The organism is Streptomyces zaomyceticus, from assembly GCF_014656215.1.
Lineage (GTDB): Bacteria > Actinomycetota > Actinomycetes > Streptomycetales > Streptomycetaceae > Streptomyces > Streptomyces zaomyceticus.
Genome location: NZ_BNBZ01000001.1, coordinates 1 through 55,327, shown reverse-complemented (window position 1 = coordinate 55,327; position 55,327 = coordinate 1). Strand labels below are relative to the sequence as shown.

The window sequence follows — 55,327 nt, the reverse complement described above, 5'->3', positions numbered from 1 at the left end:
CCGGGAGCCACGCTCTTCCTTCGCTGTTCGGTGGTGCCCACGGGGCCACGAAGTGGTCGGGATGTCCATCGTGTACCCCGCGTGCGCCAGACGTCACATTTACCGAGGGGTAACCCCCAGCGGTGTCCTCCACGTGTCTGGGTGCGGTCAAATCGCAACCTTACGCTCAACCCGCGCATGCGTTTCGTCCGGGCGTTCGGCAGACTGAAACCTCAGAAGTCCTCAAACCAGGATGAATCATGTGTGCCCGATCACGGAGCGGGAGCCTACGGTGCCGGAAGTTGCGGCGAGACGGCCCCAAACGTCACCGTTTCGGCGGTCTCCACGGCCGGGTACTTGCGCGATCCACCCCGGCACGTGTGGACTACGGCCAGCGCCGCGCGCATACGCGCGGCCCAAGCATTTACCGAATGAGCAGGAGGCAAGCCGTGAGCGCGACCGCGGACCACGCGGAGGAGCGGACCAACCCGGCCGGAAGGCTGGGGTTCGAGCCCGGACAGGTGGTCCAGGAGATCGGCTACGACGACGACGTCGACCAGGATCTCCGTGAAGGCATCGAGTCCATCATCGGGGCCGAGCTCGTGGACGAGGAATACGACGACGTCGCCGACGCCGTCGTGCTCTGGTTCCGCGACGAGGACGGCGATCTCACCGATGCCCTGGTGGACGCCATCGGTCTTCTGGAGGACGGCGGCACCATCTGGCTGCTGACGCCCAAGACCGGACGTGACGGCTACATCGAGCCGTCCGACATCAACGATGCCGCGCAGACAGCTGGTCTCTCCCAGACCAAGAGCATCAGCGTCGCAAAGGACTGGACGGGCACCCGCCTGACCGCCCCCAAGCGCTGATCACCACGCTGCGAGAAGCCCCCGCCGGTTCGCCGGCGGGGGCTTTCGTGCACAGGCCGTAGGGTGGGGTTCACCGATTCGGCCCAAGGTCAGGGGCCCCGTCGAAGGGATGCGTACGCGATGGCGATCGAGGTCGGTGCCGAGGCCCCGGATTTCGAGCTCAAGGACAATCACGGGCGCACCGTGCGACTCTCCGACCTCCGGGGCGAGAAGAACGTGGTGCTCGTCTTCTACCCCTTCGCCTTCACCGGCGTCTGCGCGGGTGAGCTCGGGGAGCTGCGCGACAACCTGCCGACGTTCGTCAACGACGACACCCAGCTCCTCGCGGTCTCCAACGACTCCATCCACACCCTGCGCGTCTTCGCCGAGCAGGAGTCCCTGGAGTACCCGCTGCTCTCCGATTTCTGGCCGCACGGCGAGACCTCCCGCGCGTACGGCGTCCTCGACGAGGAGAAGGGCTGCGCGGTGCGCGGCACCTTCGTCATCGACAAGGAGGGTGTGGTCCGCTGGACCGTCGTCAACGCCCTGCCGGACGCCCGCGACATCGGCGAGTACATCAAGGCTCTCGACGCCGTCTGAGCCCCGCGAAGCCGGGCTCAGGAGGCCTTCTCGGGCCCGACACCCGGATTCACCGGGCGAATCGACTGTTTCGACCGGGAACCCGTCACTAGGATCCAGTCGTTGATCCGATGCCAACGCACGACTCGGGGCGCTGCCCCTGGAAACGTATGGAGGGACTCGTGGGAGTCAGCCTCAGCAAGGGCGGCAACGTCTCGCTGACCAAGGAGGCCCCTGGCCTCACCGCCGTGACCGTCGGTCTGGGCTGGGACGTCCGCACCACCACCGGTACGGACTTCGACCTCGACGCCAGTGCCATCCTGGTGAGCGAGGAGGGCAAGGTCCGCAACGACCAGGACTTCGTCTTCTTCAACAACCTGAAGAGCGCCGACGGCTCCGTCGAGCACACCGGTGACAACCTCACCGGTGAGGGCGAGGGCGACGACGAGCAGGTCAAGGTCAGCCTGGCCACCGTGCCGGCCGATGTCGCCAAGATCGTCTTCCCGGTGTCGATCTACGACGCCGAGAACCGCCAGCAGTCCTTCGGCCAGGTGCGCAACGCGTTCATCCGCGTCGTGAACCAGGCCGGCGGCGCCGAGATCGCCCGGTACGACCTCTCCGAGGACGCCTCGACCGAGACCGCCATGGTCTTCGGCGAGCTGTACCGCCACGGAGCCGAGTGGAAGTTCCGTGCCGTCGGCCAGGGCTACGCCTCGGGTCTGCGCGGCATCGCGCAGGACTTCGGCGTCAACGTCTGAGCCGAACCGTTCGAACCGTCCGGCGCCGCACACCGAGTGCGGCGCCGGACGTGCCTCATCACCACCGGGGAGGAACCGCATCATGGGCGTCACGCTCGCCAAGGGAGGCAATGTCTCCCTCTCCAAGGCCGCACCCAACCTCACCCAGGTCCTCGTGGGTCTCGGCTGGGACGCGCGCTCCACCACCGGAGCCCCCTTCGACCTCGATGCCAGCGCGCTGCTGTGCCAGGCCGGGCGGGTGCTCGGGGACGAGTACTTCGTGTTCTACAACCAGCTGCGCAGCCCCGAGGGGTCCGTCGAGCACACCGGCGACAACCTCACCGGCGAGGGTGACGGGGACGACGAGTCCCTCATCGTGGACCTCTCCCGGGTGCCGGCCCATTGCGACAAGATCGTCTTCCCGGTCTCGATCCATGACGCCGACAACCGGAGCCAGAGTTTCGGCCAGGTCAGCAACGCGTTCATTCGTGTCGTGAACCAGATGGACGGTCAGGAACTCGCCCGCTACGACCTCTCCGAGGACGCTTCCACCGAGACCGCGATGATCTTCGGCGAGCTCTACCGGTACAACGGCGAATGGAAGTTCCGTGCGGTCGGCCAGGGGTACGCGTCCGGGCTTCGGGGCATCGCTCTAGACTTCGGGGTCAACGTTTCGTAAAGCCATGTAATTTCACGATGGGGTAGACAGTGGTTCTGAAAACCTTCGGCTGGTCGTTCGCCATCACGGCGCTCGGGCTGGTCGCAGCGGTGTTCTACGGAGGGTGGGAGGCGTTCGGGATCGTCGCGATCCTCTGCGTCCTCGAGATCTCGCTGTCCTTCGACAACGCGGTGGTCAACGCCGGAATCCTGAAGAAGATGAATGCCTTCTGGCAGAAGATCTTCCTCACGATCGGTGTGCTCATCGCCGTCTTCGGCATGCGACTGGTCTTCCCCGTCGTGATCGTCGCGATCAGCGCCAAGATCGGCCCCATCGAGGCCGTCGATCTCGCTCTCAACGACGCCGAGCGCTATGAGCAGCTCGTGACCGACGCGCACCCGTCGATCGCGTCCTTCGGCGGAATGTTCCTGCTGATGATCTTCCTCGACTTCATCTTCGAGGACCGGGACATCAAGTGGCTCGGCTGGCTGGAGCGCCCGCTGGCCAAGCTCGGCAAGATCGACATGCTCTCGGTCTGCATCGCCCTGATCGTCCTGGCGATCAGCGCCATGACCTTCGCGACCCAGGCCCACCAGCACGGCGGCACGCACATCGACGCGGCGTCGACCGTCCTGCTCTCGGGCGTCTTCGGTCTGATCACCTACCTCGTCGTCGGCGGTCTCTCCAGCTTCTTCGAGAACAAGCTGGAAGAGGAGGAGGAGCGCGAGCACGAGGCCGAGGAAGAGGCCCGGCGCAGCGGCAAGAAGGTCACCGTGGTGCAGCTGGCCGGCAAGGCCGCCTTCTTCATGTTCCTGTACCTGGAGGTCCTCGACGCCTCCTTCTCGTTCGACGGTGTCATCGGCGCCTTCGCCATCACCAACGACATCGTCCTGATGGCACTCGGCCTCGGTGTCGGCGCCATGTACGTCCGTTCGCTGACGGTCTACCTGGTCCGCCAGGGCACCCTCGACGACTACGTCTACCTGGAGCACGGCGCGCACTACGCGATCGGCGCCCTGGCCCTGATCCTCATGGTCAGCATCCGGTACCAGATCCCCGAGGTCGTCACCGGTCTCATCGGTGTCGCCCTCATCGCCTGGTCCTTCTGGTCCTCCGTCCGGCGGAACAAGCGGCTCGCCGCCGCCGAGGGCGGGTCCGGTTCCCCGGGCAGCAAGACCGAGGTGACGTCCGGGGTGTGACACCCCCGGCAATGAGGAACGCTTCACTGCGGGGCGGCCGGTGCACCCGGCCGCCCCGCAGGCATGTGCGCGGTGTTTTCGATCAGTGGGGGGTGAAGGCGCCATGGCCTTCTGGGACAACCTGTTTCCGGCGAGGACGGCACAGTTCGACTCGGGCAGCGCCGCGTCGAACACGATCGATCTGACGAAACGACGCCCGTCGGTGTCGCTCACCAAGCAGGGCGCCGCCACCGGCAACCTGCGGGTGAACCTCTCCTGGCGGATGCGGACCTCCGACCTGGAGGGGCGCTCGCGGCAGAGCGGCCGGCTGCTCCGCAACCCCTCCCAGCTCTTCAAGCCGGAGGTCGTCCAGGCGCACACCCAGGGCATGGTCAACGTCGACCTGGACCTGGGCTGCCTCTACGAGCTCGCCGACGGCAGCAAGGGCGTGGTGCAGCCGCTCGGCGGCTTCTTCGGCGACCTGAACGCAGCTCCGTACGTGAAGCTCAGCGGCGACGACCGCTTCGGGGGGTCCTCCGGGGAGACGGTCTTCGTCAATCTGGACCACAAGGACGAGATCAAGCGGCTGCTGTTCTTCGTGTACATCTACGACCAGACGCCGGCCTTCGACCGTACGCACGCCAAGATCACGCTCTACCCGAGCAACGGGCCCCGGATCGAGATCGAACTCGACGAGCGCGCCCCGCAGGCCCGCTCCTGCGCGGTCTTCTCCGTGGAGAACGCCAAGGGTGATCTGATCGTCCGCCGCGAGGTGCGCTTCGTGTACGGCTTCCAGGCCGAGCTGGACCGGTTGTACGGCTGGGGTCTGCAGTGGGGGCGCGGCTACAAGACCAAGGCGTAGCCGTTGCCCACCTCCTCAGGACCGGACGAACTGGGGACCCATGGGGGGCATCCGGAACTCCGGAGCCGGGTTCTGCTCGGGGGCGGTCACCGGCTGCGGGTACCCGTACGCGGGGGCCGGAGTGTGCACCGGCTGTCCCGCCGGGCCCTGCGGCGCGGCGGGTGTGCCCTGCGGGTAGCCGTAGGCGGGCGCCCGGTCGGGCATGGGCGGCGGCATCGTCGGCTGCGGCGGTACGGGGGCGTGGACGACGGTCAGGTCGAGGTCGGAGGAGCCGGCGGCGGGCGTGGGGGCCGCCACGGCCTCCTGCGGCTCCTGGGAGCCCTCCTGGGCGTCCGGCGCGCCCGGGGCCCGGTGCGGGGTCTCCCGGCCGTCCTGGGCGTCCTGGGTGTCCTCGTCGACCGAGATGCCGAAGTCGGTGGCGAGGCCGATCAGGCCGGTGGGGTAGCCCTGGCCCACCGCGCGGAACTTCCAGGTGTCCCCGCGCCGGTACAGCTCGCCGCAGATGACCGCGGTCTCCTCGCCGGTCTCCGCCGTCACGGAGAACAGGGCGAGCGGCTCGGCGTCGGGTCCGGCCGTGGCGTCGTACAGCAGGATCCGCAGGTCGGAGACGGACCGGAAGGTGCCGCCGTCGGAGGAGGCGGCGATCACCACGCGGTCGATCGAGGCGTCCATGGCGGCGAGATCGGCCTCCACGGTGTCCGTGAGGCCCTTGGAGTCCCGCTTCTTCGGGAGTCGCCGCACCAGGCCCGAGGGGTGGCGCGGCTGGTTGTAGAACACGAAGTCCTCGTCGGACCGCACGCGGCCGGAAGGCCCCAGCAGCAGGGCCGAGGCATCCACGTCGGGGACCCCGGAGCCCGGGGTCCAGCGGAGCACGGCCCGTACGGCCGCGGTGTCGAGAGGGACGTTGGAGCCCTTCAGCATCGCGTGCGTCATGACCGTAATCCTGCCCTCCCGTCGGACCGGGGGACAACGCGGGGGCGACACCGATACCGGGCCGAGACGACGGATGCTGACGAGTTACCTGAATTTCATACGCTCGGGGAACTGCGGACACCCGCATCTACGTACTATTACCGGCCACATGTCCTCAGGGTCCAGAGAGGTAGACGGGGTACTCATATGCGTCATTTCGGGCACATCCCGTCCGCGACACGGGCCGGCCTGTTCCATCGCGAACCGGCCGTGTTCACGGCGGATTCGCCCGCCCGCACGCTCGCCGTGGCCCTCGGGGCCACGCTCTACAGCCCGGCCACCCGGCCGAGGCTCGCCGACGACGTGCGCAAGCAGGTGGCCCGTGGAGTGGTCTCCATGGTGCTCTGCCTGGAGGACTCCATCGGCGACGCCGATGTCGAGGCCGGCGAGGACAACCTCGTCCGGCAGTTCGCCGACCTCGCCGCCGGGACCGTGACGGACGCCGACACCGCCACGGACACCCCCGCCGACGTACCGCTGCTCTTCATCCGGGTCCGCGAACCGCGCCAGATCACCGACCTCGTCGACCGGCTCGGAGAAACGGTCCGCCTGCTGTCCGGATTCGTACTGCCCAAGTTCACCGAGGCCCGGGGACACGCCTTCCTCGAAGCGCTCACCCGGGCCGAGCGGACGAGCGGCCGGCGCCTCTTCGCCATGCCCGTCCTGGAGTCCCCCGAACTCCTCCACCTGGAGACCCGGGCCGAGACCCTCGCCGGCATCGCGTCGATCACCGACAAGTACCGCGACCGCGTCCTCGCCCTGCGCCTCGGCGTCACCGACTTCTGCTCCGCGTACGGACTGCGCCGCTCGCCCGACATGACCGCCTACGACGTCAAGATCGTCTCCCATGTCATCGCCGACGTCGTCAACGTCCTCGGCCGCTCCGACGGCACCGGCTTCACCATCACCGGCCCCGTCTGGGAGTACTTCCGGCTCGGCGAGCGCATGTTCAAGCCGCAGCTCCGCCGCAGCCCCTTCCTGGAGGGCCGCGCCGAGGACCTGCGCACCGCCCTCATCGAGCACGACCTCGACGGACTGCTGCGCGAGATCGAACTCGACCGGGCCAACGGTCTGCTCGGCAAGACCTGCATCCACCCCACCCATGTGGTGCCGGTCCACGCGCTCTCCGTGGTCAGCCACGAGGAGTGGAGCGACGCCCAGGACATCCTGCGGCCGGAACGGGGCGGTGGCGGAGTGCTCCGCTCCGCGTATACGAACAAAATGAACGAAGTGAAGCCGCATCGCGCGTGGGCCGAACGCACCCTTCTGCGCGCCGAGGTCTTCGGCGTCGCCAAGGAGGACGTCGGCTTCGTGGATCTGCTCACCGCCGGACTTGCCGGCTGACGAAGGGACGTCGACGACGTGGTGTGGACCGGAACGTGGGTCGCGGAGCGACTGGGCGTCGAACTGATCGGCGACGAGGAGCTACCGGCCCTGTTGGGCCTCGCACTGCGTCGCAACCCCAAGCGGGCGCATCTGCTGGTCTCCAGCGTGCTTGGCAAGCACGTGCCCCAGCGGCCCTCCGTGGTCCACGGCTCCGGCCTCGACCTCGGCCGGCGCGTCCGGGCCCTCCTCGGTGACGAGGAGGCCGCCCGCTCCGTCGTCCTGGGCTACGCCGAGACCGCCACCGCCCTGGGCCACGCCGTCGCCGACGGCCTCGGCCTCGCCCCGTACCTCCACTCCACCCGGCGACCGGTGGACGGGGTCGCCCGCGCGGGCGGCTTCGAGGAGTCCCACTCGCACGCCACCTCCCACCTGCTGCTGCCCGAGGACGCCAAGCTCCTCGCCGGCGACGGGCCGCTGGTTCTCGTCGACGACGAGTTCTCCACCGGAAACACCGTCCTCAACACCGTCCGGGCCCTGCACGAGCGCTACCCGCGCGACCGGTACGTCGTCGTCGCCCTCGTCGACATGCGCTCGGCCGCCGACCTCGGCCGCCTGGACGCCTTCGCGGCGGAGATAGGCGCCCGCGTCGACCTCATATCCGGCGCCGCCGGCACCGTGCACCTCCCCGAAGGGGTCCTGGAGAAGGGCCAGGCGCTGGTCGCGGCGCACGAGGCGCCGTACGTGCCCGCCGCCCCCGCGCACGGCCCCGCCGCCGTCCGGGTCGCGCTCGACTGGCCGGAAGGCCTGCCCGACGGCGGCCGGCACGGCTTCACCCCCGACCACCGGGAACGGCTCGAGACGGCCCTGCCCGCCCTCGCCGACCGCGTCGGGCAGGCGCTCGACGGCGCCCGCCGCACCCTCGTGCTCGGCTTCGAGGAGCTGATGTACGCGCCGCTGCGCCTCGGCACCGCCCTGGAGGACGCCGGACACGACGTCCGCTACTCCACCACCACCCGCTCGCCCGTCCTCGCCGTCGACGACCCCGGCTACGCGATCCGCACCAAGCTCGTCTTCCCGGCCCACGACGACCCCGCCGACGGCCCCGGCGAGCGCTACGCCTACAACGTGGCCGGCGCGGGCTTCGACGCCGTCGTCCTCGTCGTCGACTCCACCGCCGACACCCCGGCCCTGCACGCCCCGGACGGCCTGATCGCCCAGCTCGCCGCGCACATCCCGCGCGTCGTGCTCGCCGTCGTCCCCTCGTACACGCCCACGGCCGCGCCGTACTCCCCGTACGACGCCACGCCCCAGGTCACCGAAGCTCCCGAAAGGAGCTCCATGCTGCCCGAGCCCCTCCGCGGCCCCGCCTTCTCCTCGTACGCACCCGAGGAGGTCGGCTGGCTGCTCCAGGACCTCTCGGACGTCGAGCTCGAGGCGCCCACCGAGGAACGCGAGGAAGCCATCCAGAGCGGCGGCGCGCACTACGCCGAGTCGCTCCCCGTCGAGTACCAGCCGAGCGACCGCTACCAGGAGCTCTTCCACGCCGCCCTGGAGACCTCCGCCGCCCGGATCGCCCGCGCCGTCGGCACCGTCACCGAGACCGTCCTCGCCGAGCGGCCCGGCCGCCGCCCCGTGCTCGTCTCGCTCGCCCGGGCCGGCACCCCCGTCGGCGTCCTCATGCGCCGCTGGGCACAGGCCCGCCACGGCCTCGACCTCCCGCACTACGCCGTCTCCATCGTGCGCGGCCGCGGCATCGACGCCAACGCGCTGCGCTGGATCGCCGCACACCACGACCCGGCCGACGTCGTGTTCGTCGACGGCTGGACGGGCAAGGGCGCCATCACCCGCGAACTCGCCGACGCCATCGAGGAGTTCGAGGCGACTGAGGGCATCACGGGCTTCGACCCGGAGATCGCGGTCCTCGCCGACCCCGGCTCCTGCGTCCGCACCTACGGCACCCGCGAGGACTTCCTCATCCCCTCCGCCTGCCTCAACTCCACGGTCTCCGGACTGATCTCCCGCACCGTCCTGCGCGCCGACCTCGTCGGCCCCGACGACTACCACGGCGGCAAGTTCTACCGCGAGCTCGCCGGAGCCGACGTCTCCAACGACTTCCTCGATGCCGTCGCCGCCCGCTTCGACGAGGTCGGCGCGGCCGTCGACACCGACGTCAAGGAACTCCTGGCCGCCGACCGCACCCCGACCTGGGAGGGCTGGGCGGCCGTGGAGCGCATCAGCGAGGAGTACGGCATCCACGACGTCAACCTGGTCAAGCCCGGCGTCGGCGAGACCACCCGCGTCCTGCTCCGCCGCGTCCCCTGGAAGATCCTCGCGAGGCGCGGCGCCGACGCCGACCTCGCACACGTCCGCCTGCTCGCCGAACAGCGCGGTGTACCGGTCGAGCTGGTCGACGAACTCCCGTACAGCTGCGTCGGCCTGATACACCCTCAGTACACAAGGGGTGCGACAGGCGTCGACGGCAAGGCGGTGGTGTCCCAGTGAGTACGACCCCGGCGAGTACGACGGCTACGAGTACGGCGGCCGCGAGTGCGGCGGCAGAGAGCACGGCGCCCGCGCGTACGACCGCCGCGAGCGCGACGCCCGCGACCGCGGTGACGATCCCCACGAGTACGGCCCTCGCGAGCGAGCCCCCCGCGGCTACGAGGGTGGCCCCGGCCTCCGTCCTCGTCGCGAGCGACCTCGACCGCACCCTGATCTACTCGTCCGCGGCCCTCGCCCTCGGCATGCCCGACGCCCAGGCGCCCCGGCTGCTCTGCGTCGAGGTCCACGAGTCCAAGCCGCTCTCCTACATGACCGAGGACGCGGCCGACCTCCTCGCGCAGCTGACCGGCGAAGCCGTCTTCGTCCCCACCACGACCCGGACGCGCAAGCAGTACCAGCGCATCCAACTCCCCGGCACCGCACCGAAGTACGCGATCTGCGCCAACGGCGGACACATCCTCGTCGACGGCGTCACCGACGCCGACTGGCACGCGTCGGTACTGCGCCGGCTCGCCGAGGAGTGCGCGCCGCTCTCCGAGATCCGCGCCTACCTCACCGCGACCACGGACCTGTCCTGGGTGCGCAAGCACCGCGTCGCCGAGGACCTCTTCGCCTACCTCGTCGTCGAGCGGGAACGACTCCCCGAGGAGTGGCTGGCGCGCTTCGGCGCCTGGGCGGAGGAACGCGGCTGGACGGTCTCGCTCCAGGGCCGCAAGGTGTACGCCGTACCGAAGCCGCTCACCAAGAGCGCGGCCGTCCGCGAGGTCGCCCGCCGCATCGGCGCCACGCTCACGCTCGCCGCCGGGGACTCCCTCCTCGACGCCGACCTGCTGCTCGCCGCGGACCGGGCCTGGCGGCCCGGCCACGGCGAACTGGCCGACAGCGACTGGACCGCCCCCCACCTCGACGTCCTCGCGGAACGCGGGGTCGCGGCGGGGGAGGAGATCCTGCGCCGCTTCCGGGCGGCCGCCGCGGTGTGACACCGCCTACGGCCGAGCCCCTCGTGGGCCCGAGCGGTCAGCCGCAGCCGCCTCCACCGCAGCAGCCACCGCCCCCGCCGCCGCTCGGCGCGGGGGCGGCGGCCGAGCCGCCGACGGCCACGGCCGAGAGCAGCTTCACGGTGTCGTCGTGCCCGGCGGGGCAGGAGGCGGGATCGGAGGACTCGGCCATCGGACGGCTGAGCTCGAAGGTGTCGCCGCAGGTGCGGCAGCGGAATTCGTAACGAGGCATGGGAACAGGCTAGAGCCTGTGGGCCCGGACGGGCAGAGACCCGGGTGGCGCGCCGCCCCGGGGCCGGGCGGCGGCCCGGCCCGCACGGGGAACCGGGAGCCTCACCGCGAACGACGGGCGGCGCCGCGCTCCGGCATCCGCTGCCCCGGCTCCACAGGCGGCGCCGGCTCCGCCCGCCCCACCTCTCATGGGGCGGCGCTGGCATTCGCGCCCGCCCCCACCTCAATGGGCGGCGCCGCGTTCCTCCCGTATCAGGCCGACGACGTGCGCGGCCGAGGCCCGTACCCCCTCCAGCTCGGTCAGGAAGTGCCAGTAGTCGGGGTGGCGGCCCTCCAGGGCATCCACCGCGCGGTCGAGCCGGGCGACGGCCTCGTCGAGGGGCCGGGCGTGGCGGGGGTCGGGGGTGTTCCGCCCGTCCATCGCGAGGCGCTGGGCGTCCCGTACCGCGAACCGGGTCCGGTCGATCTCCGCCTTCGGGTCCTTGGCGACGGCGTCCAGCCGGCGCAGCCGGTCCCCGGCGGCCGAGACGGCCTCGTCGGTGGAGTCGAGCAGCGCGCGGACGGTGGAGAGCAGCGAGGTCGCGTCCGGCCAGCGCTGCTCGGCGCGCGCCCTCCCCGCCTCGGCGAGCCGTTCCTCGGCCTGCCGGAGCGTGGCGGTGGCCTGCTCCGGTACGTGCTGGAGGTCCTGCCAGCAGGGCGCGGTGTAGCGCCGCCGCAGCTCCGAGAGGACGGGCTCGACGTGCTCGGTACGGGTGGTGAGCGCCTCGGTGCGGGTACGGAGGGAGACGAGACGCCGGTCGATCTCGGCGGCCCGCTCGGGCAGCCGCTCGGCCTCGGCCCGTACGGCCTCCGCGTCGCGCAGCACCCGGTCGGCCCGCTGGAGGGTCTCGGGAACCCCGTGCCGGCCCGCGCCCTCGTTGAGCCGCGTGAGCTCGGGCCCGAGGGCGGCGAGCCGGGCGGCGAGATCGTCGGCGCGCAGCCCGCTCTCCCGTACGCCGTCGAGGGCGCCGCTCGCGCCGCGCAGGGCCTGCCGGGCGCGCTCGACGGCGGGGGCGAGGCGGGCGAGCTGGGTCTCGGCGCTCCCGAGCAGCGGCCCGAGGCCCTCCTCGAACCGGTCGAGCTCGCCCTTCACCCGGTCCAGCTCCTCCTTGGCGCGGGTGAGTTCGGCGCGCGCGCGGCTCGCGGTCGCCGCGTCGAGCTCGTCGCGGTCGAGGTCGTGCGCGTCGACGGCGCCGATGTAGGTGTGGCTGACCTCGTCGATCCGGCGGCCGAGGGCGTCGAAGCCCTCGACGGCCCGGCGCGCCTCGGGGGAGCTGTCGACGGCGGTGATGGTCTCGATGGAGATGCGCAGCCCGCGCTGGGCGGTGTCGAGCTCGTAGAAGGCCGCGGCGGCGGCGTCCTTGGCGGCCTGCGCCTCGGCGCGCTGACTCTCGCCGCGTCCCCCGAACCAGCGACGGGTGCCGCCGCCGGCGAAGGCGTGCGGCAGCAGGGCGCCGACGAGCAGGGGCAGGGCGAGGGCGAGCCGGAGTCCGGAAGGCGCCCGCCGCGGCCCACCGTCGGATCGGGTCTCTCCCCGCCTCGGCGCGTCACGACGTCGAACGCCGCCCGCCCCCCTCGCGTCGCTCGCCGCCACGTACCTCTCCCGTGCTGTGTCCGCCGTGCCCGGTCCGGTTCATTCTCCCACCCGGTAGGGACGAACACACGGGCCGGTCAGTTCGCCGTGAGGACGGAGACGTCACCGTTGTCGCTGCGGACGTTCACCGAGTGCCCGCTCTTCTCGCGGCGGGGGACGTCGATCCGGACGTCGCCGTTGTCGCTGGCTCCGGTCACCGCGTACTCGGCGGAGGGGAGGGAGAGGGTGACGTCGCCGTTGTCGGTGACGACGTCGACACGGCGCGGGACGGTGCCGAGGTCGACCCGTACGTCGCCGTTGTCGGACCGGACGAGGACCTCGGGCGCGGTGGTCCCGGCCTCGACGACGACGTCGCCGTTGGTCGAGCCGAGGTCCAGCGGACCGCCGGCCTCGCGCACGTGTACGTCGCCGTTGTCGGACCGCACCTTCAGCGGCGTGGCGAAGCCCTCGGCCCGCACGTCCCCGTTGTCGTCCTCGACGGTGACGGAGACGTTCCGGGGGACCTGGATCCGGTGGACGGCCTCGCAGTTGGAGGCGACGGCGTCGCAGTCGACCCGCAGGGTGAGCCGCCCGTCGACCAGCTTCCAGCTGGCGTCGGGCCCCGAACCCATGAACACCCACCCGTCGACCTGCCGCTCGACGCGCACGTCGTCGATGTCGGCGGGAGTGATCACGAGCCGGGAGTTGTCGGAGTCGACGGTGAGCGCGTCGCCGCCGAAGGCGAACGACTTCCGCTCGACGGGCGCGTCGTCGACATCGGCCGAACCGCACCCGACGAGCGTGAACGAGGCGAGAAGCACCCCGGCGGAGGCGAGCAACACCCGGAACGGACGACCTACGGCAGCCATGACGCGAAACCCCCACCAGATACAACGCGGACAGTCCCCCGAAACTAGGCCCCCACCCCCGTGCCCCACGATCCGGCGACCCACCGTCCCGGGGGTGGGGCTACCCCCACCGGGGTACCTGCCAGGCCCGTCCCGGGCATGGCTACGCCCCGGTCCCCTGCGGCCGCGAGGGGAACGGGACTCCCCTCCCCACCGGGGTATCCGTCCCGGGGGCGCCGGGCGCCGGGGCTCCGCACCCGCCCCACCGGGGTATCGAGGTATCGGTTTGCAGCACCCACCCGTCAGCCATGTAGGCTGTTGCCTCTTCCACGGGTGCGTAGCTCAGGGGTAGAGCGCTGCTCTTACAAAGCAGATGTCGGCGGTTCGAAACCGTCCGCGCCCACCAGTGCAAAGGCCCCCAGCCGATCATGGCTGGGGGCCTTTGGCATCCAGAACCGACATCGACGGCGATGGGTGACAGCGGTCGCACGGGAGCTGCCGTGGCGGATGACCAGCGACCCGTCCTCGTTGAGCGCACTCCGCGTGAGCCCGTTGGGGCGTCTCTTTCGGATCTTGCATGATGACCGGCATGAACACGGAAACTTGTGACCCGGCCGAGCTGGCCGTCCTTCGGGAGATCTTCGCGTCCCGTCCCGAGGTGGTGCCGCCTGCCGGGTGGGAGGCGGTGCGGGCCTTCGAGGTGGAGCACGGCATCGTGCTTCCGGAGCCGTATCGCACGTTCGTGGCGGAGGTCTGTGACGGGCTGCGCGCCGGACCGCCCTACTACGGTCTGCTGCCTCTCGCCCGGACGCCCTCGGACTGGGGCTCCGGTCGCAACGAGCGCCTGCTGGCCGAGCCCTTTCCGCTCACGTCTGCGTGGTTGTGGGAGGCGGAGGACGACGAGGAGGAGCTGTCGGTGGAGGAGTTCGAGGCCCGGACGGATCCGGTGTTCGACCACGGCTCGCTGCTGCTGGGCACCGACGGCTGCGGTATGTACTGGCATTTGATCGTCACCGGTCCGCAGCGTGGTCACGTCTGGCAGATCGCCGGCGAGGGCGCGATGCCGTTCGGTCCCGATTCCCCCGACGCCCTGATGCCGGGAACCCCTGGTTTCACCGGCTGGGCGACCCACTGGGCCCAGGGCCGATCCTGGTTCGCGGACGCTTAGGGCCCCGATCTCCGGAGTGTTCCCGTAGCGGCATCATGAGGTCCATGACTTCTGGAAACGGCTCGGCGCCGGTCGAGAGCACTCGCCTCACACACGTCGCCGACGGCACGGGGCTGCAGTTCGGCTGGGACGCCGACGCTCGGATCGAGGTGCGGAGCCTCGGGACCGAGGTCGTCATCGAGGCGAATGCCGCGGGGCTCAGGACGCTTGCCGGGCATCTTCTGGTGCTGGCCGGTGACGGAGTTCCGGATGGAGCCCACCTGCACCTCGAAGACGGCAACGGGCTGGAGGACGGGTCCGTCGGGCTGGTCCTCGAGCGCGATGACGACGAGTGAGCCGGTCCGTGTCGCCAGGGGTGGCGAGTTGACGTGCGCCTGACGGGGCCGGTGTACTCGCCGTATGGCTGAGGTGGGGGACGCGCCCGAACCCGGGGCGCAGAGCGGCGAGATGACGCCGCAGAGGTACATCGAGACGAGGCTCTCGCAGTATCAGGAGTGGTACGACACCAAGGCGACCCGGATGAAGGCGATGCATCTGCGGATGCGGACCGTCTCCGTCGTCGGTGGCGCGCTCGTTCCGGTGTTCGTGAATCTGGATCTGGCCTTCGCCCGGGTCACCGCCACCGTCCTGAGCGTGGTCGTCGTCGCCGCCGTGTCGCTGGAGAGCGTGTACCGGTACCGGGAGCAGTGGAAGAACTACCGGTCGACCGAGCAGCTGCTCGGGCACGAGCGGGTGTACTTCGAGACCAAGGTCGGGCCGTACCACAACCTGCCCAAGCGGCAGGCGTTCTCGACGCTCGTCGCCCGGGTCGAGAAGGCCATCGCCAACGAGAACTCCGCGACCCTGAACGTGATGACGCTCGGCGGGCAGGTCAGCACCGATGTGCAGCCGCAGGGGGTTCCGGCCGCCCGCTCGAGAGAGTCGGACGGGACGGGGAGTTCCGTGGAGGCCGGGGAGTCGGCCGCGTCGGGGCCGGCCGGGCCGGTCGCGCGGGGGTGAGGAGGCCCCGGGAGTGCCCGGGGCCGTCCTTGTGCCGACGGTCCGGTGTCCCGGCGTTCCGCTGATCCGGGGTTTCGCCGTTCCGTCAGGCCTGGTGCGCGGTCAGCACCACTTGTAGTCGACCCGCGTCGAGTTGTACGCGCACGTGTCGACCCGCGTGCCGTTCGACTTCTTCAGCGTCGCCGTGTCCCGGTCGTTGTTCCAGACGTACGCGCCGCGGTTCTGGTAGACGTTCGCCGTCGTGTTCGTGCCGCGGCCCGTGCGGACCGTCACGATCTTGCCCTTGCCGAGCGTGAAGTTCCCGAAGGTGTACTTGTGGTTGGCCGCGTCCGTGAGCGTCCAGCCCTTCAGGTTGACCGCCGCGCCGGTCGTGTTGCGTATCTGCACGTACTCGCCGTTGAGGCTCGTGTTCGAGCGGAGGTCCGAGCCGGGGCTGTCGTAGTAGATCTTGTACAGGTGGACCGAGCCGGCCGCCTGGGCCTGCGTCGGCAGGAGCAGGACGCCGGAGGCGGCGGCCGCGGTCACGGCCGCGAACGTGCGTGCGCGAAGCATGAATGTCCCTCAGTTTCTGCCGGACGCCCGCCGATGGGGCCCGGCGAGCACACAGAATACGCACGATCTTCACCCCGTCCGCACAACTTCCCACGAGTTGGCGCGGGGTAATTTAATGTTGTCCCATGCTCGACGTTCCCTTGCGGATCACCGTCCTGGGGTCCGCCACCCCCTTCGCCCGGCCGGGCAACGCCTGCTCCGGCTATCTCGTCGAGGGCGGCGGAGCGCGCGTCTGGGTCGACGCCGGGAGCGGCACCCTCGCCGAGCTCCAGCGGTACGTCGCCCTCGGTGACGTCGACGCCGTCTGGATCTCCCATCTGCACGCCGACCACTCCGCCGACCTGCTCACCGCCCACTACGCCCTGCTCTACGCGGGACTCGACCTTCCGCTGCCGGTACCGCTGTTCGGGCCCGCCGGCATCGCCGACCGGCTCGCCGGGTTCCTCACCAACGGGCCCGAGCGCAGCCCCGTGGAAAAGGCCTTCGCCGTCGAGGAGTTGCACGACGGGCATGCCGTCCGGGTCGGCGGGCTGACCCTGACGTCCCGGGCCGTCGAGCACGGTCTGCCCGCCTTCGCGCTCCGGGTGGAGGACGAGGAGGGGCGTTCGCTCGTCTACTCCGGAGACTGCGAACCCTGCCCCTCGCTCGTCGAACTCGCCCGGGACTGCGATCTCTTCGTGTGCGAGGCGGACGGGGACGTGGCCGGGCACCACTCGGCCGCGCAGGCCGGCCGGAGTGCGGCCGAGGCCGGAGCCGGGCGGCTCGTCGTGACCCATGTGGGCTCGGCGGTGACACCCGAGGAGGCCGTCGCGCTGGCCGCAGCCGAGTACCCCGGGGCCGTCGCCCACGCCGGTCCCGGCCTCCGGTTCGAGGTCACGCGTCGAAGTCGTACTCCAGGACGTACGACGACGAGTCCAGCGTCATCTCGTTGAGCTCCACCGCCATCCCCGGACCCGTGAACGCCGTACGCCCGATGAGGACCACCGGCGTCCCGAACTCCAGGGCGAGCCGGTCCGACTCGTCCGCCGTCGGCATCCGGCAGCGGATCTCTTCACGGAACCGCACCGGCCGGTGGCCCAGCTCGGTGAGCCGGGCGTACGTCCCGCCCGGCCCCGTGTCCGGCTCGGCGATCGGCGTGCCCCGGACCAGCTCCGCCGAGAGGTACGAGACGGAGAGCAGCACCGGCTTGGTGTCCAGTACGAAGCGGCGGCTGCGGACGCACACCGGCGCGCCCGGGCTCAGGTTCAGCGCTCCGGCGACCCGTGCGCCGGCCTCCGTCTCGCCCACTTCGATCTGGTCGACGACCAGATCCCGGTCCTCCACGTCCGCCGACCAGACCGAACGCCCGTTGCCCCACTGCTCCCCGGACAGCCGCGGGATGCCCCTGCGGCGCAGCGGCCGGAAGACGCGGACGAAGACCCCGGCGCCCTTGCGGGCCTCGGCCAGTCCCTCGGAGCGCAGCACGGAAAGGGCCTGCCGGGCCGTCATCCGGGCCACGGCGTAGGTCGTCATGAGGTCGTTCTCGCCGGGGAGCCGGTCACCCGGCGCGAAGGCTCCTGACTGGATCGCGGTTCTCAACTCGTCGGCGATGCGCTGGTACTTGGGCCGACGAGCGCTGTCCTGATCAGTCACGGGTGGACCACTCCCTCCATTTGCGGGACACCCTACGGCGCACCCCCGGGCCCGGGTGCACACGTGTACGCCGTCCCGCCGGGTCGATCCATCCATCGGGGGACATCTCTAGAGATACGTTGACAGGGAGGGGGCGGAGGGCTTCTCTGGTTCTCCCCAGGATTCAGGAACCGGGACGGAGGGGATGCGTGCAGCCATTGCCGGAGGTCGGTGACCTCGTCCGCGACACCGCCACCGGGCGGGTCGGTTTCTATATGGAGAGCGTCTCCGGGCGCCTGCGGATCCGGGCCGTCCACGGGGGCACCGAGTGGGAGGCCGAGCCCGCGGACGTCCTGCCGGCCACGCCTCTGCGTGAGCTACGGGCCCGCGCCGCCGAGATCAACGCGCGAAGCCGGCGCGGTCTGTCCTGAGGCCGGGCCCCGCAAGGTGTTCCGGGCGGGATCGAGGCGGCGCCGCGGGCGGGGCCAGGGTGGGGCACGGGCCGGCTCAGGCCGGGCCGCGGGCGGGATCGGCGTGGGGCGCGGGCTGGATCAGGCGGGATCGGGGTGGGGTGCGGGTCGGATCGAGGCCGGGCCCGGGCGGTTGTCAGTGGGCCGCGCCACACTGGAGGCATGTGCCGCAGCATCAAGACGCTCCGACCGCCCGCGCTGCCCGAGGAGGCGACCGAGGACGACATCCGCGCCGCCGCCCTGCAGTACGTCCGCAAGGTCTCGGGGTTCCACCACCCCGCCGCCCACAACCGCGAGGTCTTCGAGCGGGCCGTGGACGAGATCGCCGACGCGACGGCGAGACTTCTCGACGGCCTGGAGGTGCGCGGGGCGCACTCCGGCGTCAGGAGGCCGGCGCGGGAGCCGCAGCCGGACGCCGTATGAGGTAGGCGGCGAGGCCGCCCGCCAGGAAGAGCGCGAGGGTCGACACTCCCGCGCTGAACCAGGTCGCGCCCAGCCACTTCCCGCCGAGCCAGCCGAGCCCCACGCTGTACGAGGCCCAGGTCACGCCCGCCAGCGCCGACCACGGCAGGAACTCCTCGATCCGCCGCTTCGCCGCGCCCGCGCCGAGCGAGACCACGGAGCGGCCCGCCGGGGCGAAGCGCGCGAGGACGACGAGCAGCCCGCCGCCCCGGATCAGCGCGGTGCCGAGACGTTCCTGCGCGACGGACAGACGCTTCGACCGGGCGATCGCCCGGTCGAGCCTGGCGCCGCCCCGGAGCGCCAGGCGGTACGCGAGGAAGTCGCCGAGCACCGAGGCGGTGGCCGCGCAGAGGAGGAGAAGGAGGAGCGACGGCACGTCGGGGGCGGCCGCCGTGGCGGAGGCCGCCGCGGTGGCGGCGGTGATCACGAGGAAGCCGCTCGGCAGCACGGGCAGGAAGACGTCGAGCAGGATCGACGTCGCCACCACCGGGTAGATCCATGGACCGGCGGTGAGCGACCGCAGCGAGCCCAGGCTGTCGAGCAGATTCACAGGGCCAGAGCCTACGCGGGGGCGGGGTGCCGCCCGCCGGGCGGGTGCCGGGGGCCCTCGGGCCCGCGCGAACCTGTTCGAGTTTGCGGGAATGTGCCCGGGGCGAGGGGCCGGTTCCGGGTGGTGGGGTGACGGGAAAGGGCCGGAACGCGCGCTGCGTACTCCGGCCCCATCCTGTAAGCGACCGCCGCGGCCCACGCCGCCGGTCCGAGCCGGCTCGGGTGTCCGGGGGCGACTCGGGCGTCAGGGGCCGGCTCGGACCGCTCGACTCAGGCGTCCGGGCCCGACTCGGCCGTCCGGGGCCGACTCCGACCGCCGGTGTCGCGGACCGGGCTGCCGGGGGTGTGGCCCGGGCCCTCCGGTGTCGTGGACGGGGCCGTCGGCGCCTGGGCCGGCCTCTCGGTGGCGCGGCCCGGACCGCCGGCGTCGCGGCCCGGGCTGTCACGTCACGGCTCAGGCCGTCGAGGTACGCCGTCGACGTACGGCGTCGAGGTACGGCTCAGGCCGTGACTGGCGCGGCCTTCTCCTCGTGCTCCTCGCTCGTCCTGCGCGTCGTGGCGCCCGCGCCGACCCGGCTTCCGAAGAGCCGGTCGAGAGCCAGCGCGCCGGGGCCGGTGAACACGAGCAGGGCGAAGGACCAGCAGAACAGGGCCGCGGTCTCGCCGCCGTTCTGCAGCGGGAAGAGGGATTCCGGCTGGTGGACCTTGAAGTACGCGTACGCCATCGAGCCCGAGGCCAGGAACGCCGCGCTCCGGGTGCCCAGGCCGACCAGGACCAGGCCGCCCGCGCCGAGCTGGATCACGGCCGCGTACCAGCCCGGCCAGGTGCCGGCCGGGACCGTGCCGCCGCCCATCGCGCCGCCGAGGACGCCGAAGAGGGAGGCGGCGCCGTGGCAGGCGAAGAGCAGGCCGACGACGATGCGGAAGAGGCCGAGCGCATAGGGCCGGCTCTGGTCGAGGCGGTCCGTGAGGGCGCTCGCGCCGCTCGGACTGCCCGGATGGTTCGGGGTGTTCGGGGTGTTCATGGGGGGACTCCTTCGGCCTGGACCCGTCCGTGGGGTGGACGGGGAGTGGGGGACGGAAACCGATGAGGCCGTAAGGTTAGGCACCCCTCACTAGTGCTTGCAAGTTCAACATTCGGCCACCGGGAAGTGTGTGGTGAGGTTCACTTCCCGGTGGCCGTTGTTGACGTGTTGTCAGTGGTGAGGCGCTCAGCAGCCGTTGAGGACGGACTGCAGGGCGCTCTTCTCCGCGGAGTCGACGCTGAGGTTCCAGTAGTGCTTCACGTGCACCCAGGCGCGGGCGTACGTGCAGCGGTACGCGGTCCGCGAGGGCAGCCACTCGCCCGGGTCCTGGTCGCCCTTCGACTGGTTGACGTTGTCCGTCACGGCTATCAGCTGCGGCCGGGTCAGGTCGTTCGCGAAGGACTGGCGCTGCGAGGTGGTCCACGCGTTGGCGCCCGAGCGCCAGGCCTCGGCGAGCGGGACCATGTGGTCGATGTCGAGGTCGGAGGCGACGGTCCAGGTGGCGCCGTCGTATTCCGAGTACCAGCTGCCGCTGGTCGCGGCACAGCTGGAGTCCGTGACGACGTTCACGCCGTCGCGCTTGAGGACGGTCTCGCGGGTGTTGCAGGCGCCGGACTGGGTGATCCAGTGCGGGAAGAGGTCCCGGCTGTAGCCCGAGGAGGAACCTTCCGCCTTGACGGTGAGCGCGGCCAGGTAGCTGCGGGCGGTCGCGGCGCTGACCGGGGTGGGCATGGCGGCCTGGGCGGCCGGGGCCGTGGCGAGGAGACCGGTGACGGTGAGGGCGGCGGAGGTGGCGAGCACGGCGAGTCGACGCGCGTAGATGTTGCCGACGGGCATGGGAACTCCCTAGAGGTGGGGGGACCTTGGCTGACGCCGTCCCCGCGGGGGTGCCGGGCTGTGGCCCGGTCATGGTGGCGGCGCGAGGTTTCGACGGGGGGTGCGCCAGGTAACAGGGTGGCGACATGGGCACGTCACATCAAGGGGTGTGACGCATCCTGATGGAGCGACAGGTTCCGCCCGGGGTCCTAGGGTTGGCGCGTGCTTCTCGAAGTGGACGTCACCTTCGGGGCGGTGCTCGCCGTACTGCTCGCCCTCGCGGCGGGCGTGGTCGCCGTCACCCACCTGGGCCGGGCCCGCGACACCCTGCTCGCCGGCGCGCGCGCCGCCGTCCAGCTCGTCGCCGTCTCGCTCGTCATCGGCTGGGTGGTGCGCTCCGTGCCGCTGCTGCTCTGCTTCCTGCTCCTGATGTACGCGGTGGCCGTACGGACGGCGGGGCGCCGGGTCGTCCCGGCACCGGGACGCGGCTGGTGGTGGGCGGGCGTCCCGATCGCCGCCGCCGTGGCTCCGGTCGTCCTCGCGCTCGTCCTCACCGGCCTCGTGCCGGTGCGGGGCATCACGCTCGTCCCCGTGACCGGGATTCTGGTCGGGGGCGCGCTCACCGCCACCGTCCTCGCAGGGCGGCGCGCGCTCGACGAGCTGGAGACGCGGCGGGGCGAGGTCGAGGCCGGGCTCGCGATCGGGCTCGTCCAGCGGGACGCCCGGCTCGAGGTGGCACGGCGCGCGGCGGCGGACGCGCTGCTCCCCGGCATGGACCAGACGCGCACGGTGGGGCTCGTCACGCTGCCGGGGGCCTTCGTGGGCATGCTGCTCGGAGGCGCGTCACCGCTGCACGCCGGGGCCGTCCAGCTGTTCGTGCTCATCGCCCTGCTCATGGTCCAGGCGGTGGCCGCGGCGGCCACTCTCGAACTGGTGGCGCTGGGCAGGATCGTCCGGCCGAGGGTGGGGGAGGAGGGGCGTCGCGGGTGAGGTCGGCGGCTGTCGCGGGTGGCCGTCGCGGGGGACACGGAGCCCGGTGGGCGGGGCTCGTACGCATCGCGGCGAGAGGTGGTCGTGCGGACATGACAGGACCCCGGGCCGTACCCGGCCCGGGGTCCTGTCATGTCCGGTTTCGGGCCCCGTCTCGCGAGGCCTCGGGTCCCGGTCCCGTGAGGTCCGGGGGAGGGGCTACGGAAGGACGGTCAGCGTGATCGAGCCGTCGGCCGCGGGCTCGACCCGCAGACGGGTCAGGTCGGCGACGTGGACGTCCGGTGCGAAGGCCGCCGCGCGCGGGCCCACGCCCACGATCCGCATGCCGGCCGCGCGGCCCGCCTGTATGCCGGCCTCGGAGTCCTCGAAGACGATGCAGTCCGCCGGGGCGAAGCCCAGCTCGGCCGCGCCCTTGAGGAAGCCCTCGGGGTCCGGCTTGCTGGCCCCGACCCCCTCGGCGGTGACCCGGGTCGTCGGCACGGGGAGCGCCGCCGCGCCCATCCGCGCCTGGGCGAGGGCCTCGTCCGCCGAGGTCACCAGGGCGTGCGGCAGCTTCGCGAGGGCGGCCATGAAGGCGGGGGCGCCGGGGACGGGCACGACGCCGTCGAGGTCGGCGGTCTCCTCGGCGAGCATGACCCGGTTGTCGGCGTGGTTCTCGTCCATCGGGCGGTCCGGGAGGAGGACGGCCATCGTCGCGTACCCCTGGCGGCCGTGGACCACCTTGAGCACGGCGTCCCCGTCGAGGCCCTGCCGTTCCGCCCAGCGTCGCCAGCAGCGCTCGACGACGGCGTCCGAGTTGACGAGGGTGCCGTCCATGTCGAGGAGGAGGGCGCGGGCGGTGAGCGTTGCCGGGGTGGTGGCAGGCATCGGGTCTCCAGAGAGGGTGGTGCGGAGAACGAAGCGGTCCCGCCCACCGGTCAGGGATTGCGGGCGGGGCCACTTTGTTTTTCTACGATACAAAACCGAGGGTCGTCTTGGCCAACCGGTCCGCATACCGGGATCCCGGCGCGACCGCCCGCGACCGCGAGACAGCCGGAGGCTGCCCGGGATCGCCCGAGGCCGCCCGCGACCGCGCCCGCGGCTCAGATGTCGGGCGTGTTCTCCTCCAGGATCCGGCGCGTGTCGGGGCCGTACACGCCCTCCGGGTCGTCCGGGATGTACCGCCACGACTGGTAGCGGGCCACCGCGTCCCGGACCTCCTCGTCGTACCTCCCGTTGATGCGGCCGTCGTAGACCCACACCGCGGTCAGCCGCCGCTGGAGTTCCCGCACCTCCTGCCCGGTGGAGCCCAGGCTCAGGGTGATCCCTTCCTCCCCGCCCTCCGGCGACGCGGCCGGGGGTGTCTTCGTGGCCGGCGGAGTCGTCGTCGGCGCGTTCGTCGTCGAGGAGGGGTCGACCGAGGGCGTCGCCGCTCCGGTCGTGCTCGCCGAGGCGCTCGCCGACGCCGTCGTGCCGGTCGCGGAGGGAGTGGACGACGGGGTCGGCGACGAGGACGTCTCGCGCGGGGTGGGGGACGACGAGGTCGGCTCCGGGCTCGTGGAGGAGGGGGACGGAGCCTCCGAGACGCCGAGGTTCAGGGACGCGCTCGTCGTCACCTCGGGCACGGCCGCCCGGTTGTCGGAGTCGTCCCCGCCGCCGAGCATGGCCGCCGCCAGGGCCGCGGTGCCCGCCACGGCGACGGCCGCCACGGCCGCGACCATCGCGCCCCGTCCACGGCCCCGGCCCCGCCCGCGCTCGTGAGCGGGGGGCGGGGGGATGTCGCCGGCGCCGCGCAGCAGCAGCGGCATGGTCTCGGACGGGTCGCCCTCCGGGTGGAACGCGTCCGGGTACCCGGCTCCGGCGCCTGTCCCCGCCCCGGGATTCCTCTGCGGCCCCATGGCTCCGTGCGCGCCCAGGGCTCCCTCGGGCCCGTGAGGCCTCTGGGGCCCCTGAGCCCCCTGAGCCCCCTGAGCCCCCTGAGTGGCCCCCACCGCGGGCATCGGCGCCGTCATGTCGGCCGGCCCCTGGTCGGGCCGGATCGCCGCCAGCTGGGCCGTCGCTGGATCGTCCGCCCCGTACGAGCTCGTTCCCCCCGCCGCGTACGGCCCCGGCGCGGCCGCGCCCGGAGCCGGGTCCGCGAAAACGCCCGCGCCCCCGTCCGCACCTCCCGGCACGTCCCCCGGCGCGTCCAGCGTCACGTACGGCCTGATCCGCAGCGGATCGAAGTCCTCGGCCGCGGCTATCTCCGCCTGGGCGCAGGCGCAGCCAGGTCTTTGTACACCGCATTCAGGACAGGCATGTCCGGTCATGATGGGTCCCCTCCCCGAGACAACTGCGAGCGATTATGCAGCCCACCCCCATCCGACGGGCGAACAGGCGTGCTCTCCGCAGGCCATAACCGGACATTCGGAACAGGATGGAGGGGCCGCCCCCATCGGCCGTCCGGCGGGACGCCCGACGAGACGCCCCGAGGAGACGCCGATGGCCCAGGAAGTCAGCCCCTCCCCGGCCGGAAGCGGCGGCGCTCCCGCACCCGGGGAGGGCCGGAGCCACCGCACCGTCCTCGTGGCGATCGGCGCGCTGCTGCTCGGCATGCTGCTCGCGGCCCTCGACCAGACCATCGTCTCCACCGCCCTGCCGACCATCGTCAGCGAGCTCGGCGGCATGGAGCACCTGTCCTGGGTGGTCACCGCCTACATGCTGGCGTCCACGGCCGGGACCCCCCTCTGGGGCAAGCTCGGCGACCAGTACGGGCGCAAGAAGCTCTTCCAGGCGGCGATCGTCCTCTTCCTCATCGGCTCCGCCCTCTGCGGCATCGCCCAGAACATGCCGCAGCTCATCGCCTTCCGCGCGCTCCAGGGCCTCGGCGGCGGCGGGCTCATGGTCCTGTCGATGGCGATCGTCGGCGACCTGGTGTCCCCCCGCGAGCGCGGCAAGTACCAGGGCCTCTTCGGCGCCGTCTTCGGCACGACCAGCGTCCTCGGACCGCTGCTCGGCGGCCTCTTCACCCAGCACCTCTCCTGGCGCTGGGTCTTCTACATCAATCTGCCGATCGGCATCGTCGCGCTCTTCGTGATCGCCGCCGTGCTCCACATCCCGGTGCGTTCCACCCGGCACACCATCGACTACCTCGGCACCTTCCTCATCGCCTCGGTCGCCACCTGCCTGGTCCTCGTCGCCTCCCTCGGCGGCACGACGTGGGCGTGGGGTTCGGCGCAGATCATCGGGCTCGCCGTCCTCGGAGCCGTCCTCCTCGTCTGGTTCGTGCACGTCGAGCGGAGGGCCGTCGAACCGGTGCTGCCGCCCAAGCTGTTCGGGATCCGGACCTTCAGCCTGGTCGCGGTCATCAGCTTCGTCGTCGGCTTCGCGATGTTCGGCGCGATGACCTTCCTGCCGACCTTCCTCCAGGTCGTGCAGGGCGTCACCCCGACCATGTCCGGCGTGCACATGCTGCCCATGGTCGCCGGCATGCTGATCACCTCGACGGTCTCCGGCCAGATCGTCTCCCGTACCGGCCGCTGGAAGGTCTTCCCGATCGCCGGCACGGCCGTCACGGCCCTGGGACTGCTCCTGCTCAACGAGATGACGGAGAACAGTTCCACCGGGGAGATGAGCGTCTACTTCTTCGTCTTCGGTGCCGGACTCGGTCTGGTCATGCAGGTCCTCGTCCTGGTCGTGCAGAACGCCGTCCCCTACGAGGACCTCGGCGTCGCCACCTCCGGGGCCACCTTCTTCCGCTCCATCGGAGCCTCGTTCGGTGTCGCCGTGTTCGGCACGATCTTCACCAGCAGGCTCACCCACAAACTCGACGACGTGTTCGCCGGGGCCGCCGCCGCGGGCCAGGAGATCCCGCCCGGCGTCGGCGCCGAGCAGGTCGCCGCCGATCCGCGGACCGTCGCCGAACTCCCGGCCGAGCTGCGTCCCTCCGTGCTGCACGCCTACGCGACCTCCATCACCGACGTCTTCCTGTACGCGGCCCCCGTCGTCCTCGTGGCCTTCGTCGTCTCCTGGTTCCTCAAGGAGGACAAACTGCGGGGCTCGGTCACCGCGCCCGACACCAGTCAGACGCTCGCCTCCAACCCGGTCGAACGCTCCTCGTACGACGAATGCGCCCGCGCCCTGTCCGTCCTCGGCTCCCGCGAGGGCCGCAGGACGATATACGTGAAGATCACCGCCCGTGCCGGGTTCGACCTGCTGCCCGCCGCGAGCTGGCTGCTGCTGCGCATCCGCCGTCACGGCACCGTCGAACCGGCCCTGCTCGCGGAGACCGTGCCCGTACCGCTGCGGGTGATCACCGAGGCCGCCCGGCAGGTGGAGGAACGGCGGCTGGCCGCCCGGGAGGGACTCCAGCTGATCCTCACCGAGGAGGGCGTCCGCGTGGCCACCCGGCTCGCCGAGGCCCGTGAGGACTCGCTCGCCGAGCTGCTCGGCGACTGGTGGGGGCCGGAGCGGCCGACCGACCTGGTGCAGCTGGTGGAGGAACTCACGGCCGAACTCAGCGGCTCGGACGCCGAGCGGCCCCACGACCCGAGGCGGCCCCACGACCCGGACCCGCCCCGCGACCACCGCGCCTGAGCCCCGCTCGATCACCGAACGCCCTGTATGACCCTCACTCAGAAGTGCTCAGTACGCTGTCCCCTTCAAGATCGCGAGATCGCGTCACAGGGGGAATGAGCAGGATGAACAGCGAAGAGCCACGCCAGAACCGGCCGGCGCCTCCGGGTCACCCGCCGGCCGGTCCGGGGCAGGGCGGGTACGGCGGGTACGGCGGCGGGTACGGCGGACCCGCCACGACCGCCCCGGTCGTCCAGGTGCGTTCGAACTCGCACCGAGGAGCCTGGATCGGCGCGGGAGCCACGCTGGTGGCGGCGGTGATAGGCGTCGCCGGTACGTACCTGGTGAGCGGCAACAACGGCGGGCAGTCCGCACCGCGGGCACAGCCCCCGGCGACCTCGGCCACGCCCTCCGCCGCGGAGGCCGGCGGCGACGACACTCCGGCGGACCCCTCGACGGGCACGGACTCCTCGCAGAGCACGGCCTCGCCGGGTGCGGACGCGTCGCAGTCCCCGGAGGCACAGGCGCCGCAGAGCCCCACCGGGAAGCCGGGCGGCACGGTCGAGTGGCAGGGCGCCCTGGCGATCGAGTGGACGGAGCCCAAGGACCTGGATGCGGTGCCGCCCGCGGAGTCGGAGATCCGGGAGGAGAACGACTTCTCCGTCTACCCGTTCGGCAGCATCATGCTGCGGCCCGAGGACGGGGCCAAGGCGCTGGTGTGGAAGGACTCGACGAAGGCACCCTCGTACGCGGACTGCGCGGGTGTCATCGAGACCCTGGGCACCTCGGAGGACATGAAGGTCAAGACCGGCATGGTCCTCTGCGCCTCCACGAACGACGGCCGCGTCGCCCGGCTGACCGTCAAGGAACTCGCCGGCCAGTCCTCCGACACCCGGGGCGTCTTCGACGTCGTCGTCTGGAGCCACTGACCGGCCGTCCCCCCGGCCCCGCGGGGGCAGGGGGGACCGGTCAGAGATCCTTTCCGTACCAGATGTCCATGTACGGGCCCGTGCAGTACGCCGGGATCTCCGCGTAGCCGTGGCGGGTGTATAGGGCGCGGGCCTCGATCAGGTCCAGGCGGGTGTTCAGGACCATGCGGCGGGCGCCGAGTCCGCGGGCCGAGCGTTCCAGCTCGGCGATCAGGGATCCGGCGCCGCCCAGGCCCCGGAAGGCGTGGCGCAGGAAGATCCGGGTCAGTTCGGCGCGGTCCTCGTCGAGGAGGAGCACCCCGCCGCAGCCCGCCGCCCTGCCCTCGTGCCGGGCCACCAGGAACTGCCCGGTCGGCGGGGTCAGCAGCTCGACCCCGTCGTTGGTCAGGCCCTCGTCGAGCTCCGCCTTCGTCGCGGGACGCTTCCAGTAGCGGCTCGCGACGTCGTCGTAGTAGTCGCGGCGCAGGGCCGCCGCGTCCGGGGTGTCGACAGGCTCGGGGGCGAAGGTCCAGGTCATGCGCGCCATTGTGCGGCGCGCACGGCCCGGCACGCAGCCGGGTTTCCTCGTGCCCGGCCGGGGGTCAGCTCTTCGGGGACGCCTGCTGGACGACCTCGAAGGACCAGAGGGCGGAGCCGGAGGCGGCGGGCTTCGGCCGCTCGGCACCCTCGCCGCCGCCCCCGTGGGCGGCCTTCATGGAACCGTTCATCCACGCCTGGAAGTCCTCCTCGCTGCGCCAGCGGGTGTACACCAGGTACTGGTCGGTGCCCTCGACGGGGCGCAGCAGCTCGAACCACTCGAAGCCGTCGGAGCCCTCCACCGCCCCGGCGCGGGAGGCGAAACGCTGCTCCAGGACCTCGCGCTGCTCGGCCGGCACGGTCAGGACGTTGATCTTTACCACACTGGGCATGTGACACCTCTCGGGAAGCGCAGGCCGGCGCTGCGCCGAGCCTTGATCTCGTAGGTGCAGTCTCGTACATCCGCCGGTCGGAACGGCGTGAGGGCGGCTTTCGGACGTTCACCGCTCCGCCGTCCGCGAGGCGAGGCCCGCACCGGCGCCGGGTCCGGGGGTGGGATTCTGGTCGAGCGCCAGGAGCTGGCCGCGCGGGCGGGAGGGCGATCCGCTCTCCCGCATCTACCACCGGAGCAAGGGTGATCTGACATGGTTCCTCGGATCGGCGACCAGGTGATGGTGTCGTGCGAGCCGGCGGCCGCCCGGGTGGTCGGAACGGGCCGCTACATCGAGCTGGAATGGCCTTGGAGGACGATCGACGATTCCTCCGGCTTCCGTTGGAACGGACGCGTCATGATCCCGTGTGACGATTCCCTTCAGGAATGGAGCCCGTTCCGTCTGGAACCGGCGGCTGCCACCCTCCGCGCCGGAGACGTCTGCGCCGTGTCCATCCCGCCGACCAGGCTCTACGTGGGGGACTACGAGGAGTACCACCCTCCGCGGAACTTCGGCTGGGCTCCCGCACCGACCGCGGGTCTCTATGTCGTACCACCGGAGAGGATGGACCTGGACATGGAGTTCGCGGGGTACATGCTCTACCTCGGAGGATCCGACCCCATTCGCGTCGAACCGATCAAGGACTGAGCAAGGCCTGAGTCCGCGAAAGGCAGGATATGACTCCCGGTCCCACCGCCCTCGAGGCGGACGCGGTACAGGCCCTCGCGGTGCGCTGGCTGCCCTGTCTGGGGGATGACGACTTCGTCTGTTCCCCGGCGGGGCTGTGGCTGGCGCTCGCCGCGGTGGCGTCCGGGGCGCGCGGCCGGACGGCCGGGGAGCTGCGGGACCTGCTCGGCGTCGACGGGGAGTCGGCCGCCGGGGCGGTGACCGCCGCCGGGCGGCGGCTCGGGGCGACGGACGGGGTGGCGCCGGCGACGGGGGTGTGGAGCAGGGTCCCGGTCCTCGACGGCTTCCGGCGGGGACTGCCCGACGTGCGGTTCGGGGTGTTGCCGGGGGCGGCCCGGTTCGCGCTGCCCGACGAGGTGTTCGGGGCGACGGACGGCATGTCCCCGGGGGAGATCCCCGATGCCCAGGGCGAACTCGACGCCTGGGTGCGGGAGGCCACCGGCGGCCGGATCGACGGGCTGCCGCTCGGTCTGGACGGCTCCGAGGACCTGGTCCTGCTCAACGCCCTGGCGCTGAAGGCCTCCTGGCTGAGCGCCTTCCCCGCACACCTCACGCGCGACGAGCCCTTCACCGACGGCCACGGCGACACCCGGTCCGTACCGACCATGCGGAAGCGGATCCCGGCTTCCTGGGTCTGGTACGTGGACGGGGTCACCGTCGTGGAGCTGCCCTGCGACGGGGACGAGGCCGCTCGGGTGCGGTTCGTGCTCGGCCCGGAGGGGGCCGGGCCGACCGAGGTGCTGCCCGCCGCGTGGGCGGGGCCGGCGGCGCGGAAGCGGCTTCTGGCCGACGCGGCCGACCTCGGCCTTCCCCGGTTCTCCCTCCGCACGAAGTCCGAGGTCGACGGGCATCTGGCGGCGCTCGGCATCACCCGGGCGCTGCGCCCCGGGGCCGATTTCCAGGGGCTCTCCGCGGCGGACCTCTTCATCTCCAAGGTGGTGCAGGAGGTGTTGGTCGAGGTGGCGGAGGAGGGGGTCGAGGCGGCCGCCGTCACCCAGGTGACGATGAGCCGCAGCGCGGCCCCGTCCCGCCGCGAGGTGATCGAACGAATCTCCTACGACCGGCCGTTCGGCGTGGTCGTGCTCGATGCGTCGGGCGAGGTACCGCTGTTCACGGGCTGGCGGCAGAGCTCCCGGTCCTGACGGGGTGTGATGTGTGGGTAGGGTCGGCCCCATCGACGATCCAGGGGGAGTCCCATGTTCAGGTCCACGTCCGTTTCCATGTCCGCGTCGGCGTCCAAGTCGGCTTCCAGGTACGGGAGTACGTCCGGCTCCGCGTCCCTGACCAGAGCGCGGGGCGCTGCCGTCGCCGTCCTTCTGCTCGGTGCGCTGAGCGTCTCCTGCGGCGCGTCCGACAAGGGCGACGACCGGTCGGCCGGCCCGACGGCCTCCTCGGGGGCGACCGTCACCGCCACCCCCACGGACTCCGCCCCCGCGACCGCCACGGCCACGGCCACCGGGGACGCGACCGCCACCGCCGCTCCGACCGAGGCCGGAACGACCGCGCCCGCCGCGACCCCGGACGCCACGCCCTCGGCGACCCAGTCGGAGCCGGTCTCCCTGGTCCGGGACGCCTTCGCGGGGCTCCAGGCGACCCTGAACGAATCGTGCACCCCGGACAACTGCGCGTACTTCCTCGGCCGGGTCTACGACGAACTCCACCGTCTGGACCGGGCCATGAAGGCGGACGCCAAGGGGCCCGGTCACTTCCCCGAGCCCATCCGACTCATCGCGAAGCTCGACACCGAGCTCGACGGCGACCGGTCCTTCGAGAACCTGAAGAAGCACCAGCACCTGCTCCTCGGCACTCGCGACAAGATCAACACCTGGATGCAGGGCCACCCCGACGACTACCGCTGACGGTCGCCGCCGGGGCCCCGCGCCGGCCGCCGCCGGGCCCGCGCGGTCAGCCGATCACGCGGGCGAGCAGCAGGCCGTCGTAGCCCTTCGCGCCGACCGTCTGGACGGCCGTCGCGTCCAGCCGGGGTTCGGCCGCGACCAGCTCGAACAGTTCGCGGGTGCCGGTGATCGCCGGGTCGTCCGGGTCCGGAGCGGTGATCCTCCCGCCGCGCACCACGTTGTCGACGACGATCACCGAGCCGGGGCGGGAGAGCTTCAGGGCCCACTCCACATAACGCGGGTTGTTGACCTTGTCGGCGTCGATGAAGAAGAGGTCGAAGGGGCCCGCGCCCTCCGCCTCCAGCTGCGGCAGGCTGTCCAGGGCCGCCCCCGTACGGACTTCGACGATCTTGTCCAGGCCCGCGCGGGCGATGTTGGTCCGGGCGACCTCCGCGTGCGCCGGGTCGTACTCGAGGCTGATCAGCCGGCCGTCGGTGGGCAGTGCCCGGGCCAGCCAGATCGTGCTGTAGCCGCCGAGGGTGCCGATCTCCAGGATGCTCCGCGCGCCCTGGATCCGGGCGAGCAGGTGGAGCAGCTTGCCCTGGTTGGGGGCGACGGCGATCTCGGGCAGCCCGGCCGCCGCGGACCCGGCGAGCGCCGCGGTGAGCGCCTCGTCGGCCGGGGCGATGGTTTCGGTGAAGTAGGTGTCGACCGCGTTCCACTGAGGGTTCGTCATGCGGGCGAACGTACACCGGGACCGGTCTCCGGGCGGCGACTGTTCCTCCGTACGACGAGCAGCGTCGCGAGGACGGTGAGCAGCAGTCCGCCGGCCACCGTCAGCAGCCAGACGGGGATCCCGCCCCCGACGGTCAGCAGCCGGTCGGTGTATTCGACCCGGCGGTACGGGGCGTCGGCGACGGCCCGCAGGTGGTGGTCGTCGTCGATCCGCTCCGGGTGCGGGAACTCCTGCTCGAGGACCGTCAGATGGACGGGCCGTTCTCCGGCGAGCCCGGCGACGGCACCCTCGGGACGCTCGATGCGTCCGGCGAAGGTCACCTCGGGGCGGTCGCCGCCGATGGGGGAGCGGGGCTCCATCCGGTGCTCGGCCAGGATGTACAGGCCGAGACTCTGGGAGGACGTGGCGAGCCGGGACAGCCGCATGGGGTAGACGAGTTCGGGTGAGCCGAAGGTGATGCGCAGCGGGGTGAGCTCGCCCTGGAGGACGGCGTCCTTCTGCTGGGGTGCGAGGCGGACGGCGACGTACTCCCACCGTCGGTCGACGTACGGCTGGAGCGCGCCCGTGAGCCGTTCGGGCAGCTCGAAGCCGTGGGTGCGCAGCCAGTCGCCGAGGGCCCCGGGGTCGGTGGCGGTCAGCCGGGCCACGTCGAAGGGGCCGAGCTGTTCACGGCCGACGACCCCGACTCCGCCCGCGCCGGGTGCGGGGGCCCCGGCACCGTCCCCGTGGTCGAGGTCGAACGGCCAGTCGCCCTCGCGCGGCCAGAAGTGGAAGCGGTCGCGCTGCTCGGGCTCGGTGAGCCGGTCGAGCGCGTCGAAGAGTCCGGGGTCGCCGAGGGTGACGTCGGCGCGGCTCGGCACGGGCATGATCCAGGCGGCGTGCCGGGCGTCGCCGTGGACGTTGAAGCGCATGACGACGGTCTCGGTCCGCCCGTCCCAGCGGACGGCGGACTCCTCGCGGTCGACGCCGATGCGCTGGTCCTTGCTCGGGATCATGGCGCCGCAGCCACAGGCGTACGCCGGTGCGACGAGCGAGCCGAGCTGGAGCGCGAGCAGCGCGACGATGGTGGTCAGAATTCTGTGTGTCCCCCGCATGCGGGGTGGGACGTGCCGGGTCGCCCTCCGGTTCCGCCGGTGAGGTTCCGGTTCCGGGTCCGTCCGTGAGGCTCCGGATCCCGTTCCGGTTCCGGCTCCGCCCGTGAGGTCCCGGTGCCGGTGCCGGTGTCGGTCCGGTCCGTCCCACCCCGCCGCGCCGCGCGCGGTCAGGCCCCGGCGCGGACCCGGAGTTCCTTCACGCCGTTCAGCCAGGCCGCCCGCAGTCGGCGCGGCTCGCCCGCGAGGGTGAGGTCGGGCAGGGCGTCCGCGAGGGCGTTGAAGATCAGCTCGATCTCCTTGATCGCGAGGGACTTGCCCAGGCAGAAGTGGGGTCCGCCGCCGCCGAAGCCGAGGTGCGGGTTGGGGTCGCGGGTGATGTCGAAGCGCTCGGGGTCGGTGAAGACCTCGGGGTCGTTGTTGGCGGAGGAGTAGAAGAGGCCGACCCGGTCGCCCTGGGCGATCTTCTGGCCGCCGAGTTCGGTGTCCTGGGTCGCGGTCCGCTGGAAGGAGACGACGGGGGTCGCCCAGCGCACGATCTCCTCGGCGGTGGTGACCGGCCGTTCCCGTTTGAAGAGTTCCCACTGGTCGGGGTGGGTGAGGAAGGCGTGCATGCCGTGGCTGATGGCGTTGCGGGTGGTCTCGTTGCCGGCGACGGCGAGCAGCAGGACGAAGAAGCCGAACTCGTCGGAGGAGAGGTTGCCCTGACCCTCGGCGGCGACGAGCTGGCTGACGATGTCGGCGGCCGGGCATTCCTTGCGGGCGGCGGCCATGTTCATGGAGTAGCCGATGAGTTCCATGGCGGCCTCGGCGCCGATCTCCTCGGTGATGGCGTACTCGGGGTCGTCGTACGCGACCATCTTGTTCGACCAGTCGAAGATCCGGGAGCGGTCGCCCTGGGGGACGCCGATGAGTTCGGCGATGGCCTGGAGGGGGAGTTCGACGGCGACCCGGGTGACGAAGTCGAAGGTGCCGTCGGCGTCCGCGCCGCGCCTGGCCTCGTCGACGATGGCGTGGGCGCGGTCGCGCAGGGCGGTCTCCAGATTCCGGATCGCCCGGGGGGTGAAGCCGCGCTGGACGATCTGGCGGACCCGGGTGTGCTCGGGCGGGTCCATGTTGAGCATGATCAGCTTCTGGACCTCGATCTGGTCCCGGGTGATGTGCTCGTTGAAGCGGATGACGGCCGTGTTCTCGTTCGAGGAGAACAGCTCGGGGTGGGTGGAGACGTACTTGACGTCCGCGTGGCGCGTGACGGCCCAGTACCCCTCGTCCGCGAAGCCGGTGACGCCGGGCGGCTGGGGGCACCACCAGACGGGCGCGGTCTGCCGCAGCCGGGCGAACTCCGGGAAGGGGATGCGGTCGCGGAGCAGATCGGGGTCGGTGGCGTCGAACCCCTCGGGGAGATGGGGACAGGGCATCGGCAACACACTCCACATCTGAGGGATTCTGATGAGGCGATCTGATGAGGCGATCTGATGGTCCGTCAGGAGTTGCCGGGAAAGTTAGTAACGAGTTCTACAAGTAGCAAGGGCCAGAACGGGAAGTGTTGCCTCCCGGACCCTTGCGTACCCGCGGTAGCAGTCATAAGACTGCACTCAGAACTAGAACGCGTACTAGTTCCCCCGTGACGCCGACCGACGGGATGCCGGGACGCCCCGTCCGGTCGAGGAGAGGACGAGCTCATGGCCGCGGAACCCGTCATCGTCGAAGCCGTACGCACCCCCATCGGCAAGCGCGGAGGCGCGCTCGCCAACCTCCACCCCGCCTACCTCCTGGGCGAGACCTACCGGGAACTCCTCGGCCGCACCGGCATCCACGCCGACTGCGTCGAACAGATCGTCGGCGGCACGGTCACCCACGCCGGCGAACAGTCCATGAACCCGGCGCGCACCGCCTGGCTCACCATGGGCCTCCCCTACGAGACGGCCGCCACCACCGTCGACTGTCAGTGCGGCTCCTCGCAGCAGGCCAGTCACATGGTGGCCAACATGGTCGCGGCCGGCGTCATCGACATCGGGATCAGCTGCGGCGTCGAGGCGATGTCCCGCGTTCCGCTCGGCTCCGGATCCAAGCACGGCCCCGGAAAGCCGTTCCCCGACGAGTGGAACGTCGACCTCCCCAACCAGTTCGAGGCCGCCGAGCGCATCGCCCGCCACCGCGGACTCACCCGCGAACGCGTCGACTCCCTCGGCCTGCTCTCCCAGGAACGGGCCGCGAACGCCTGGTCCGAGGAGCGCTTCAAGCGCGAGACCTTCGCCGTCCAGGTCCCCACCACCGAGGACGAGCAGGCCACCGGGCAGGGCATGTGGCGGCTCGTCGACCGGGACGAGGGCCTGCGCGACACCACCATGGAGGGCCTCGCCCGCCTCAAGCCCGTGATGCCGACCGCCGTCCACACCGCCGGGAACTCCTCCCAGATCTCCGACGGCGCCGCCGCGATCATGTGGGCCTCCAAGCGCATGGCCCGCGCCCTCAAGCTGAAGCCCCGAGCCCGGATCGTCGCCCAGGCCCTGGTCGGCGCCGACCCGCACTTCCACCTCGACGGACCGATCGACGCCACGCGCGCCGTCCTCGGCAAGGCCGGGATGTCGCTCAGGGACATCGACCTCGTCGAGATCAACGAGGCCTTCGCCTCGGTGGTGCTGAGCTGGGCGCAGGTCTTCGAGCGGGACTTGGACGGACTGGAGAAGGTCAACGTCAACGGCGGTGCCATCGCCCTCGGCCACCCCGTCGGGGCGACCGGGGCCCGGCTGATCGCCACCGCTCTGCACGAACTGGAACGCAGTGACAAGGAGTTCGCGCTCATCACGATGTGTGCGGGCGGCGCCGTGGCGACCGGCACCATCATTCAGCGCCTGTAGGGGAGCCGCCGCCCGGGCCCGGCGGGCCGGAAAACGCCGCAGGCCCCGCCCTCAAAACGCCGCAGGCCCCGCCCTCCCTGACGGGAGGCGGGGCCTTGCGGGTGTGCGCTGGTGCGGCGGTGACTCTTAGTACCAGCCGTTGGCCTGCCAGAACGCCCAGGCGGCGTTCGGGGAGCCGTAGCGCTCGTTCATGTAGTCGAGACCCCACTTGATCTGGGTGGCGGGGTTCGTCTTCCAGTCGGAACCGGCCGAGGACATCTTCGAGGCCGGGAGGGCCTGGACGAGACCGTAGGCGCCGCTGGAGGAGTTCGTCGCGGTGTGGTTCCAGTGCGACTCGTGCTCGACGATCTTGCTGAACGACGCGTACTGCGAGGCAGGCACGATCTTACGAGCAAGCTCCTGCGGGCTGGCGGCGGAAGCCGAGCCCGTCGTGCCGATGACCGCACCCGAGGCGGCGAGCAGGACAGCTGCGGTGCCGGCGAGGGTCTTCTTGCGGGCGGCGACACGAGTGGTGATCGAGCGGATCAAGATCTCTACCTAACTTCGGGAACAAGGGCTGCGTCAGGCGATTTCGGCAAGCCGGAACCAGAGCCCGGGGAACCCGGAATCTGGGGGAACCGGCCGTCCGAGGCGCTGTGGTGAGCACCGGCTGCCTGGCGACGTCCACCAGACAACCAGGGCCCGAACGCCGACGCAACGACCCCCTGTACGAGGAAGGTTCGGACCCGAGAGGAAGGTCCCGGGGGGTGGGTGTGGGAGGTTTCCGCAGGTCATGCACTGCTGTGGGCGGTTTGGGAGGGTACCGCCCGGCTACTATTCCGGCTCGTACGTGACGTAGGTCCTGTGGGGCGGCTCACCCGCGGAGGGCTTCTCGGGGGCCTCGAATGTGACCTGGGCCTCGAAATTCGCCCGTCGCGTGGCCCGCCGCAACGCCCTCAGGAGGGTTCCGCCGACGGTGAGGGTGAGAACCACGGTGAGAACCGCGCGCCCGAGGTCCCAGCCGAGGGAGGTGGCCGTGACATAGGCCAGGAACCGGACCAGGTTCTCGTCGAGAGGGGCGCCCGGCTGGAACGAGATCCCACTGCTCAGGCCCTGGAGCAGCACCCAGCCCTGCAGATTCATGATCGTGCCGTACGCGAACGCCGCCACGAACCCGTACGCCGAGAGCATCAGCAGCTCACCCCGGCCCCGCAGCCGGTTCGGCCCCGGGAGCAGCCCGGCCCCCATCGTGAACCAGCCCATCGACAGCATCTGGAACGGCATCCAGGGCCCCACACCACCCGTGAGCAGGGCCGACGCGAACATCGTCACCGCACCGAGCACGAAACCGAAGCCCGGCCCGAGGACCCGGCCGCTCAGCACCATCAGGAAGAACATCGGCTCCAGACCGGCCGTCCCCGCCCCCAACGGCCGCAGGGCCGCGCCCACGGCGGCGAGCACCCCCAGCATCGCCACCGCCTTCGCGTCCATCCCGCAGTCGGCGACGGTCGCCACGACCACCGCGACCAGGAGCGGCAGCAGCGCGGCGAACAGCCACGGGGCGTCCCCGGCGTGCGAGGTCACGGCGGAGCCGGCGTCCGCGAAGAGGGGCCAGCCGAAGGCGATCAACCCGATCAGGGAGACCAGGACGAGCGCGGTCACGGAACGCGGGCCCAGCCGGACCGGGCGGGAGCTCACCGTCCTCACAGCGCCTCCTCCACCTGCTCGACCGTGAGCCAGGGCTGCGGCGCGAGGATCTTCGCCACCTGCGGCGAGAACGCGGGGGAGGAGACGACCACCTCGGCCGTCGGACCGTCGGCCACCACCTCGCCGTCCGCGATGATCACCACCCGGTGCGCCAGCTCCGCCGCCAGCTCCACGTCGTGCGTGGCGAGCACGATCGCGTGCCCGTCCGCGGCGAGGGCCCGGAGATGGGCGACCAGGCGGGCCTTCGCCGCGTAGTCCAGGCCGCGGGTCGGCTCGTCGAGCAGGAGCAGCGGCGGGCGGCCGGTCAGGACCACGGCGAGCGCGAGCGCCAGCCGCTGCCCCTCGGAGAGGTCCCGGGGATGAATGCCGTCCGCCACGCCCGGCAGCAGCTCGGACACCAGCGCCCGGCAGGTTCCGGGCTCCGCACCCGCGTCCGCGTCCGCCGCCGCGCATTCGGCGGCGACGGTGTCCGCGTACAGCAGGTCGCGCGGCTCCTGCGGGACCAGGCCGACCTGGCGGATCAGCTCGCGCGGAGGGGTGGTGTGCGGGGTGCGGCCCGCGACCCGGACGGTGCCGGAGGTCGGGGCGATCATGCCGACGAGGGTGGAGAGGAGAGTGGACTTGCCGGCGCCGTTGCGGCCCATGAGGGCGATGGTCTCGCCCGGGGTGACGGTCAGGTCGATGCGGCGGAGGGCTTCGACGCGGCCACGGCGGACGCCGAGGGCGTCGACGAGGGCGAGGGGGGTGGGTGCGGGTGCGGGCTCGACGCGGCGCCGCTTGAAGAGGCCGAGTCCCCCACCCCGCCCCTTCCCGAATCCGGGGGCTCTGCCCCCGGACCCCGGCACCTCGATCGCCGGCGGGGCCGAATCCTCCGCCTGCGCGGAAAACCGGCCCGCCGGGCGAGGACGCAGCCCGTCCGGCGTGCGAGGGCCGGGGTCCGGGGCAGAACCCCGGTGACGGGAAGGGGCGGCGTGGGGAAGAAGCCCCGCCGGCGCCCCGGGCAGCAGCCCCTCCAGCCGCGCCTTCAGCTCACCCGCCCGCCGCCGCGCATCCCTCACGGAAAGGGGCAGCGGGGTCCACCCCGCCAGCCTCCCCAGCCCCACCACCGGCGGATGCACCGGCGACATCGCCATGATCTCGGCGGGGGAACCCATCACCCCGTCCGGCAGCAGCAGCACCTGGTCCGCGTACTGCACCACCCGCTCCAGGCGGTGCTCCGCGAGCAGCACCGTCGTCCCCAGGTCGTGGACCAGCCGCTGGAGGACCGCGAGGACGTCCTCCGCCGCCGACGGGTCCAGCGCCGAGGTCGGCTCGTCGAGGACGAGGACCTTCGGGTGCGGGGTCAGGACGGAGCCGATCGCGACGCGCTGGCGCTGGCCGCCGGAGAGCGTGGCGATCGGACGGTCGCGGAGCTCCGCCAGGCCCAGCAGGTCGAGGGTCTCCTCGACCCGGCGCCGCATGACGCCCGGGGCCAGGCCCAGGGACTCCATCCCGTACGCCAGCTCGTCCTCGACCGTGTCGGTGACGAAGTGCGCGGACGGATCCTGCCCGACCGTGCCCACCAGGTCGGCGAGCTCGCGCGGCGGATGGGTGCGGGTGTCGCGGCCGTCGACCGTGACCCGGCCGGTCAGGGTGCCGCCCGTGAAGTGGGGGACGAGGCCGGAGACCGCGCCGAGGAGGGTCGACTTGCCGACGCCCGAGGGGCCGACCAGCAGCACCAGCTCGCCCTCGGGGACGGTGAGGTCCACCTCGCGCAGCGTGGGCTGGTGCTGCTCGTCGGCCCCCTCGTAGGTCACCGAGACGTTCTCGAAGCGGATCACGCGTTCTCCTTGGGAACGGGGGCCACGAACGCGGGCACCAGGCCCACCAGGATCGACAGGGCCGGCCACAGCGGGAGCTCCGGCATCTCCAGGGGGACGACCCCGGGATGCAGCGCCTCCGGCGCGTACGCGTTCGCCCAGATCATGAGGACCGCGACCGTCACTCCGGAGCCCGCGACCAGCCAGGACCGGATCCCCCACCGGTCCGGCCGGTACCGGGTGCGGACGGTCCGCCGCCCGCCGAGCCGCAGCCCGGCCATGGCGGCGAGGAGCCCGGCGCCGAGCAGCGGCAGTCCGTACCCCGCGCCCTCCGCCGCGAGCAGCCCGTACGAACCGGCGCAGATCCCGAGCAGACCGCCCAGGGTCAGCAGGTTCGTGGTGCGCCGCACGGCGGCCGGGACCTGCGCCGTCCGCCCGTACCCGCGGGCGTCCATCGAGGCCGCGACCGCGATCGACCGTTCGAGGGCGCCCTCCAGGACGGGCAGGCCGATCTGGAGCACCGCCCGCACCCCGCCCGTGGGGCGGCCGCGCAGGCGTCGGGCGGTCCGCAGCCGGACCACGTCCGCGACCATGTTCGGCGCGAAGGTCATCGCCACCACGACGGCGACCCCGGCCTCGTACAGCGCGCCCGGCAGCGACTTGAGCAGGCGTGCCGGGTTGGCCAGCGCGTTCGCCGCGCCGACGCAGATCAGCAGGGTCGCCAGCTTGAGGCCGTCGTACACCGCGAACACCAGTTGTTCGGCCGTCACCCGCCCCCCGATCCGTACCCCCTGCGCCCAGTCGGGCAGCGGCACCTCGGGCAGGGTGAACAGTTCGTGCGTGCCGGGGATGGGGGAGCCGAGCAGCAGCGAGAAGACGACCCGCAGGAAGACGACGAACAGGCCGAGCTTCACGAACGCGCCGTACGAACGGGCCCAGGGCGCGTCCGTACGGCGGGCCGCCACGACGTATCCGGCCACCCCGACGAGCAGACCGAGCAGGAGCGGGTTGGTGGTGCGGGAGGCGGCGACGGCCAGGCCGAGCGCCCACAGCCACCAGGCACCGGCGTGCAGGGCGTTGGCCCGGCTCGCCTCCGGGGCACGGAGAACTGCGGGTGGCATCAGCGGCATCCTGCGGGACTCGTCGAACGGGCCGTGCGGGGAGTACGGGGCGTACGGGGCGCACGAACAGCGCGAGCAGCACGGGCCGCACGAGTCGTGCGGGCCGCGCGAGCAGCACCGGCCGCACGAGCAGCACCGGCCGCACGAGTCGCGACGCCCGCTCGGGCGGAAGGGGTGGTCCTCGTGCGGCTGGTGCGCGTCGTACAAGAGGTACGGGTCATGCGGGGCTCATCCGCGACGGCGGGCCTTCCAGACCGCCGCACCGCCCAGGGCCAGGACGGCCGCCCCGCCGACGAGCACACCCAGGGACGGGCCCCCGCCGTTCTCGCCGGCCGAAGCCGACGCGGTGGGCGCCGCCGAGGCCGGGACCTTCTCCGCGACCTGCTCGCCGCAGCCCCGCGCCGGGTAGCCGGCGATCCCGCACAGCATGGCCGCGCTGTCGTACCGCAGCGGCTTCGCCACCGTGGCGAGCGCCTCCGCGCTCGTCGCGTCCTCGCGGACCTGTGCGCAGCCGACCTGGACCGGCTTCGCCGGCGGGGTGTCGCCGGGCGGCGCGTCCGCCGGGCCGCCGAAGTCGACGACGACCGCGACCCGCTTCGTGCCGTCCTTCTTCTCCACGCCTCCGCAGATCTTCGCGAAGTCGGGGGCGGCGGAGGGCAGCGAGGTGTCGTCCGTGCCGCTGCTGATCGCGAAGCGGAAGCCGATCGCGTCGCCTTCCGCGGGGCGCGCGGTCGCCGGTCCCTGGGTGGCGTACGCCCAGGGCTTTCCGCCGTCGCTCTCCCAGTACGACCAGTAGCGGTAGCCCGCGGCCTGCGCGGGGGCGGCCGCGACGGCGGTCAGGGTGAGCAGCGCCCCGGCCGCGGCGCCCGCGAGCCGGGCGCCGTTCCGCACCGCCGCGGTCACTTCTTGCGGCCGCTCACGAGGAAGCCGATGCCGACGCCGACCACCATGCCGATGCCGATGATCCACCACACGTCGAAGCCCGAGTCGTCGTCGTCACTCGTGGAGGAGGCCGAGGTGTCGGGGGTCTTGGGCGCGGGGCCGGTGGCGTTGAGCTGCTCGACCAGGTCCGCCGCGCCGAACTCGCGCGGGTCGGTGTCCGTCGCGCGGGCGGCCAGGATCAGCTGCGCGTACGCGGCCGGTCCGCTCTCCTTCGCCCAGGCGGCGGAGTTCTTCTCCAGCCAGTCCAGGGCGGGCTTCGCCTCCTTGGCGGCGCCGGACGCGGCGAGCGCGACGACGGCGTCGGCGGTGTTGCCGATGTCGGGCTGCTCGGTCGTGTCGGTGGCGCCCGGCATCGGGGGCAGGACCAGGTGGCCGGTCTTCGCGAGGGCCTTCGCGAGGTAGGACGCGCCGTTGAGCGCGGCGCGCTCGACCGTCGGCTTCGACAGGTCGGTGCAGGCCGGCGGCTGCTCGGGGGAGGCCTTGGTGGCGACGATGCTCTTGCCGAGCCCGGCGAGGGTGGCCGCGGCGGTGGCGTCGGCGTTCGCGAGGAGCGCCCCGGTCTTGTCCGGCTGGTACGCGAAGGCGCCCGCGCCGGCCTTGTCCGAGCAGGGCAGCGCGAAGGTGAGGAGCGCGTCGTAGGGCGTACGGCCCTCGGCGGAGGTGAACGAGCCGGGCTTCACGCCCGTCGCGGCGAGCGCGCCGACGACGACCGAGGTGGAGTTGGCGTCGCTGGCGCCGCCGGAGCTGTAGCCCCAGCCGCCGTCCTTGTTCTGGACGCCCCGCAGCCAGTCGGAGCCCGCCTTGACGGCCTTGTCGATCTTCTCGGGGGCGGTGGCCTGGCGGCGGACCGAGCCGAGGGCCTGCACGGCGAGGGCGGTGGCGTTGGTGTCCCGCATGGTCTTCGCGTCGCAGGGCTTCGTGGCGTCCGCGCGGTACGAGGCGAACGAGCCGTCCTCGCACTGCTGGCCGAGCAGCCAGTCCACGGACTGGTCGGCGGGCTGGTAGCCGGTGGCGCGCTGGGCGAGGAAGGCGAGCGACTGCCGCCAGACACCGTCGTACGTCGGGTCCTTCGTGCCGTACAGGCCGGGCGGGATCGTGACGGCCGACGGCGTCGGAGAGGGCGCGGCGGTGGCCGCTCCGGCTGCTCCGGTGCCGAGCAGGACGGTGGCGGCGGCGAGCGCGGCGGCGCCGCGGCGGACGGTGTTCATGGGGCCCTCTCCTGCGGCCGGGCACCGGCACGCCTCAGGGCACCAGGCTCGGCTCCGTATTCCTCGACGGTGCCGGCGGTCACGTCCCGGGCGGGGCAGTCCGACTCGCCGTTCCCGGGGGAACGGCTCACGGTTGCGGGGTCAGCGCCGGATTCGCACCGGCTTTCCCCCGTACGGGCATGATGACGACCGGCTCAGTCTACCGGCCCGTAGGCCCTCCGCCCGGTGGGTGCGAGGCGCCTCACACCGGGGCCGGAGGCCGCCCCACGTGCGGCCGGGGAGGCCCTCGGCCCGCGCTTCGCCGGCCGTCCGAGGCCCCGGACTTCGCGGGCCCGGCCTCAGACGGCCACGAACTCCACCGGGTCCGTGCCGGGGACCGCCTCCGCGCGCCCCAGCTTCACCAGGCGGCGGACATGGGCCTCGGCCTCGCTGACGGCGATGTTCCGGGAGCCGTAGGGGATCTGTTCCCAGGGGCGGTTCCACTCCATCCGCTCGGCGAGCTGCCAGGGGGTGAGCGGGGTGGCGAGGAGCCCGAGGAGTCCGGTGAGCCGGTCCTCGTGGTGGTCGAGGAGTTCGCGGACCCGCCCGGCGGAGTCGGTGAAGGCGTGCTGGTGGGCGGGGAGGACCTCGGCGACGCCGAGACGGCCGATGCGTTCGAGGGAGTCGAGGTAGTCGCCGAGGGGGTCGGTCTCGATGGCATCGTCGGGGTCCTCGTACAGCCCGATGTGCGGCGAGATTCCGGGCAGCAGATGGTCACCGGAGAAGAGCCGGCCGTGGCCGGGCAGCCGGGAGGGGTGTTCCTCCTCCAGATGGAGGCAGACGTGGCCGGGGGTGTGGCCGGGGGTCCAGATCGCCCGGAGCCGCCGTCCGGCGAGGTCGAGGAGTTCACCGGGGACGATCTCCCGGTCGGGGAGGGCGGAGCGCAGCCCGGGGAGGGTACGCATCCGGCCCGAGGTGCGCGCGGCCCGCAGCGGGGCGAGGTGGTCCTCGGGGGCGCCGGCGGCGGCGAGCTTGCGGGCGAGGTATTCGAGCCAGGTGCCGGGGTCGGCCTCGCGGGTGCGGCGGACGACGGCTGTGTCGGCGGCGTGCATGGCGATCCAGGCCCCGGACTCCTCGCGGACCCTGCCGGAGAGGCCGTGGTGGTCGGGATGGTGGTGGGTGATGACGACCCCGTGGATCTCGCGCACGGAGAGTCCCAGCGCGTCGAGTCCACCGGTGAGTTCGGTCCAGGAGGCGGGGTCGTCCCATCCGGTGTCGACGAGGACCGGGCCGCGGTCGGTGTCGAGGACGTGGACCAGGGTGTGGCCGAGGGGGTTGTCGGGGATGGGCACCCGGAGCGACCAGACGCCTCCGCCGTGCTCGGTCACCTGGGGCAGGGGTCCTTGCATGGATCCTCATCTCTCCACGGCGGTACGGAAGACGTCCACGAGGGCGCGGAAGTCCTCCGCGGCGGTACGGAGTGTGCTCGACCGTTGCCCATCATAACTAGAACTGGTATCAGTTCTGAAACATCGTCAGGAAAATCCCCTTCCAGAAGGCGGCGGTCATGACCGAGCTTGTGGAGCACGGAAAGCTGTTCATCGGCGGAGAGTTGACCGACCCGCTCGGTGAGGAGGTCATCGATGTCGTCTCGCCGCACACCGAGGAGGTCATCGGGCGCGTCCCGCACGCCTCCAGGGCCGATGTCGACCGGGCCGTGGCCGCCGCCCGGCGGGCGTTCGACGAGGGGCCCTGGCCCCGGATGTCGGTGGAGGAGCGGATCGTCGTCGTCAGCCGTATCAAGGACGCGATCGCCGTCCGCCACGAGGAGATCGCCCGCTCCATCAGCGCGCAGAACGGCTCCCCGTACTCCTGGTCCGTCCTCGCCCAGGCGCTCGGCGCGATGATGGTGTGGGACGCGGCGATCACCGTCGCCCGGGACTTCACGTACGAGGAGCGGCGCGGCGGGATTCTCGGGCCGCTGCTCGTCCGGCGGGAACCGGTGGGGGTGGTCGCGGCCGTCATTCCGTGGAACGTGCCGCAGTTCACCGCCGCCGCCAAGCTGGGGCCCGCGCTGCTCGCCGGCTGCACCGTGGTCCTCAAGCCGTCGCCGGAGTCGCCCCTCGACTCGTACATCCTGGCCGACATCGCCACCGAGGCCGGGCTGCCCGAGGGGGTGCTCAGCATCCTGCCCGCCGACCGTGAGGTCAGCGAGTACCTCGTCGGCCACCCCGGGGTCGACAAGGTCTCCTTCACCGGTTCGGTCGCCGCCGGCCGGCGGGTCATGGAGGTCGCCTCCCGCAACCTCACCCGCGTCACCCTCGAACTCGGCGGGAAGTCGGCCGCCGTGATCCTGCCCGACGCCGATACGGCGACCGCCGTCGCCGGGATCGTGCCGGCCGCCTGGATGAACAACGGGCAGGCGTGTGTGGCGCAGACCCGGATCCTCGTCCCCCGCGCCCGCTACGAGGAGACCGCCGAGGCCTTCGCCGCCGCGGCCGGCGCGCTCGTCGTCGGCGACCCGCTCGATCCGGCCACCCAGGTCGGCCCGCTCGTCGCCCGCCGTCAGCAGCAGCGCTCCCTCGACTACATCCGGATCGGGCAGGAGGAGGGTGCCAAGGTCCTGGCCGGAGGCGGGCGTCCGGCCGGTCTCGACCGCGGCTGGTACGTCGAGCCGACGCTGTTCGGGGAGGTCGACAACTCCATGCGGATCGCCCGCGAGGAGATCTTCGGCCCGGTGATCTGTCTCCTGCCGTACGGGGACGAGGCCGAGGCCCTGCGGCTCGCCAACGACTCCGACTTCGGGCTCAGCGGCAGTGTCTGGACCGCGGACGTGGAGCACGGCATCGAGTTCGCCCGGGGCGTGCGCACCGGCACCTTCAACGTCAACACCTTCAGCCTGGACATGCTGGGCCCCTTCGGCGGCTACAAGAACTCCGGTCTGGGGCGGGAGTTCGGACCCGAGGGCTTCGGCGAGTACCTGGAGCACAAGATGATCCACCTGCCGGCCGGTTACGACGGCGGCGCGTGATGGGGGACCGCTGGAACGTCGAGGTCGACCGGAGCGTCTGCATCGGCTCCGGCATGTGCGTCGACCACGCCCCGGACGGCTTCCGTCTCGACAGCGCCCGTCAGTCCCACGCGCGGGAACCGGAGTCGGACGCGGGCGAGAGACTGCTCGCGGCGGCGGAGGGCTGCCCGGTGGAGGCCATCATGATCACCCTCGCGGACGGCGGGGAGCCGGTCTTCCCGCCGGAGGAGTAGCCGGGCCGGTGGCCCCGCGGTGGCCCCGCCCGCGCCGCCGGAACCGCCGCGACCTGCGCGTACCGCGTGTGTGAGACTCCCTCGGCACACGTACGTACGCGCAGGGAGCGGGGCAGAGGCATGCGGGGTCGGGACAGCCGGTGGGCGAAGGTCGCGGGAGCGGCGGCGGTGGTGCTCCTCGGGGCGGGGTGCGGGACCGGGAGCGGGGGAGGGGACTCGGCCTTCGGCCGCGAGGCGGCGCACGCCGAGATCGTCGCCGCCGTCGAGAAGGCGGGTCTGCCGAAGTCCGACCTGCCGGGGATCGGCGGGCCGACCCCCACGGATTCCACGCCGGCGCCCACGCCGTCCACCGAGCGGGAGCGGCTGCAGGAGCGGGCCGTCGCGTGCAGCGCCTCGTGGCAGTACCTCGGCCCTCCCGTCGACGGGTCGCGCCCCGGCGTCGAGAAGGCGGTCGCCGCCCTCGTCGGCGAGGACTGGGTCCAGGGCGAGCGCCAGGTGGAGAAGCTCGACGAGAAGGGCGGCACCATGCTCCAGATCACGCTCAGGAAGCGGGGCTGGGTGCTGTACGCCCGGCACACCGGCGCGCAGCAGGGGCTGGGCATGGAGATGATCGCCCTGCACGCGACGGAGACCGCGTGCATGAACCGGTTCACCGAGCAGGAGCAGAAGGTCCTGTTCGGGGAGGACACCGAACAGGGCTGACGGGAGGTGTCCTTGCGGACGCCGTCCGTTTCCACGTGCAAAACTAGGCCGCTGGAAACGGGGGCAAGGGGCCGCCGTGCATGCGTATTCGGGAGTGTTGTGCGCAAGCTGACGTGGGTGGCCGCGGCCGCCGGTGTGGTGCTGCTGGTCGCCGGCTGCGGAAGCGAGGGCGGCGGTGCGGACAAGGGCGGTTCGTCCTCCGGTGGTTCGTCCTCGGCCGGTGCGGACTCTGCGGGTGGCTCCGGCGGTTCGGGCGGCGAGCGGCTGACCGGGGCCGCGGTCACCGAGGAGCTCACCGCCGCGGCGACCGGGGCCGGCTTCGCGCAGGACGCCTCGGGCGAGCAGATCCCGGCCGAGGCCAAGGACTGCATGGTCAGCTGGACGGCCGACGCCGAGAAGGCGAAGGACCCGGCGAAGTCCTACACGGACACGGTCGCGACCCTGACGAAGGGCGGCTGGAACGAGGAGCGGAAGACCGAGCAGGGCGGCTCGGTCATCAAGTCCCTGAAGAAGAGCGGCTGGCAGCTCCAGGCCAGCAACCACTCCGCCGGCCCGCTGAAGCTGGTGATGTTCGTGGCCGTCGACAGCAGCCCGCAGTGCGCGGCGGCGCTCGCGGCGGCCAACAAGGCCACGCCCTCGTCCTGACCGGCCGGCATCACACGTGCCCCCGGCACGTCGGCCGCCGGGGGTGCGGGTGCGTCCCGTCAGCGACGGGTCGCACCCTCCGGCGACGTCAGGTCGATCAGCCGGCAGACGGTCTCGATGTCGATCTTCACCTGTGCGATCGAGGCGCGCCCCGACAGCCAGGTGATCAGCGCCGAGTGCCAGGTGTGCTCGATCACCCGGACCGCCGAGAGCTGCTGCGGGGTCGGGTGGTCGGTGCCCATCGCGTCCAGGATGATCGCCGTCGTCAGCCGCGAGACCGTGTCGACCTCGGGGCTCACCCCGCGGTCCGCGAAGGTCAGTGCCCGCACCATCGCGTCGGCGAGCTGCGGTTCGCGCTGGAGCGCGCGGAAGGCCCGCATCAGGGTCTCCGCGACCCGCTCCGCCGGGTCGGCGCCCGCGGGCGGCCGCTTCCGCAGGGTGGTGTGCATGTGCTGGAGCTGGTCCTGCATGGTCGCGACCAGCAGATGGATCTTGGAGGGGAAGTAGCGGTACAGCGTCCCCAGTGCCACCCCGGCCGCCTCGGCCACCTCCCGCATCTGCACGGCGTCGAAGCCGCCCCGCGCCGCGAGCTGGGCGCTGGCGTTCAGGATGCGGCGGCGCCGCGCCTCCTGGCGCTCCGTGAGGGGCGGCGACGCGGGTCTGTGGTCCGCTCTGATGTCTGCGGTCATGAGGTCCCGTTCCGTGCGGTGGGGAGCGACAGTATGGCGGTGCGGGCGCCGTGGCGCGAATCACCTGTTCCGGCTCTCACCACGGAGCTACCTGCCGGTAGATTCTGTCCTCCTTGAAGGATCAAGAAGTTCAAGCCAGAAGATCAAGAACGATCAAGTCTGTAACTTGTTCTAGATTAGCGCGAGCGGTTACGCTCCGGCGAAACGCACGCTCGAAGGGGGTCGCGCATGACCGCTGAGGCCATAGAGGCAAGCCCCCGACAGGGCGTCACCGCAGCCGGTGACCGTCCGTTGCGGATCGCTCTCCTCACGTACAAGGGAAACCCCTTCTGCGGCGGTCAGGGCGTCTACGTCCGGCACCTCTCCCGCGAACTCGCCCGCCTCGGCCACAGCGTCGAGGTCATCGGCTCCCAGCCGTACCCCGTCCTCGACGAGGGGGAGGACCTGGCCGGGCTCACGCTCACCGAGCTCGCCAGCCTCGACCTCTACCGCTCGCCGGATCCCTTCCGGACGCCGAAGCGCGACGAGTACCGCGACTGGATCGACGCCCTCGAGGTCGCCACCATGTGGACCGGCGGCTTCCCCGAGCCGCTCACCTTCTCCCTGCGGGCCCGGCGCACGCTCGCCGCCCGGCGCGGGGACTTCGACGTCGTCCACGACAACCAGACCCTCGGGTACGGGCTCCTCGGCGGCCCGCGCGCCATCGGCGCCCCGCTCGTCACCACGATCCACCACCCCATCACCGTCGACCGGCAGCTCGAACTCGACGCCGCCGCCGACTGGAAGCGCCGCGCCTCCGTCCGCCGCTGGTACGCCTTCACCCGCATGCAGAAGCGCGTCGCCCGCCGGCTGCCGTCCGTGCTCACCGTCTCCGGGACCTCCCGGCGGGAGATCGTCGACCACCTCGGCGTCCGCGACGACCGCATCCGCGTCGTCCACATCGGCGCCGACACCGCCCTGTGGTCGCCCGACCCGTCCGTCGCCGAGGTCCCCGGCCGGATCGTCACCACCTCCAGCGCCGACGTCCCCCTCAAGGGCCTCATCCACCTGATCGAGGCGCTCGCCAAGCTCCGCACCGAGAACCCCGACGCGCACCTCGTCGTCGTCGGCAAGCGCGCCGAGGACGGACCGGTCGCCGCCGCCATCGAACGCTACGGCCTCGACGGCGCCGTCGAGTTCGTCAAGGGCATCAGCGACGCCGAGCTCGTCGACCTCGTGCGCTCCGCCCAGGTCTCCTGCGTGCCGTCGCTGTACGAGGGGTTCTCCCTGCCGGCCGCCGAGGCGATGGCCACGGGGACGGCGCTGGTCGCCACGACCGGGGGTGCGATTCCCGAGGTCGCCGGGGCCGACGGCGAGACGTGTCTCGCGGTGCCGCCGGGGGACGCGGGGGCGCTGGCCGCGGCGCTGGGTCGGGTACTGGCCGATGCCGAGCTGCGGGGCCGGCTCGGTGCGGCCGGGCGTGCGCGGGTCCTGGAGCGGTTCACCTGGGCGCGCGCCGCGCAGGGTACGGCCGAGCTGTATCGCGAGGCGGTCGCCCGTCAGGGAGCCGGAGCCCGCCGGTGACGCCTCGCCATCGTCGCCGGGTGCGGCCCGGCGGTGGGGCTGTGCCCACCCTCCCCCGAGTGCTCGGCTCCGCCCGGGCAGGGGGGACCCCCGTCGCCCCGCGGAACGCCTGCCCACCACCGGGCGGCGGTACCTGCCCGCAACCTTCCATCCCTCGCGAAAGCAGGATCTCGTGCTGACCGTCGACTTCACCCGCTTCCCGCTCGCCCCCGGCGACCGTGTGCTCGATCTGGGCTGTGGTGCGGGCCGGCACGCCTTCGAGTGTTACCGGCGGGGCGCCCAGGTCGTGGCGCTCGACCAGAACGCCGAGGAGATCCGCGAGGTCGCCAAGTGGTTCGCGGCCATGAAGGAGGCCGGGGAGGCCCCCGCGGGCGCGACCGCCACCGCGATGGAGGGCGACGCGCTCAACCTGCCCTTCCCCGACGAGTCCTTCGACGTCGTCATCATCTCCGAGGTCATGGAGCACATCCCGGACGACAAGGGTGTCCTCGCCGAGATGGTCCGCGTCCTCAAGCCGGGCGGCCGGATCGCGATCACCGTGCCCCGCTACGGCCCCGAGAAGATCTGCTGGACGCTCTCCGACGCGTACCACGAGGTCGAGGGCGGCCACATCCGCATCTACAAGGCCGACGAACTCCTCGGCAAGATCCGCCAGGCCGGCCTCAAGCCGTACGGCACCCACCACGCGCACGCGCTGCACTCGCCGTACTGGTGGCTGAAGTGCGCCTTCGGCGTCGACAACGACAAGGCGCTGCCGGTCCGCGCGTACCACAAGCTCCTGGTCTGGGACATCATGAAGAAGCCCGCCCTGACCCGGGTCGCCGAGCAGCTGCTCAACCCGGTCGTCGGCAAGAGCTTCGTGGCGTACGCGACCAAGCCCCATCTGCCCAAGGCCGACACCCAGTGACCTCTCCCGAGCGGATCGCCGAGCACCTCGTGCTGCCCGGTGTACTCACCGCCGAGCAGGCCGCCGAGACCGTCGCCGGGATACTCGCGGTGCAGCGCGAGGACGGCGCCCTGCCCTGGTTCCGCGGCCACCACCTCGACCCGTGGGACCACACCGAGGCCGCCATGGCCCTGGACGCGGCCGGTGAGCACGCCGCCGCGGCCCGCGCCTACGAGTGGCTCGCCCGGCACCAGAACGGTGACGGCTCCTGGTACGCGGCCTACCACGACGGCGAGCCCGACCGGGTCACCGACCGCAGCCTCGAGTCCAACTTCGTCGCGTACATAGCCGTCGGCGTCTGGCACCACTATCTGGCGACCGGCGACGACGTCTTCCTCGACCGGATGTGGCCCGTCGTCTACGCGGCCGTCGAGTTCGTCCTCGGGCTCCAGCAGCCGGGCGGCGAGATCGGCTGGAAGCGCGAGGCCGACGGCACCCCGGTGAACGACGCGCTGCTCACCGGCAGCTCCTCGATCCACCAGGCCCTCCGCTGTGCCCTCGCCATCGCCGAGGAGCGCGAGGAGCCGCAGCCCGACTGGGAGCTGGCGGCCGGAGCGCTCGGGCACGCGATCCGCCGGCACCCGGAGCGCTTCCTCGACAAGGCCCGCTACTCGATGGACTGGTACTACCCGGTCCTCGGCGGCGCGATCACCGGGCCCGAGGCGAAGACCCGTATCGAGGCGGACTGGGACACGTTCGTCGTGCCGGGTCTCGGTGTGCGGTGCGTGATCCCCAACCCCTGGGTCACCGGCGGAGAGAGCTGTGAACTCGCCCTCGCCCTCTGGGTGATGGGGGAGTCCGACCGGGCCCTGACGATCCTCCAGGACATCCAGCACCTGCGGGCCGGCAACGGCATGTACTGGACGGGGTACGTCTTCGAGGGCGAGACGGAGAGCGACAAGGCCATGTGGCCCGAGGAGCTGACCAGCTGGACGGCGGGTTCCCTGCTGCTCGCGGTGGCGGCCCTCGGCGGCGACGAGGCGACCGTGGCCGTCTTCGGCGGCGAGCGCCTCCCGACGGGCCTCGAACCGGACTGCTGCGGGGCCTGAGGACCGCCGCGGGGCCGGGGCGCGAGGGGTCCGGCCGCGGGGCCGGCCCCCGAGGGTCCGCTGCGGGCCCGAGGGCTCCCGGGGCGGGCCCGCGCCGTACCCGTACGGAGCCGCCCGGCTGGCGGGCGTACGGGGCCGGGGCGAGGCTGGCGCCACAAGCCCCAGGGAGGTCCTGTCGTGCCCAGAAGTCTTTCGCGCGGTGTCGTGGCGCTCTTGCTGTCCTGCACCCTGCTCATGACCACGGCCGCCTGCGGGGGTGACGACGGGCAGAGCGCGAGCGGCGCCGCGACCCCGACGGCTTCGGCGAGCTTCGAGCAGCAGAAGCTGGCGAAGACCCGGTTCGTGGCCAACGCGGGGCTGGCCGCGGGCGCCACGTACCAGTGGATCGTGAAGCCGTACCGCGCGGGCAGGTTCCAGAAGGGCGCGGACGGGCGGACCCTGGCCCTGGTGAAGGCGGGGCTCGCGGGCGCGTTCACGTACAACCGGCTCAAGGCGGCGCTGAACAACGCCAAGGGCGATCCGCTGCTGTCGAAGGCGGTCGTGCCGCTCGCGGCCGGGATCGAGTCGCTCAAGGACCTCGGGACGAAGCTCCGCAAGGGCGAGGCGGGCGCCGCGGACGTCGGCGCCTTCGAGGGCATCATCAACAGCGTCAAGGACGCGGGGAAGAGCGCCGGCGCCGAGGTCGTCGAGCAGGTGCCCAGCGCCTCCCAGCTCGGCGGCGGGTGACTCCGGGAGAGACGGCCTAGGTGTTGAGCTCCGCCAGCAGGCGGAGTGTGGCGGGGTCCGGTGAGGTGACGAGGAGGTCCGTCACCGGGCCCCGCCGCCAGGCGTCGAGCCGTTCGGCGATCCGCTTTCGGGGGCCGACGAGCGAGATCTCGTCCGCGAAGGCGTCCGGTACGGCCAGGACGGCCTCCTCGCGCCGCCCGGCGGCGAACAGCTCCTGGACGCGCCTCGCCTCCTTCTCGTACCCCATCCGCCCCATCAGGTCGGCGTGGAAGTTGCGGGCCGCGTGGCCCATGCCGCCGATGTAGAAGCCGAGCATCGCCTTGACCGGCAGCAGTCCGGCCGTCACGTCCTCGCAGAGGTGGGCGCGGACCATGGGGGCGACGAGGAAGCCCTCGGGGAGGCGTTCGGGGAGCGCGTACACCTCCGACCAGCGCTCGGGGGTCCAGTAGAGCGGCAGCCAGCCGTCGGCGATCGTGAGGGTCTGCGCGATGTTCTTCGGTCCCTCGGCGCCGAGGAGGATCGGGAGTCCGGCCCGGAGCGGGTGGGTGATCGGCTTGAGCGCCTTGCCGAGGCCGGTGCCGTCGGGACCGGTGTACGGGTGGGAGTGGTGGCGCCCTTCGAGGCGGACCGGGGCCTCGCGGCGCAGGACCTGGCGGACCACGTCCACGTACTCGCGGGTCGCGGTCAGCGGGGAGCGGGGGAAGGGGCGTCCGTACCAGCCCTCGACGACCTGCGGGCCCGACAGGCCGAGCCCGAGCAGCACCCGTCCGCCGGAGAGGTGGTCGAGGGTGAGCGCGTGCATCGCCGTGGTGGTGGGGGCGCGGGCGGCCATCTGCGCGACGGCGGTGCCCAGCCGGATCCTGCTGGTGTGGGCCGCGATCCAGGTGAGTGCGGTGAAGGCGTCGGATCCCCAGGCCTCGGCCGTCCACACGGAGTCGTAGCCGAGCCGCTCGGCCTCGCGGGCGAGGTCGAGATGGGCGGGGGAGGGGCCGCGGCCCCAGTAGCCGAGGGCGAGTCCGAGGCGCATGCCCGCATCCTTTCTGACGCTCCGTCAGGTAGTGCGATGCGGGGACTGTACGCCAACGGCCCCCCGCCCGGAAGGGATTCCGGGCGAGGGGCCGTCGAAGTGCCATCGTGCGGCGCGGCTTCGTCGATCAGCCGCGCTGGATGCTCGTGGTGTCCTGGAGGACACCGCGGCGGCCGTCCTGCGTCTGCGCGACCAGCGCGGCACCGCGCTGCTCGACCGCCAGGTACCAGGTACCCGGGGCGAGTTCGGCGATCGGCGCCTGCGAGCCGTCCTCCGCGTACAGCGGGCGGGCGACCGGAACCGCGAACCAGAACGGCGTGAAGTCCGAGGCCGGCTGACCCTGCGGGGCCTGGGCCTGCGGTCCGGGCTGCTGCGGGGCCTGCGGCTGCGGGGCGGCCGCCTGCGCGCCGAACGGCTGGCCCGCACCCTGCGAGGGGTCCTGCGGTCCGCCGTACTGCGGGTGCTGCTGCTGCGCGCCCGGGTAGCCGTAGCCGCCGGGGACGCCCTGCTGGCCGGGCTGACCGGGCTGCATGCCGTACGGCTGCGGGGTCTGCGGCTTGGGCGCGCCCATCAGCGGGGCCTTGAGGGCGGGAACCAGCGGACCGGCCACGGCGGCACCGGCCAGGACCAGGGAGGCGATCAGGCCGAGGATCAGGCCCGCGCCGGCGTTCGTCGCCTCGAAGATCCACATCAGCAGGGTCCACGCGGTGGCGATGGTGAACGCGGCACCGACCTGGCCGAGCTCCAGGCCGACCACCTTGCGCTGCTGCGGCAGGCCGCGGGAGACGACCACCAGGGCCGCACCGGCGATGCCGAGGAAGAAGGAGCCCCAGCCGAGGTACGAGACCTCCCAGGAGTTCACGGTGGGTACCTGGTCGCAGATGGCCGGCGCGCTGTCGCAGCCGGTGATGTCGAGGAACGAGGCGATGAACAGCACCACCGCTGCACCGATCAGCACGCCATCGCCTCGGGTGAGGGAGCGGATATTCACGTAAGAAGTCCTTCGTCGGGTCGTCGCGTCGGGGTGGCGCTCAAGTCATGGCACGGGGGATGGCACGGAGCTGCCCCATCGTACGGAGCGAATCTATCGCCCGCGGGTTCTACCCCTTGAGGTAGGTCGCGATGCCGTCCGCGATCCCCTGGGCGGCCTTCTGCCGCCACGTCGCCGACGTGAGCAGCTGCGCGTCCTTCGGATCACGCATATTGCCGCATTCGACGAAGACCTTGGGGACGGTTGAGAGATTGAGTCCGCCGAGATCGTCGCGGACGTCCAACCCCGTACCGGAACCCAGGTAGTTGGAAGGTTCCGTTCCGGTGGTGCGGGCGAAGTGGTCGGCGATGCCCTCGCCCAGCTCGCGCGAGGGGCCCACGATGTCCGCGGTGTCGGCGGATCCACCGCGCACGCGTGCGGGCAGGATCACATGGAATCCGCGGTTGCCGACGGCGGAGCCGTCCGCGTGGACGGACACCACGGCGTCGGCGGCGGCCGCGTTGCCGATCCCGGCCCGCTCGTCGATGCACGGACCCCACGGGCGGTCGGCGTCGTGGGTGAGGACCACCTTCGCGCCGCGCGCGGTGAGGAGGTCCCGGAGCCGGTGGGAGACGTCGAGGGTGAAGGAGGCCTCGGTGTATCCGGCGTTCGTCGAGGTGCCGGTGGTGTCGCACTCCTTGTGGTTGGTGCCGATATCGACCTTCTGGTTGATTTCCTTCGAATGGCGGAAATTGCCGGGGTTGTGGCCCGGGTCGATGACCACGGTCCGCCCGGCGAGGGACCTGCTGCCCGGGCTCGCCCCGCTCGCGTCGACGCTCCCGGTCGACCCGCCCGTCCCACCGGCCTCGGCGGACGGGGCGCCGGCGGAGGCGGACGGGGAGCGGGTCGGCCCCCCGTCGGAGGCGGACGGCGGGCTCGGCTGCTTCCCGCCCTCCTGCGGCGAGGCCTGCGAGGCGCCGCAGCCCGTGAGCGCGGCGCAGCAGCCCGTCGCGGCGAGGGCGAGGGCGAGGGTACGGCGGACGGTCTTCCGGTGGTCGTACGGCACCCCGCGACTTTAGGCCCTGTCCGGTCCGAAACGCGGCAGCGGGTACGTCGCAGGTTGGTCACCGGTTCGAGGATCGGTGGACGCGTGTGAGGAGACCGTGAAGGGTAGGTGCCTTGAGGCGACGGTGGGGTGTCACCGCGCATGGACCCACGAGGGGGAACCGTGGTGGGGGAAGAACCGAACGACGCACGTCCCGAGCCGTCCGACCGAACCGTCGGGGACGGCGGGTTAGACCGACACGCGCCCACGGCGCCGTGGGAGGCGCCTCCCGCGCCCGCCGCGGCGCCGCCCGCGCAGGGCTTCGGCCCGCCGCCAGGTGCGGCGGCGGCTGGAGCCGATCCCGGCGCC

General features: G+C 72.2%; 59 protein-coding genes, 1 tRNA gene and 1 riboswitch (1 of these 61 cut by a window edge). Of the genes, 32 read left to right on the top strand and 28 right to left on the bottom strand.

The genetic code is table 11. The annotated features are described in order from the left end of the window. Positions 1-11, bottom strand: the 5' end (the start) of a protein-coding gene (gene aceE / locus IE311_RS00300) for a pyruvate dehydrogenase (acetyl-transferring), homodimeric type (protein ID WP_189829445.1). The gene continues 2,722 nt to the left of window position 1, outside the view; the window shows 11 of its 2,733 coding nt (coding positions 1-11); the start codon lies at positions 9-11; its stop codon lies off the left edge, out of view. A 417-nt stretch (positions 12-428) separates the two neighbouring features. Here aceE and IE311_RS00295 point away from each other — a divergent pair, with 417 nt between their 5' ends. The 6 genes from IE311_RS00295 to IE311_RS00270 all read left to right on the top strand — a co-directional run bounded on the left by IE311_RS00295 (position 429) and on the right by IE311_RS00270 (position 4,844). Continuing rightward, positions 429-851, top strand: a complete 423-nt coding sequence (locus tag IE311_RS00295; protein WP_189829444.1) for a DUF3052 domain-containing protein — start codon at positions 429-431, stop codon at positions 849-851. Positions 852-971: 120 nt separating this feature from the next. Beyond that, on the top strand, positions 972-1,430 hold the full coding sequence (locus IE311_RS00290; RefSeq protein WP_189829443.1) for a peroxiredoxin: 459 nt from the start codon (positions 972-974) through the stop codon (positions 1,428-1,430). Between the two features lie 161 nt (positions 1,431-1,591). Then, entirely contained in the window at positions 1,592-2,167 is a 576-nt protein-coding gene (locus tag IE311_RS00285; protein ID WP_026058190.1) for a TerD family protein, read from the top strand. Between the two features lie 82 nt (positions 2,168-2,249). Then, positions 2,250-2,825 carry a TerD family protein gene (locus IE311_RS00280; protein WP_189829442.1) on the top strand — a complete coding sequence of 192 codons (576 nt, stop codon included), beginning with the start codon at positions 2,250-2,252 and terminating at the stop codon, positions 2,823-2,825. 29 nt (positions 2,826-2,854) lie between these two features. Beyond that, positions 2,855-4,003 carry a DUF475 domain-containing protein gene (locus IE311_RS00275; protein WP_189829441.1) on the top strand — a complete coding sequence of 383 codons (1,149 nt, stop codon included), beginning with the start codon at positions 2,855-2,857 and terminating at the stop codon, positions 4,001-4,003. A 103-nt stretch (positions 4,004-4,106) separates the two neighbouring features. Further along, positions 4,107-4,844, top strand: a complete 738-nt coding sequence (locus tag IE311_RS00270) for a TerD family protein (RefSeq protein ID WP_189829440.1) — start codon at positions 4,107-4,109, stop codon at positions 4,842-4,844. Between the two features lie 15 nt (positions 4,845-4,859). Here IE311_RS00270 and IE311_RS00265 read toward each other — a convergent pair whose 3' ends face one another. Then, entirely contained in the window at positions 4,860-5,786 is a 927-nt protein-coding gene (locus tag IE311_RS00265; RefSeq protein WP_189829903.1) for a TerD family protein, read from the bottom strand. A gap of 177 nt (positions 5,787-5,963) precedes the next feature. Between IE311_RS00265 and IE311_RS00260 the strand changes: the two genes are divergently transcribed. From IE311_RS00260 to IE311_RS00250, 3 genes are all read left to right on the top strand, one after another. Beyond that, entirely contained in the window at positions 5,964-7,160 is a 1,197-nt protein-coding gene (locus tag IE311_RS00260) for an HpcH/HpaI aldolase/citrate lyase family protein (RefSeq protein ID WP_189829439.1), read from the top strand. 18 nt (positions 7,161-7,178) lie between these two features. After that, positions 7,179-9,644, top strand: coding sequence for a phosphoribosyltransferase (locus IE311_RS00255; protein WP_189829438.1), 2,466 nt, complete (start codon positions 7,179-7,181; stop codon positions 9,642-9,644). Between the two features lie 164 nt (positions 9,645-9,808). Then, positions 9,809-10,624, top strand: coding sequence for an HAD family hydrolase (locus IE311_RS00250; protein ID WP_189829437.1), 816 nt, complete (start codon positions 9,809-9,811; stop codon positions 10,622-10,624). Positions 10,625-10,661: 37 nt separating this feature from the next. Here the strand turns inward: IE311_RS00250 and IE311_RS00245 are convergent, their stop codons facing one another. The 3 genes from IE311_RS00245 to IE311_RS00235 all read right to left on the bottom strand — a co-directional run bounded on the left by IE311_RS00245 (position 10,662) and on the right by IE311_RS00235 (position 13,354). Next, positions 10,662-10,874: an FmdB family zinc ribbon protein gene (locus IE311_RS00245; RefSeq protein WP_189829436.1), complete on the bottom strand. Its 213-nt coding sequence runs from the start codon at positions 10,872-10,874 to the stop codon at positions 10,662-10,664. A gap of 222 nt (positions 10,875-11,096) precedes the next feature. Continuing rightward, positions 11,097-12,506 (bottom strand): coiled-coil domain-containing protein, encoded by a 1,410-nt coding sequence (locus tag IE311_RS00240; RefSeq protein ID WP_189829435.1) that lies wholly within the window; start codon positions 12,504-12,506, stop codon positions 11,097-11,099. Between the two features lie 77 nt (positions 12,507-12,583). Beyond that, on the bottom strand, positions 12,584-13,354 hold the full coding sequence (locus IE311_RS00235) for a DUF4097 family beta strand repeat-containing protein (RefSeq protein WP_189829434.1): 771 nt from the start codon (positions 13,352-13,354) through the stop codon (positions 12,584-12,586). A gap of 310 nt (positions 13,355-13,664) precedes the next feature. On the opposite strand from IE311_RS00235, the gene IE311_RS00230 reads away from it, so the two are divergent. The 4 genes from IE311_RS00230 to IE311_RS00215 all read left to right on the top strand — a co-directional run bounded on the left by IE311_RS00230 (position 13,665) and on the right by IE311_RS00215 (position 15,500). Further along, positions 13,665-13,739, top strand: a tRNA-Val gene (locus IE311_RS00230). A gap of 171 nt (positions 13,740-13,910) precedes the next feature. Continuing rightward, a complete protein-coding gene (locus IE311_RS00225; RefSeq protein WP_189829433.1) occupies positions 13,911-14,501 on the top strand; it encodes an SMI1/KNR4 family protein in 591 nt (196 codons plus the stop codon). Between the two features lie 44 nt (positions 14,502-14,545). Then, positions 14,546-14,836, top strand: coding sequence for an Imm32 family immunity protein (locus IE311_RS00220; protein ID WP_189829432.1), 291 nt, complete (start codon positions 14,546-14,548; stop codon positions 14,834-14,836). 64 nt (positions 14,837-14,900) lie between these two features. After that, positions 14,901-15,500 carry a DUF4231 domain-containing protein gene (locus IE311_RS00215; RefSeq protein ID WP_229901644.1) on the top strand — a complete coding sequence of 200 codons (600 nt, stop codon included), beginning with the start codon at positions 14,901-14,903 and terminating at the stop codon, positions 15,498-15,500. Between the two features lie 102 nt (positions 15,501-15,602). Here the strand turns inward: IE311_RS00215 and IE311_RS00210 are convergent, their stop codons facing one another. Then, complete coding sequence (locus tag IE311_RS00210; protein WP_189829431.1) at positions 15,603-16,052, bottom strand: lamin tail domain-containing protein; 450 nt, start codon at positions 16,050-16,052, stop codon at positions 15,603-15,605. A 125-nt stretch (positions 16,053-16,177) separates the two neighbouring features. Here IE311_RS00210 and IE311_RS00205 point away from each other — a divergent pair, with 125 nt between their 5' ends. Then, positions 16,178-16,984, top strand: a complete 807-nt coding sequence (locus IE311_RS00205; protein WP_189829430.1) for an MBL fold metallo-hydrolase — start codon at positions 16,178-16,180, stop codon at positions 16,982-16,984. Here the strand turns inward: IE311_RS00205 and IE311_RS00200 are convergent. Next, positions 16,926-17,684: a GntR family transcriptional regulator gene (locus tag IE311_RS00200; protein WP_189829429.1), complete on the bottom strand. Its 759-nt coding sequence runs from the start codon at positions 17,682-17,684 to the stop codon at positions 16,926-16,928. The two genes, IE311_RS00205 and IE311_RS00200, sit on opposite strands and share 59 nt — an antisense overlap. Positions 17,685-17,872: 188 nt before the next feature. Here IE311_RS00200 and IE311_RS00195 point away from each other — a divergent pair, with 188 nt between their 5' ends. Both IE311_RS00195 and IE311_RS00190 read left to right on the top strand, forming a co-directional pair. Continuing rightward, positions 17,873-18,094: a hypothetical protein gene (locus tag IE311_RS00195; RefSeq protein ID WP_189829428.1), complete on the top strand. Its 222-nt coding sequence runs from the start codon at positions 17,873-17,875 to the stop codon at positions 18,092-18,094. Between the two features lie 201 nt (positions 18,095-18,295). Next, the gene (locus IE311_RS00190) at positions 18,296-18,556 is read left to right on the top strand and encodes a DUF2277 domain-containing protein (protein ID WP_189829427.1); all 261 of its coding nucleotides are present in this window, start codon (positions 18,296-18,298) and stop codon (positions 18,554-18,556) included. Here IE311_RS00190 and IE311_RS00185 read toward each other — a convergent pair. From IE311_RS00185 to IE311_RS00175, 3 genes are all read right to left on the bottom strand, one after another. Then, entirely contained in the window at positions 18,516-19,145 is a 630-nt protein-coding gene (locus tag IE311_RS00185; RefSeq protein WP_373313703.1) for a DedA family protein, read from the bottom strand. The genes IE311_RS00190 and IE311_RS00185 overlap by 41 nt on opposite strands. Before the next feature lie 499 nt (positions 19,146-19,644). Beyond that, positions 19,645-20,169 carry a DoxX family protein gene (locus IE311_RS00180; protein WP_189829426.1) on the bottom strand — a complete coding sequence of 175 codons (525 nt, stop codon included), beginning with the start codon at positions 20,167-20,169 and terminating at the stop codon, positions 19,645-19,647. Positions 20,170-20,355: 186 nt separating this feature from the next. Then, entirely contained in the window at positions 20,356-21,006 is a 651-nt protein-coding gene (locus IE311_RS00175; RefSeq protein WP_189829425.1) for an HNH endonuclease family protein, read from the bottom strand. Positions 21,007-21,207: 201 nt separating this feature from the next. Between IE311_RS00175 and IE311_RS00170 the strand changes: the two genes are divergently transcribed. Beyond that, positions 21,208-21,975, top strand: a complete 768-nt coding sequence (locus IE311_RS00170) for an ABC transporter permease (protein WP_189829424.1) — start codon at positions 21,208-21,210, stop codon at positions 21,973-21,975. 198 nt (positions 21,976-22,173) lie between these two features. On the opposite strand, the gene IE311_RS00165 is transcribed toward IE311_RS00170, so the two are convergent. Continuing rightward, positions 22,174-22,842 carry an HAD-IA family hydrolase gene (locus IE311_RS00165; protein WP_189829423.1) on the bottom strand — a complete coding sequence of 223 codons (669 nt, stop codon included), beginning with the start codon at positions 22,840-22,842 and terminating at the stop codon, positions 22,174-22,176. 215 nt (positions 22,843-23,057) lie between these two features. Beyond that, positions 23,058-23,246: a peptidoglycan-binding domain-containing protein gene (locus tag IE311_RS00160; protein WP_189829422.1), complete on the bottom strand. Its 189-nt coding sequence runs from the start codon at positions 23,244-23,246 to the stop codon at positions 23,058-23,060. A gap of 28 nt (positions 23,247-23,274) precedes the next feature. Here IE311_RS00160 and IE311_RS00155 point away from each other — a divergent pair, with 28 nt between their 5' ends. The 3 genes from IE311_RS00155 (at position 23,275) to IE311_RS00145 (ending at position 27,437) form a co-directional block, all read left to right on the top strand. Next, positions 23,275-23,715, top strand: coding sequence for a hypothetical protein (locus IE311_RS00155; protein ID WP_189829421.1), 441 nt, complete (start codon positions 23,275-23,277; stop codon positions 23,713-23,715). Between the two features lie 720 nt (positions 23,716-24,435). Further along, complete coding sequence (locus IE311_RS00150) at positions 24,436-26,529, top strand: MDR family MFS transporter (protein ID WP_189829420.1); 2,094 nt, start codon at positions 24,436-24,438, stop codon at positions 26,527-26,529. 104 nt (positions 26,530-26,633) lie between these two features. Further along, positions 26,634-27,437 carry a prolipoprotein diacylglyceryl transferase gene (locus IE311_RS00145; RefSeq protein ID WP_189829419.1) on the top strand — a complete coding sequence of 268 codons (804 nt, stop codon included), beginning with the start codon at positions 26,634-26,636 and terminating at the stop codon, positions 27,435-27,437. 40 nt (positions 27,438-27,477) lie between these two features. Here the strand turns inward: IE311_RS00145 and IE311_RS00140 are convergent, their stop codons facing one another. Beyond that, positions 27,478-27,963, bottom strand: a complete 486-nt coding sequence (locus tag IE311_RS00140) for a GNAT family N-acetyltransferase (protein ID WP_189829418.1) — start codon at positions 27,961-27,963, stop codon at positions 27,478-27,480. 55 nt (positions 27,964-28,018) lie between these two features. Then, positions 28,019-28,345, bottom strand: a complete 327-nt coding sequence (locus IE311_RS00135; RefSeq protein ID WP_189829417.1) for an antibiotic biosynthesis monooxygenase family protein — start codon at positions 28,343-28,345, stop codon at positions 28,019-28,021. Positions 28,346-28,831: 486 nt separating this feature from the next. Here IE311_RS00135 and IE311_RS00130 point away from each other — a divergent pair, with 486 nt between their 5' ends. The 3 genes from IE311_RS00130 to IE311_RS00120 are packed head-to-tail and all read left to right on the top strand — an operon-like array spanning position 28,832 to position 30,930. Further along, entirely contained in the window at positions 28,832-29,032 is a 201-nt protein-coding gene (locus tag IE311_RS00130) for a hypothetical protein (RefSeq protein ID WP_189829416.1), read from the top strand. 29 nt (positions 29,033-29,061) lie between these two features. Next, a complete protein-coding gene (locus IE311_RS00125; RefSeq protein WP_189829415.1) occupies positions 29,062-30,213 on the top strand; it encodes a serpin family protein in 1,152 nt (383 codons plus the stop codon). A gap of 54 nt (positions 30,214-30,267) precedes the next feature. Then, the gene (locus IE311_RS00120) at positions 30,268-30,930 is read left to right on the top strand and encodes a hypothetical protein (protein WP_229901643.1); all 663 of its coding nucleotides are present in this window, start codon (positions 30,268-30,270) and stop codon (positions 30,928-30,930) included. 46 nt (positions 30,931-30,976) lie between these two features. Here IE311_RS00120 and IE311_RS00115 read toward each other — a convergent pair whose 3' ends face one another. The 3 genes from IE311_RS00115 to IE311_RS00105 all read right to left on the bottom strand — a co-directional run bounded on the left by IE311_RS00115 (position 30,977) and on the right by IE311_RS00105 (position 34,154). Next, on the bottom strand, positions 30,977-31,645 hold the full coding sequence (locus IE311_RS00115) for an O-methyltransferase (protein WP_189829414.1): 669 nt from the start codon (positions 31,643-31,645) through the stop codon (positions 30,977-30,979). After that, on the bottom strand, positions 31,642-32,739 hold the full coding sequence (locus IE311_RS00110; RefSeq protein ID WP_189829413.1) for a DUF2330 domain-containing protein: 1,098 nt from the start codon (positions 32,737-32,739) through the stop codon (positions 31,642-31,644). The genes IE311_RS00115 and IE311_RS00110 overlap by 4 nt, the downstream gene beginning before the upstream one ends. 167 nt (positions 32,740-32,906) lie before the next feature. Continuing rightward, positions 32,907-34,154 (bottom strand): cytochrome P450, encoded by a 1,248-nt coding sequence (locus tag IE311_RS00105; RefSeq protein ID WP_189829412.1) that lies wholly within the window; start codon positions 34,152-34,154, stop codon positions 32,907-32,909. Between the two features lie 264 nt (positions 34,155-34,418). On the opposite strand from IE311_RS00105, the gene IE311_RS00100 reads away from it, so the two are divergent. Continuing rightward, a complete protein-coding gene (locus tag IE311_RS00100; protein ID WP_189829411.1) occupies positions 34,419-35,597 on the top strand; it encodes a steroid 3-ketoacyl-CoA thiolase in 1,179 nt (392 codons plus the stop codon). A gap of 126 nt (positions 35,598-35,723) precedes the next feature. Here the strand turns inward: IE311_RS00100 and IE311_RS00095 are convergent, their stop codons facing one another. From IE311_RS00095 to IE311_RS00065, 7 genes are all read right to left on the bottom strand, one after another. Beyond that, the gene (locus IE311_RS00095) at positions 35,724-36,125 is read right to left on the bottom strand and encodes an aggregation-promoting factor C-terminal-like domain-containing protein (protein WP_189829410.1); all 402 of its coding nucleotides are present in this window, start codon (positions 36,123-36,125) and stop codon (positions 35,724-35,726) included. A gap of 285 nt (positions 36,126-36,410) precedes the next feature. Continuing rightward, entirely contained in the window at positions 36,411-37,283 is an 873-nt protein-coding gene (locus IE311_RS00090) for an ECF transporter S component (protein ID WP_189829409.1), read from the bottom strand. Beyond that, positions 37,280-39,103: an ABC transporter ATP-binding protein gene (locus IE311_RS00085; protein ID WP_189829408.1), complete on the bottom strand. Its 1,824-nt coding sequence runs from the start codon at positions 39,101-39,103 to the stop codon at positions 37,280-37,282. Before IE311_RS00085 ends, IE311_RS00090 begins: the two co-directional genes overlap by 4 nt. After that, positions 39,100-40,203, bottom strand: coding sequence for an energy-coupling factor transporter transmembrane component T (locus IE311_RS00080; RefSeq protein WP_229901642.1), 1,104 nt, complete (start codon positions 40,201-40,203; stop codon positions 39,100-39,102). Before IE311_RS00080 ends, IE311_RS00085 begins: the two co-directional genes overlap by 4 nt. A 228-nt stretch (positions 40,204-40,431) precedes the next feature. Further along, positions 40,432-41,094 carry an SCO2322 family protein gene (locus IE311_RS00075; protein ID WP_229901641.1) on the bottom strand — a complete coding sequence of 221 codons (663 nt, stop codon included), beginning with the start codon at positions 41,092-41,094 and terminating at the stop codon, positions 40,432-40,434. 8 nt (positions 41,095-41,102) lie between these two features. Further along, positions 41,103-42,353, bottom strand: coding sequence for a prenyltransferase/squalene oxidase repeat-containing protein (locus IE311_RS00070; RefSeq protein ID WP_189829405.1), 1,251 nt, complete (start codon positions 42,351-42,353; stop codon positions 41,103-41,105). A gap of 57 nt (positions 42,354-42,410) precedes the next feature. Then, a riboswitch (cobalamin riboswitch) is annotated at positions 42,411-42,562 on the bottom strand. Positions 42,563-42,691: 129 nt separating this feature from the next. Then, complete coding sequence (locus IE311_RS00065) at positions 42,692-43,741, bottom strand: MBL fold metallo-hydrolase (protein WP_189829404.1); 1,050 nt, start codon at positions 43,739-43,741, stop codon at positions 42,692-42,694. 158 nt (positions 43,742-43,899) lie between these two features. Here IE311_RS00065 and IE311_RS00060 point away from each other — a divergent pair, with 158 nt between their 5' ends. The 4 genes from IE311_RS00060 to IE311_RS00045 all read left to right on the top strand — a co-directional run bounded on the left by IE311_RS00060 (position 43,900) and on the right by IE311_RS00045 (position 46,943). After that, on the top strand, positions 43,900-45,363 hold the full coding sequence (locus tag IE311_RS00060; protein WP_189829403.1) for an aldehyde dehydrogenase: 1,464 nt from the start codon (positions 43,900-43,902) through the stop codon (positions 45,361-45,363). Beyond that, positions 45,363-45,596: a ferredoxin gene (locus tag IE311_RS00055; protein WP_189829900.1), complete on the top strand. Its 234-nt coding sequence runs from the start codon at positions 45,363-45,365 to the stop codon at positions 45,594-45,596. Before IE311_RS00060 ends, IE311_RS00055 begins: the two co-directional genes overlap by 1 nt. A 120-nt stretch (positions 45,597-45,716) precedes the next feature. Then, positions 45,717-46,298 (top strand): hypothetical protein, encoded by a 582-nt coding sequence (locus IE311_RS00050; protein WP_189829402.1) that lies wholly within the window; start codon positions 45,717-45,719, stop codon positions 46,296-46,298. 99 nt (positions 46,299-46,397) lie between these two features. After that, positions 46,398-46,943, top strand: coding sequence for a hypothetical protein (locus tag IE311_RS00045; RefSeq protein ID WP_189829401.1), 546 nt, complete (start codon positions 46,398-46,400; stop codon positions 46,941-46,943). Between the two features lie 59 nt (positions 46,944-47,002). Here IE311_RS00045 and IE311_RS00040 read toward each other — a convergent pair whose 3' ends face one another. Beyond that, entirely contained in the window at positions 47,003-47,632 is a 630-nt protein-coding gene (locus IE311_RS00040) for a TetR family transcriptional regulator (protein WP_189829400.1), read from the bottom strand. A 228-nt stretch (positions 47,633-47,860) separates the two neighbouring features. On the opposite strand from IE311_RS00040, the gene IE311_RS00035 reads away from it, so the two are divergent. The 4 genes from IE311_RS00035 (at position 47,861) to IE311_RS00020 (ending at position 51,916) form a co-directional block, all read left to right on the top strand. Next, a complete protein-coding gene (locus IE311_RS00035; protein WP_189829399.1) occupies positions 47,861-49,195 on the top strand; it encodes a glycosyltransferase family 4 protein in 1,335 nt (444 codons plus the stop codon). A gap of 172 nt (positions 49,196-49,367) precedes the next feature. Further along, positions 49,368-50,102 (top strand): class I SAM-dependent methyltransferase, encoded by a 735-nt coding sequence (locus tag IE311_RS00030; RefSeq protein ID WP_189829398.1) that lies wholly within the window; start codon positions 49,368-49,370, stop codon positions 50,100-50,102. Then, positions 50,099-51,190 (top strand): prenyltransferase, encoded by a 1,092-nt coding sequence (locus IE311_RS00025; protein WP_189829397.1) that lies wholly within the window; start codon positions 50,099-50,101, stop codon positions 51,188-51,190. The genes IE311_RS00030 and IE311_RS00025 overlap by 4 nt, the downstream gene beginning before the upstream one ends. A 177-nt stretch (positions 51,191-51,367) precedes the next feature. Beyond that, a complete protein-coding gene (locus tag IE311_RS00020; RefSeq protein ID WP_189829396.1) occupies positions 51,368-51,916 on the top strand; it encodes a hypothetical protein in 549 nt (182 codons plus the stop codon). Positions 51,917-51,932: 16 nt separating this feature from the next. Here the strand turns inward: IE311_RS00020 and IE311_RS00015 are convergent, their stop codons facing one another. The 3 genes from IE311_RS00015 to IE311_RS00005 form a co-directional block, all read right to left on the bottom strand. Further along, entirely contained in the window at positions 51,933-52,943 is a 1,011-nt protein-coding gene (locus IE311_RS00015) for an LLM class F420-dependent oxidoreductase (RefSeq protein WP_189829395.1), read from the bottom strand. Between the two features lie 127 nt (positions 52,944-53,070). Continuing rightward, positions 53,071-53,934, bottom strand: a complete 864-nt coding sequence (locus IE311_RS00010) for a DUF5336 domain-containing protein (RefSeq protein WP_189829394.1) — start codon at positions 53,932-53,934, stop codon at positions 53,071-53,073. A 109-nt stretch (positions 53,935-54,043) separates the two neighbouring features. Beyond that, complete coding sequence (locus IE311_RS00005; RefSeq protein WP_189829393.1) at positions 54,044-54,979, bottom strand: N-acetylmuramoyl-L-alanine amidase; 936 nt, start codon at positions 54,977-54,979, stop codon at positions 54,044-54,046. Positions 54,980-55,327 lie beyond the last annotated feature (348 nt).

Bases quoted from the DNA above. Each gene is read 5' to 3' on its own strand.
- IE311_RS00205 (WP_189829430.1), top strand. From the start codon at position 16,178: ATGCTCGACGTTCCCTTGCGGATCACCGTCCTGGGGTCCGCCACCCCC.
- IE311_RS00175 (WP_189829425.1), bottom strand. From the start codon at position 21,006: ATGCCCGTCGGCAACATCTACGCGCGTCGACTCGCCGTGCTCGCCACC.
- IE311_RS00180 (WP_189829426.1), bottom strand. From the start codon at position 20,169: ATGAACACCCCGAACACCCCGAACCATCCGGGCAGTCCGAGCGGCGCG.
- IE311_RS00065 (WP_189829404.1), bottom strand. From the start codon at position 43,741: ATGCAAGGACCCCTGCCCCAGGTGACCGAGCACGGCGGAGGCGTCTGG.
- IE311_RS00235 (WP_189829434.1), bottom strand. From the start codon at position 13,354: ATGGCTGCCGTAGGTCGTCCGTTCCGGGTGTTGCTCGCCTCCGCCGGG.
- IE311_RS00115 (WP_189829414.1), bottom strand. From the start codon at position 31,645: ATGACGAACCCTCAGTGGAACGCGGTCGACACCTACTTCACCGAAACC.
- IE311_RS00225 (WP_189829433.1), top strand. From the start codon at position 13,911: ATGATGACCGGCATGAACACGGAAACTTGTGACCCGGCCGAGCTGGCC.
- IE311_RS00245 (WP_189829436.1), bottom strand. From the start codon at position 10,874: ATGCCTCGTTACGAATTCCGCTGCCGCACCTGCGGCGACACCTTCGAG.
- IE311_RS00210 (WP_189829431.1), bottom strand. From the start codon at position 16,052: ATGCTTCGCGCACGCACGTTCGCGGCCGTGACCGCGGCCGCCGCCTCC.
- IE311_RS00145 (WP_189829419.1), top strand. From the start codon at position 26,634: ATGAACAGCGAAGAGCCACGCCAGAACCGGCCGGCGCCTCCGGGTCAC.
- IE311_RS00220 (WP_189829432.1), top strand. From the start codon at position 14,546: ATGACTTCTGGAAACGGCTCGGCGCCGGTCGAGAGCACTCGCCTCACA.
- IE311_RS00060 (WP_189829403.1), top strand. From the start codon at position 43,900: ATGACCGAGCTTGTGGAGCACGGAAAGCTGTTCATCGGCGGAGAGTTG.
- IE311_RS00105 (WP_189829412.1), bottom strand. From the start codon at position 34,154: ATGCCCTGTCCCCATCTCCCCGAGGGGTTCGACGCCACCGACCCCGAT.
- IE311_RS00050 (WP_189829402.1), top strand. From the start codon at position 45,717: ATGCGGGGTCGGGACAGCCGGTGGGCGAAGGTCGCGGGAGCGGCGGCG.
- IE311_RS00120 (WP_229901643.1), top strand. From the start codon at position 30,268: ATGTTCAGGTCCACGTCCGTTTCCATGTCCGCGTCGGCGTCCAAGTCG.
- IE311_RS00015 (WP_189829395.1), bottom strand. From the start codon at position 52,943: ATGCGCCTCGGACTCGCCCTCGGCTACTGGGGCCGCGGCCCCTCCCCC.
- IE311_RS00165 (WP_189829423.1), bottom strand. From the start codon at position 22,842: ATGCCTGCCACCACCCCGGCAACGCTCACCGCCCGCGCCCTCCTCCTC.
- IE311_RS00035 (WP_189829399.1), top strand. From the start codon at position 47,861: ATGACCGCTGAGGCCATAGAGGCAAGCCCCCGACAGGGCGTCACCGCA.
- IE311_RS00080 (WP_229901642.1), bottom strand. From the start codon at position 40,203: ATGCCACCCGCAGTTCTCCGTGCCCCGGAGGCGAGCCGGGCCAACGCC.
- IE311_RS00110 (WP_189829413.1), bottom strand. From the start codon at position 32,739: ATGCGGGGGACACACAGAATTCTGACCACCATCGTCGCGCTGCTCGCG.
- IE311_RS00040 (WP_189829400.1), bottom strand. From the start codon at position 47,632: ATGACCGCAGACATCAGAGCGGACCACAGACCCGCGTCGCCGCCCCTC.
- IE311_RS00125 (WP_189829415.1), top strand. From the start codon at position 29,062: ATGACTCCCGGTCCCACCGCCCTCGAGGCGGACGCGGTACAGGCCCTC.
- IE311_RS00215 (WP_229901644.1), top strand. From the start codon at position 14,901: ATGGCTGAGGTGGGGGACGCGCCCGAACCCGGGGCGCAGAGCGGCGAG.
- IE311_RS00140 (WP_189829418.1), bottom strand. From the start codon at position 27,963: ATGGCGCGCATGACCTGGACCTTCGCCCCCGAGCCTGTCGACACCCCG.
- IE311_RS00280 (WP_189829442.1), top strand. From the start codon at position 2,250: ATGGGCGTCACGCTCGCCAAGGGAGGCAATGTCTCCCTCTCCAAGGCC.
- IE311_RS00260 (WP_189829439.1), top strand. From the start codon at position 5,964: ATGCGTCATTTCGGGCACATCCCGTCCGCGACACGGGCCGGCCTGTTC.
- IE311_RS00070 (WP_189829405.1), bottom strand. From the start codon at position 42,353: ATGAACACCGTCCGCCGCGGCGCCGCCGCGCTCGCCGCCGCCACCGTC.
- IE311_RS00150 (WP_189829420.1), top strand. From the start codon at position 24,436: ATGGCCCAGGAAGTCAGCCCCTCCCCGGCCGGAAGCGGCGGCGCTCCC.
- IE311_RS00135 (WP_189829417.1), bottom strand. From the start codon at position 28,345: ATGCCCAGTGTGGTAAAGATCAACGTCCTGACCGTGCCGGCCGAGCAG.
- IE311_RS00270 (WP_189829440.1), top strand. From the start codon at position 4,107: ATGGCCTTCTGGGACAACCTGTTTCCGGCGAGGACGGCACAGTTCGAC.
- IE311_RS00190 (WP_189829427.1), top strand. From the start codon at position 18,296: ATGTGCCGCAGCATCAAGACGCTCCGACCGCCCGCGCTGCCCGAGGAG.
- IE311_RS00290 (WP_189829443.1), top strand. From the start codon at position 972: ATGGCGATCGAGGTCGGTGCCGAGGCCCCGGATTTCGAGCTCAAGGAC.
- IE311_RS00100 (WP_189829411.1), top strand. From the start codon at position 34,419: ATGGCCGCGGAACCCGTCATCGTCGAAGCCGTACGCACCCCCATCGGC.
- IE311_RS00055 (WP_189829900.1), top strand. From the start codon at position 45,363: ATGGGGGACCGCTGGAACGTCGAGGTCGACCGGAGCGTCTGCATCGGC.